General features: G+C 37.4%; 40 protein-coding genes, 3 tRNA genes and 3 pseudogenes. 6 read left to right on the top strand and 40 right to left on the bottom strand.

From position 1 onward, the window contains the following. The 3 genes and pseudogenes from ACFILY_RS02405 to ACFILY_RS02395 all read right to left on the bottom strand — a co-directional run. Positions 1 to 76: pseudogene (locus ACFILY_RS02405) on the bottom strand (elongation factor Tu); the annotation flags it as partial. 180 nt (positions 77 to 256) lie between these two features. Further along, positions 257 to 330, bottom strand: a tRNA-Gly gene (locus tag ACFILY_RS02400). Between the two features lie 31 nt (positions 331 to 361). Continuing rightward, a tRNA-Tyr gene (locus tag ACFILY_RS02395) sits at positions 362 to 445 on the bottom strand. Between the two features lie 206 nt (positions 446 to 651). Between ACFILY_RS02395 and ACFILY_RS02390 the strand changes: the two genes are divergently transcribed. Then, complete coding sequence (locus tag ACFILY_RS02390) at positions 652 to 1,482, top strand: TrmH family RNA methyltransferase (protein WP_375637362.1); 831 nt, start codon at positions 652 to 654, stop codon at positions 1,480 to 1,482. Here the strand turns inward: ACFILY_RS02390 and ACFILY_RS02385 are convergent. The 6 genes from ACFILY_RS02385 to ACFILY_RS02360 all read right to left on the bottom strand — a co-directional run bounded on the left by ACFILY_RS02385 (position 1,479) and on the right by ACFILY_RS02360 (position 7,469). Continuing rightward, positions 1,479 to 2,210, bottom strand: a complete 732-nt coding sequence (locus ACFILY_RS02385) for a rhomboid family intramembrane serine protease (protein WP_375637364.1) — start codon at positions 2,208 to 2,210, stop codon at positions 1,479 to 1,481. The genes ACFILY_RS02390 and ACFILY_RS02385 overlap by 4 nt on opposite strands. 887 nt (positions 2,211 to 3,097) lie before the next feature. Next, entirely contained in the window at positions 3,098 to 3,523 is a 426-nt protein-coding gene (locus ACFILY_RS02380) for a DUF2155 domain-containing protein (protein ID WP_375637434.1), read from the bottom strand. Positions 3,524 to 3,613: 90 nt separating this feature from the next. Beyond that, positions 3,614 to 4,012, bottom strand: a complete 399-nt coding sequence (locus tag ACFILY_RS02375) for an NADH:ubiquinone oxidoreductase subunit NDUFA12 (RefSeq protein WP_375637366.1) — start codon at positions 4,010 to 4,012, stop codon at positions 3,614 to 3,616. 182 nt (positions 4,013 to 4,194) lie between these two features. Further along, entirely contained in the window at positions 4,195 to 5,694 is a 1,500-nt protein-coding gene (gene gatB / locus ACFILY_RS02370) for an Asp-tRNA(Asn)/Glu-tRNA(Gln) amidotransferase subunit GatB (RefSeq protein WP_375637368.1), read from the bottom strand. Between the two features lie 129 nt (positions 5,695 to 5,823). After that, the gene (gene tig / locus ACFILY_RS02365; protein ID WP_375637370.1) at positions 5,824 to 7,251 is read right to left on the bottom strand and encodes a trigger factor; all 1,428 of its coding nucleotides are present in this window, start codon (positions 7,249 to 7,251) and stop codon (positions 5,824 to 5,826) included. A gap of 135 nt (positions 7,252 to 7,386) precedes the next feature. Then, a tRNA-Leu gene (locus ACFILY_RS02360) sits at positions 7,387 to 7,469 on the bottom strand. 134 nt (positions 7,470 to 7,603) lie between these two features. Here ACFILY_RS02360 and trmFO point away from each other — a divergent pair. Next, positions 7,604 to 9,016 carry a methylenetetrahydrofolate--tRNA-(uracil(54)-C(5))-methyltransferase (FADH(2)-oxidizing) TrmFO gene (trmFO, locus tag ACFILY_RS02355; protein ID WP_375637371.1) on the top strand — a complete coding sequence of 471 codons (1,413 nt, stop codon included), beginning with the start codon at positions 7,604 to 7,606 and terminating at the stop codon, positions 9,014 to 9,016. A 1,099-nt stretch (positions 9,017 to 10,115) separates the two neighbouring features. Here trmFO and ACFILY_RS02350 read toward each other — a convergent pair. The 8 genes and pseudogenes from ACFILY_RS02350 to ACFILY_RS02315 form a co-directional block, all read right to left on the bottom strand. Next, entirely contained in the window at positions 10,116 to 10,394 is a 279-nt protein-coding gene (locus ACFILY_RS02350) for an HU family DNA-binding protein (RefSeq protein ID WP_273791158.1), read from the bottom strand. 229 nt (positions 10,395 to 10,623) lie between these two features. Continuing rightward, positions 10,624 to 13,050: an endopeptidase La gene (gene lon, locus ACFILY_RS02345; protein ID WP_375637372.1), complete on the bottom strand. Its 2,427-nt coding sequence runs from the start codon at positions 13,048 to 13,050 to the stop codon at positions 10,624 to 10,626. Between the two features lie 183 nt (positions 13,051 to 13,233). Beyond that, a complete protein-coding gene (gene clpX / locus ACFILY_RS02340; RefSeq protein ID WP_273723371.1) occupies positions 13,234 to 14,508 on the bottom strand; it encodes an ATP-dependent Clp protease ATP-binding subunit ClpX in 1,275 nt (424 codons plus the stop codon). A 183-nt stretch (positions 14,509 to 14,691) separates the two neighbouring features. Beyond that, positions 14,692 to 15,324 carry an ATP-dependent Clp endopeptidase proteolytic subunit ClpP gene (clpP, locus tag ACFILY_RS02335; RefSeq protein ID WP_273791156.1) on the bottom strand — a complete coding sequence of 211 codons (633 nt, stop codon included), beginning with the start codon at positions 15,322 to 15,324 and terminating at the stop codon, positions 14,692 to 14,694. 146 nt (positions 15,325 to 15,470) lie between these two features. Beyond that, positions 15,471 to 16,279 (bottom strand): annotated as a pseudogene (locus ACFILY_RS02330) (hypothetical protein). Positions 16,280 to 16,289: 10 nt separating this feature from the next. After that, the gene (gene trkA / locus ACFILY_RS02325; RefSeq protein ID WP_273791154.1) at positions 16,290 to 17,666 is read right to left on the bottom strand and encodes a Trk system potassium transporter TrkA; all 1,377 of its coding nucleotides are present in this window, start codon (positions 17,664 to 17,666) and stop codon (positions 16,290 to 16,292) included. Between the two features lie 3 nt (positions 17,667 to 17,669). Continuing rightward, positions 17,670 to 19,028: a sigma-54 dependent transcriptional regulator gene (locus ACFILY_RS02320; protein WP_273791153.1), complete on the bottom strand. Its 1,359-nt coding sequence runs from the start codon at positions 19,026 to 19,028 to the stop codon at positions 17,670 to 17,672. A gap of 1 nt (position 19,029) precedes the next feature. Beyond that, positions 19,030 to 21,297, bottom strand: a complete 2,268-nt coding sequence (locus ACFILY_RS02315; RefSeq protein ID WP_273791152.1) for a PAS domain-containing sensor histidine kinase — start codon at positions 21,295 to 21,297, stop codon at positions 19,030 to 19,032. 173 nt (positions 21,298 to 21,470) lie between these two features. Between ACFILY_RS02315 and rirA the strand changes: the two genes are divergently transcribed. The 3 genes from rirA to ACFILY_RS02300 are packed head-to-tail and all read left to right on the top strand — an operon-like array spanning position 21,471 to position 23,614. Beyond that, positions 21,471 to 21,914: an iron-responsive transcriptional regulator RirA gene (gene rirA / locus ACFILY_RS02310; RefSeq protein WP_273791151.1), complete on the top strand. Its 444-nt coding sequence runs from the start codon at positions 21,471 to 21,473 to the stop codon at positions 21,912 to 21,914. Between the two features lie 24 nt (positions 21,915 to 21,938). Further along, positions 21,939 to 23,129, top strand: a complete 1,191-nt coding sequence (locus tag ACFILY_RS02305) for a bifunctional 2-C-methyl-D-erythritol 4-phosphate cytidylyltransferase/2-C-methyl-D-erythritol 2,4-cyclodiphosphate synthase (RefSeq protein WP_273791165.1) — start codon at positions 21,939 to 21,941, stop codon at positions 23,127 to 23,129. Next, positions 23,126 to 23,614 (top strand): CinA family protein, encoded by a 489-nt coding sequence (locus tag ACFILY_RS02300; protein ID WP_375631353.1) that lies wholly within the window; start codon positions 23,126 to 23,128, stop codon positions 23,612 to 23,614. Before ACFILY_RS02305 ends, ACFILY_RS02300 begins: the two co-directional genes overlap by 4 nt. A gap of 577 nt (positions 23,615 to 24,191) precedes the next feature. Here the strand turns inward: ACFILY_RS02300 and ACFILY_RS02295 are convergent. From ACFILY_RS02295 to tpiA, 14 genes and pseudogenes are all read right to left on the bottom strand, one after another. Then, a complete protein-coding gene (locus ACFILY_RS02295; protein WP_273791149.1) occupies positions 24,192 to 24,653 on the bottom strand; it encodes a type II toxin-antitoxin system RatA family toxin in 462 nt (153 codons plus the stop codon). A 2-nt stretch (positions 24,654 to 24,655) separates the two neighbouring features. Further along, positions 24,656 to 25,618 carry a lipoyl synthase gene (gene lipA / locus ACFILY_RS02290; RefSeq protein WP_273791148.1) on the bottom strand — a complete coding sequence of 321 codons (963 nt, stop codon included), beginning with the start codon at positions 25,616 to 25,618 and terminating at the stop codon, positions 24,656 to 24,658. 67 nt (positions 25,619 to 25,685) lie between these two features. After that, complete coding sequence (gene lpdA, locus ACFILY_RS02285; RefSeq protein ID WP_375637373.1) at positions 25,686 to 27,146, bottom strand: dihydrolipoyl dehydrogenase; 1,461 nt, start codon at positions 27,144 to 27,146, stop codon at positions 25,686 to 25,688. Positions 27,147 to 27,359: 213 nt separating this feature from the next. Continuing rightward, positions 27,360 to 28,703, bottom strand: a complete 1,344-nt coding sequence (locus ACFILY_RS02280; protein ID WP_375637374.1) for a pyruvate dehydrogenase complex dihydrolipoamide acetyltransferase — start codon at positions 28,701 to 28,703, stop codon at positions 27,360 to 27,362. A gap of 14 nt (positions 28,704 to 28,717) precedes the next feature. Then, the gene (locus tag ACFILY_RS02275) at positions 28,718 to 30,085 is read right to left on the bottom strand and encodes a pyruvate dehydrogenase complex E1 component subunit beta (RefSeq protein WP_375631357.1); all 1,368 of its coding nucleotides are present in this window, start codon (positions 30,083 to 30,085) and stop codon (positions 28,718 to 28,720) included. A 16-nt stretch (positions 30,086 to 30,101) separates the two neighbouring features. Beyond that, complete coding sequence (gene pdhA, locus ACFILY_RS02270) at positions 30,102 to 31,142, bottom strand: pyruvate dehydrogenase (acetyl-transferring) E1 component subunit alpha (RefSeq protein ID WP_375631358.1); 1,041 nt, start codon at positions 31,140 to 31,142, stop codon at positions 30,102 to 30,104. 136 nt (positions 31,143 to 31,278) lie between these two features. Beyond that, positions 31,279 to 31,590 carry a septum formation initiator family protein gene (locus ACFILY_RS02265; RefSeq protein ID WP_012754998.1) on the bottom strand — a complete coding sequence of 104 codons (312 nt, stop codon included), beginning with the start codon at positions 31,588 to 31,590 and terminating at the stop codon, positions 31,279 to 31,281. A 183-nt stretch (positions 31,591 to 31,773) separates the two neighbouring features. After that, positions 31,774 to 32,219, bottom strand: a pseudogene (locus ACFILY_RS02260) (TM2 domain-containing protein). A 382-nt stretch (positions 32,220 to 32,601) separates the two neighbouring features. Then, on the bottom strand, positions 32,602 to 33,009 hold the full coding sequence (locus ACFILY_RS02255; RefSeq protein WP_375631359.1) for a TM2 domain-containing protein: 408 nt from the start codon (positions 33,007 to 33,009) through the stop codon (positions 32,602 to 32,604). A gap of 92 nt (positions 33,010 to 33,101) precedes the next feature. Next, the gene (gene eno / locus ACFILY_RS02250) at positions 33,102 to 34,388 is read right to left on the bottom strand and encodes a phosphopyruvate hydratase (protein WP_375631360.1); all 1,287 of its coding nucleotides are present in this window, start codon (positions 34,386 to 34,388) and stop codon (positions 33,102 to 33,104) included. A gap of 71 nt (positions 34,389 to 34,459) precedes the next feature. Further along, positions 34,460 to 35,296 carry a 3-deoxy-8-phosphooctulonate synthase gene (gene kdsA / locus ACFILY_RS02245; RefSeq protein ID WP_273791141.1) on the bottom strand — a complete coding sequence of 279 codons (837 nt, stop codon included), beginning with the start codon at positions 35,294 to 35,296 and terminating at the stop codon, positions 34,460 to 34,462. Positions 35,297 to 35,332: 36 nt separating this feature from the next. Continuing rightward, the gene (locus ACFILY_RS02240; protein WP_273791140.1) at positions 35,333 to 36,961 is read right to left on the bottom strand and encodes a CTP synthase; all 1,629 of its coding nucleotides are present in this window, start codon (positions 36,959 to 36,961) and stop codon (positions 35,333 to 35,335) included. A gap of 127 nt (positions 36,962 to 37,088) precedes the next feature. Further along, positions 37,089 to 37,541, bottom strand: coding sequence for a preprotein translocase subunit SecG (gene secG / locus ACFILY_RS02235; RefSeq protein WP_375631361.1), 453 nt, complete (start codon positions 37,539 to 37,541; stop codon positions 37,089 to 37,091). Between the two features lie 82 nt (positions 37,542 to 37,623). Next, complete coding sequence (gene tpiA / locus ACFILY_RS02230; RefSeq protein ID WP_375631362.1) at positions 37,624 to 38,388, bottom strand: triose-phosphate isomerase; 765 nt, start codon at positions 38,386 to 38,388, stop codon at positions 37,624 to 37,626. A 154-nt stretch (positions 38,389 to 38,542) separates the two neighbouring features. Between tpiA and ACFILY_RS02225 the strand changes: the two genes are divergently transcribed. Continuing rightward, positions 38,543 to 40,432 (top strand): peptidyl-prolyl cis-trans isomerase, encoded by a 1,890-nt coding sequence (locus tag ACFILY_RS02225; RefSeq protein ID WP_375637375.1) that lies wholly within the window; start codon positions 38,543 to 38,545, stop codon positions 40,430 to 40,432. A gap of 913 nt (positions 40,433 to 41,345) precedes the next feature. Here the strand turns inward: ACFILY_RS02225 and ACFILY_RS02220 are convergent. The 9 genes from ACFILY_RS02220 to tatA form a co-directional block, all read right to left on the bottom strand. Beyond that, the gene (locus ACFILY_RS02220) at positions 41,346 to 42,206 is read right to left on the bottom strand and encodes a phytoene/squalene synthase family protein (RefSeq protein ID WP_375637376.1); all 861 of its coding nucleotides are present in this window, start codon (positions 42,204 to 42,206) and stop codon (positions 41,346 to 41,348) included. 898 nt (positions 42,207 to 43,104) lie between these two features. After that, on the bottom strand, positions 43,105 to 43,491 hold the full coding sequence (locus ACFILY_RS02215) for an Mth938-like domain-containing protein (RefSeq protein ID WP_273791135.1): 387 nt from the start codon (positions 43,489 to 43,491) through the stop codon (positions 43,105 to 43,107). Positions 43,492 to 43,953: 462 nt separating this feature from the next. After that, positions 43,954 to 44,406, bottom strand: coding sequence for a preprotein translocase subunit YajC (gene yajC / locus ACFILY_RS02210; protein WP_375637377.1), 453 nt, complete (start codon positions 44,404 to 44,406; stop codon positions 43,954 to 43,956). 683 nt (positions 44,407 to 45,089) lie between these two features. Continuing rightward, on the bottom strand, positions 45,090 to 46,271 hold the full coding sequence (locus ACFILY_RS02205) for a peptidoglycan DD-metalloendopeptidase family protein (protein WP_375637378.1): 1,182 nt from the start codon (positions 46,269 to 46,271) through the stop codon (positions 45,090 to 45,092). A 155-nt stretch (positions 46,272 to 46,426) separates the two neighbouring features. Beyond that, positions 46,427 to 47,086, bottom strand: a complete 660-nt coding sequence (locus ACFILY_RS02200; protein WP_273791164.1) for a protein-L-isoaspartate(D-aspartate) O-methyltransferase — start codon at positions 47,084 to 47,086, stop codon at positions 46,427 to 46,429. Between the two features lie 133 nt (positions 47,087 to 47,219). Next, the gene (gene serS / locus ACFILY_RS02195) at positions 47,220 to 48,497 is read right to left on the bottom strand and encodes a serine--tRNA ligase (RefSeq protein ID WP_375637379.1); all 1,278 of its coding nucleotides are present in this window, start codon (positions 48,495 to 48,497) and stop codon (positions 47,220 to 47,222) included. Between the two features lie 61 nt (positions 48,498 to 48,558). After that, on the bottom strand, positions 48,559 to 49,341 hold the full coding sequence (gene tatC / locus ACFILY_RS02190) for a twin-arginine translocase subunit TatC (protein WP_375637380.1): 783 nt from the start codon (positions 49,339 to 49,341) through the stop codon (positions 48,559 to 48,561). Next, positions 49,338 to 49,742, bottom strand: a complete 405-nt coding sequence (gene tatB, locus ACFILY_RS02185) for a Sec-independent protein translocase protein TatB (RefSeq protein ID WP_375631369.1) — start codon at positions 49,740 to 49,742, stop codon at positions 49,338 to 49,340. The genes tatC and tatB overlap by 4 nt, the downstream gene beginning before the upstream one ends. Before the next feature lie 55 nt (positions 49,743 to 49,797). Beyond that, a complete protein-coding gene (tatA, locus tag ACFILY_RS02180) occupies positions 49,798 to 50,100 on the bottom strand; it encodes a twin-arginine translocase TatA/TatE family subunit (RefSeq protein WP_375637381.1) in 303 nt (100 codons plus the stop codon). Positions 50,101 to 50,337: the final 237 nt, after the last annotated feature.

Genomic DNA, 50,337 nt, shown 5'->3' with positions numbered 1-50,337 from the left:
TCTTCCCATGATCAACGTGACCAATCGTACCAATATTAACATGCGGTTTTGTTCGTTCAAACTTGCTCTTCGCCATTGCTATTAATCTCTTGTTTTATTCTCTATTTTTGTTAGCACCTAGGGTCAGTCCTGCAAAAATGAGTCTGACCAGACTGTAAACAGCCCAATAACCACAACTCTTAGAGGCAAAACCCCACCCCATCTATAAATGGAATATCCTCCATCATACCTATTTGCCCAATCATCAACAACCATTTGGAGCGGGTAGCGGGAATCGAACCCGCATATTCAGCTTGGAAGGCTGCTGCTCTACCATTGAGCTATACCCGCATGACCCACGTACTAACTCTCCTTCGATGAATGGTGGAGGGGGTTGGATTCGAACCAACGTAGCATACGCAACGGATTTACAGTCCGCCCCCTTTAACCACTCGGGCACCCCTCCATTACACCGATAAAGTCACGCAATGAGACATCACGACAACCATCTTGAATACCCATTCAATTCAATCTGATTGCGAAGTGGTTATGACGATTACTATTGTATCTGTCAACAGAATAAATACAGTTCTGTACAAATTTCCTGCTCATAATTTTAAATCATAGATTTTTTTCTCTCTATTTTTCTTATTAACACGCTATAAAGAAGCTATGAAAGAAAAAACATCACAAAATTCTCATTATGCTCGTTTGCGTCGCCGATATCGCGATACAAAAGGCTCTCCTTCTCGATCTTTTACACACCCAAAGAAGAAAGCTGCTTCTTTACAGCAAGGGATCATCTATCTTTATGGTATTCATTCTGTTCAGGCTGCTTTAGAAAACCCAAAAAGAATTTTAAAATGTCTTTACGTTACACAAAATGCCTTAAAACGATTAAATATATCCGAATCAGATTATCCTTGCTCTGTTACATTATGCACCCCCAAATATCTTGATTCGCTTGTTGGAAGTGAGGCTGTTCATCAAGGTATTGTTCTGGAAACTCTCCCCCTCAAACCATGCAAACTGTCGGAACTAACCAATACTGATCTGGTCATTGTCATGGATCAAATTACCGATCCACATAATGTTGGCGCTATTATGCGCTCTGCAGTTGCATTGAAAGCTAAAGCACTTATTACAACTTGCCGTCACTCTCCCCACGAAAGCGGTGTTCTTGCGAAAGCGGCATCTGGAGCTCTGGAAATGATTCATTATATTACCGTACGAAACCTCGCTGAAGCTCTTCAAGAACTTCATCAAACAGGTTTTACAAGCTTTGGTCTCGATTCAGAAGGTGACCAACCTCTAGAAACAGCATTAACAGGGAATAAAATTGCTCTTGTTTTAGGAGCAGAAGGTAAAGGTTTACGTAAAAAAACACGCGAAACCGTTTGCGCTTTAACACGCCTTGACATGCCTGGAAATATTAAATCATTAAATGTTTCAAATGCAGCAACAATAGCTCTTTATGTGGCACATCAATATCTTAGATTCTAGTTTTTAATTTTTTGTGAAACATCAAAAAAACCAACCAACAAAAAACCCGCAAAAAACCCGCCAATATGAGCTTCCCATGCTATTGAGATGCCATTTTCTTCAAACAAAATAGAAGAAATACCTATGATCAAATCAGTCGTCAGCCATACACTCATATAAACAAGACCCCCCTTAGAACACAGAGCTTTTTTGACAGATAATAAAGGTCCTAAAAGTTTTTCGTTCTGCGCATTGACAGCTAGATTACCACTAGGAAAACCGTAACGTGCAATAGCACCCATCATTCCAGATACGGCACCTGACGCCCCAATAAGTGATATGGTACTTTCTTGATGAAATGTAAAATAAGTCAAAACAGAAATAACTGCCGTTAACACCCAAAAAATTAAAAAACGTAAAACACCAAAATGCCTTGCTAAAGGAGAGCCGAAAACCAAAAGCCAAACCATATTAAGAGCAACATGTTTAAAACTACTATGCATAAATGAATAACTCACCATGGTATAACAAAATGCTACAGGATCCCTCTTAAACAATGCTGGTATAAATGAAAAAAACTCAAGGCTTTCAACATAAACCTGATGAGAAAAAAAATACTGAGAAATGCAATAAAGACAAAAACAAAATGCTATCAAAACAACTATAATAAATGGAACATTCAATAAGGGTTCTTTAGGTTGTTTTGGCAATCGGGAAACATCATTATGGTGGTGACTAGAAACTTTCATTGTATAAAATCTCGTATTTTTTAGAAAATGGGTTATTCTTTTATACAAAATAAATATACCATTCCCAGTGATTCAGAATCTTCTCAACGCCTCTTCGAAGCCCCTTTTTAAATTTTCAATAGCTCTACATAAAAACACGTGTATTTTATACAAAAGATTTTAAAAAGCATGGATGTCAAGAATATGATTTACAAACTTAGTGGTATCCTACTTACTTAAATGTGAAGTTACCATGCAATATACAAGAACTTACGAATAGACAAACTCACTTATGAGGTGGTGTATAATAAAAATATATAAACATTATTTTCTTACTAGAAATATATTGATTATTGCATTTTTTAACCAAGCTATACTTCGATTGATAAACTTTAAATAATCTTAAATCTCAATTTTTCCATTAAGATAGCTTGCATTGCTTCTACTCTTTGAATAAAAAGCGACATCTCTATGAGAAAAGAACTACCAACACAGGCGTTCTCTAGATATACTGATTGGTGTTTCATGATGAATTACTTACTTGATAGTCTGTTTCCCTCATAAATGCAAAAGCGTCAGTTCATCTCTTTAACAAATATAAACAAGCCTTTCATTTCAACCTTTTACAGATATAATTCAAGAACTGTCTCTTATGAAACACTGAAAAAATATGTTTATTCTAATGATGCATCTTTGAATTTAAACAGTTCATGACGGAGTTTTTTATTCCTTTCTTAGACAGTCTTATTTACACATCCGTCACTTTTAACGCGCAAGAGAATAGTTTGGATCAATTCAATATAAAAAATTTTAAATGAGGTAATCATAGGAATTTGAACCTCCTATTAAGTTGTAAAATGATAAATAACTATTATAAATCAATGTATTATAAATAGATAATACACTAATCATTGAAGAGGAAGATCTTGAGAATTCTGCTTGCAATCCTTTAACCATACATCATAAATAGGATGCTCAACAGCGTTCAAACCAGGACTATCTGCAAACATCCATCCTGTAAAAATACGCCGTATTTTTTTATCTAATGTCACTTCATTGACTTCAACAAAACCTGTTGTACGCGTGGGTTCATCTTTAGAGCTCGTATAACACGCACGTGGAGTTACCTGTAATGCACCGTACTGATAAATTTTACCAAGAGTAACTTCAAAACGTGTAGTCCGCCCCGTGATTTTGTCAAGACCCGCAAAAACAGCAATTCCATTGCTAATACGCTCAGCCCGCACTCCACTATTTAAGGATAAAAACACTAAAATTCCCATTAAAAAAATATAAAAAAAATGCCTCATCCCTAACAATAAAAAAAATCTCATCATATCAAAATCAATCGCACCTTAAAAAAATAATTCTTTTCATAACATAGAGTCAAATAAGACAAAAATACACAGGCACATTAAAACATGTTATTTTTTAGGTGACCACGCATCATAATCTGCATGCACACAAGAACACTCTCCATTGGAAGTGATAGCCCCCTTTGGTCGATAGTCCTCACTTGTTCCTGTCATATTTGCAACATGAGGCTTTTCCCATTCATAAGGATGATAATCCTCCTGTGTTGGTGGACACTCACAGCGATGATGAATCCAGCCGTGCCAACCTGGTGGAATAGTAGAGGCCTCAGAATAGTCTTTATAGATAACCCAACGGTGCGGATAACCATCCTTATGAAGTCCTCCTTCATAATATATATTTCCAAATTGATCTTCCCCTATCCGCTTACCTTTGCGCCATGTGAAAAAACGCGTACCAATGGTATTGCCATTCCACCATGTGAAGATTTGCTTAAAAAAACGAGCCATCTGCTATTCCATTCATTTAGTGCGCTCATGAAATTAATCGTTGGAATAAAATTATTAACGATTGAAATTATCGAAAAAATTACTCGTAAATTCAACTACAATTCCAATTGATAGGTTAACGTGCTATCCTTTAATTTCAAGAAGATATCATATGTATGGCTTCTTCTCCACCCCATAAAAATTTAATCTATGCCAAGTTTCATCTTAACCAATTCATTAACAGCTTGGGGATTTGCCTTACCACCTGTTGCTTTCATTACCTGTCCAACAAACCAACCAGCTAAAGCAGGTTTGCGCTTTGCTTGCGCAACTTTATCAGAATTATTAGCAACGATCTCATCAACAGCTCTTTCAATAGCCTTTGTATCCGTTACCTGCTTCATATTTCGCTCTTCTACAATTTGGCGTGCATCACCCCCCTCATTCCAAATAATCTCAAAAAGATCTTTGGCAATTTTTCCAGAAATAACTCCTTCTTTTATGAGATCAATAATACTTCCCAATTGATTTGGCGATACTGGGGACTCTTCAATCTCACGATTATCTTTATTTAAAGCCCCTAAAAGGTCGTTAATCACCCAATTGGCAACTATTTTTCCATCACGCCCACGCGCTACCTCTTCAAAATAATCAGCAATAGCCTTTTCTGTCACAAGAATGGAAGCATCATACACTGTCAATCCCATTTCCTTAATAAAACGTGCTTTTATAGCGTCAGGCAATTCTGGTAAGTCTGCTGCCAAAGCATCCACAAATGCTTGATCAAATTCTAATGGTAAAAGATCAGGGTCAGGAAAATAACGATAGTCATGCGCTTCTTCCTTTGAGCGCATAGAACGCGTTTCACCTTTAGCGGCATCAAAAAGCCGAGTCTCTTGATCTATGACGCCTCCATCTTCTAAAATTGCGATCTGACGACGCGCTTCATACTCAATTGCTTGACCAATAAAGCGAATAGAATTAACATTTTTAATTTCACAGCGCGTTCCAAAATCTTCACCAGGACGACGAACAGATACATTGACATCTGCACGCATAGAACCTTCATCCATATTGCCATCGCAAGTGCCCAAATAACGAACAATCGTACGCAATTTTGTCATATAGGCTTTGGCTTCATCTGATGAGCGCATATCAGGTTTGGAAACAATTTCCATAAGAGCAACACCAGAACGATTAAGATCTACAAAAGACATCGTTGGATGTTGATCGTGCATCGATTTTCCAGCATCCTGTTCAAGATGCAACCTCTCAATTCCCACTTCAATATCCTCAAATTGGCCATTCGAATCTGGACCAACAGATATGATAATCTTTCCCTCTCCCACAATGGGATAGCGAAATTGAGAAATCTGATACCCCTGCGGTAAATCTGGATAAAAATAATTTTTGCGATCAAAAACAGACTTTAAATTAATATGCGCCTTTAATCCTAACCCCGTTCGAACCGCTTGACGAACACATTCTTGATTAAGAACAGGCAACATACCTGGCATGGCTGCATCAATAAGTGATACATGATTGTTCGGCTCTGCACCAAATTTTGTTGATGCTCCTGAAAAAAGTTTTGAATTTGATATGATTTGCGCATGAACTTCCATGCCAATGATGACTTCCCAATCACCTGTAACTCCAGAAATAAAACGCTTAGAATCAGGAGTACGCGTATCAATGATGCTCATTGCCAATCCACTACCAATATTTAAAATATACTCATGGCTTATCTAAAACCATTCTCTCAGTGTAACCCCAGAACATAAATCTTACAACACAAGCCCGTTTCTATCGGGCTTGTTCTGTTTGCATAAATATTAAGCTTTTTTAGGAGCCTTTTTCTTAGCTGGTTTTTTCTCTGTAGACGTTTCTTTCACTGCAGACTTTTTCTTTGCCGGCTTTTCTTCAGGAACATCTGATTCGTCATATTCTTTCATCAACTCTTCAACCGTCACTTCTTTATCTGTGACTTTTATCTGTGCTAATAAATGATCAATGACCTTTTCTTCAAAAATCGGAGCACGTAGATTTTCAACAGCTTCCGGAGTCCTACGGAAAAAATCCATAATCTCTTTCTCTTGTCCAGGATACTGGCGAACCTGATCAAAAACGGCTGCTTTTAGCTCATCCTCACTAACTTTAACACCAACCTTCATTCCAATTTCAGAAAGCACCAAACCAAGACGAACACGACGCTGCGCAAGGACACGATATTCCTCCCGCGCCTTTTCTTCTGTAATACCTTCATCTTCAAAACTGCGCCCAGCCTTTTTCAAATCATCATTAACCTGAGCCCATATATTGTTAAACTCAACCTCTAAAAGTTCTTCAGGAATCTCAAAATTATAATCAGCATCTAAAGCATCAAGAATTTGACGCTTAACTTTTTGACGTGTCACTGAACCATATTGGCTTTCAATCTGCCCACGAACGACCTCACGTAAGCGATCTAGAGACTCTAAACCAACTTTTTGCGCTGCTTCATCATCAATTTTTAATTCATCTGGTTTAAAGACAGCTTTGACAGTAATGGCAAATTCTGCTTCCCGTCCCGCCAAATGTGCCGCACTGTAATTATCAGGAAATTTAACAAAAATCGTTTTTACATCCCCAGCTTTCACACCAACCAATTGCTCTTCAAAACCAGGAATAAATTGTTTTGACCCAAGAATCAGTTGTGCATCACTATCTGTCCCACCTTCAAATGGAACGCCTTCAAGCTTACCTTGATAATCTATGGTAATGCGATCACCTTCTTCAGAATTCCCCTCTTTTAGGGAATAATTACGCGTAGAAGAAAGGACGCGATTGACTTGATCATCAATATCCTGTTCAGGAATAGTTGCAATTTCACGGATAACCTTAATATGTTCAAAATCTTTAATGTCAATTTTTGGTAAAACTTCATACTTTAAACTAAAAGTAAAATCAGCTTTGCCATCTAGAATTTTTTCATCTTCATCTATATCAATTTTTGGCTGCATCGCTGCACGTTCATTGCGGTCTGCTAAAATAGAACGGGGTGCATCACTGAGTATCTCATTGAGAATCTCCGCCATAAAGGATTTACCATACATTTTTCGCAAATGCCCACTAGGCACTTTACTGGGACGAAAACCATTAAGCTTGATTTTTCCCTTGGTATCATCCAATCGTTCATTCAACTTTTCTTCTAAATCTTTCGCTGGAACCACGATCTTAATTTCGCGCTTCAGTCCTTCATTAAGCGTCTCGGTAACCTGCATTAAACACCTTCATTTTTCTAAGGAGAGGGATCAACCCACTCTAATAATCATTACATTCTAACACTTCGAGTGTTACATTTACCATGAAGCGGAATTTCAGACACGTAGAAATCCGTAGCACCTAAGGGATTGCTTTGGTGCGGATGGAGGGACTCGAACCCCCACGGTCTCCCGCCAGAACCTAAATCTGGTGCGTCTACCAATTTCGCCACATCCGCTCAAACTTACAAGCTAATAACCTTATACAAGCGGCGTTTCTATACCATTAATTACAGAAAAAAAGCAAACAAATATATTAAAAAAAACAAAATCTATGCTTTTCATACATAACTGCTTACGCTAAAAGTCAATTATGTTAAAGACATTTGATATCCCAATTCATATCATCGGTGGCGGTCTTGCGGGGTGTGAAGCGAGCTGGCAAATCGCTCAATCAGGAATTCCTGTTGTTTTGCATGAAATGCGACCCGAAAAAAAATCAGATGCCCATAAAACCGATAAATTGGCAGAACTGGTTTGTTCAAATTCGTTTCGTTGCGATGATTCATTAACAAATGCCGTAGGGCTTTTACATGCTGAAATGCGATTAGCAAAATCGTTAATTATGAAAGCTGCTGATGCCAACAAAGTTCCCGCAGGGAGTGCTCTTGCTGTTGACCGTGATGGATTTTCAAAAACCGTTACGACAGCACTCGAAAACCACCCCCTTATAACAATCAAACGTGAAGAAGTTCAAGAAATTCCTAAAGCTTGGAAACATGTTGTCATTGCAACGGGCCCCCTTACATCGCCTGCACTTGCTCAAAAATTACAAGCAATAACCGGTATAAAAGCTCTTTCTTTTTTTGATGCGATTGCACCTATTATCCATACCGACAGTATTGATATCAACATTTGTTGGTATCAATCTCGCTATGATAAAATTGGTCCTGAGGGAACAGGAAAAGATTATCTTAATTGTCCTCTCAACAAAGAACAATATGAAACATTCGTTGAAGCGTTAAAAAATGCTGAAAAAACAGAGTTTCGTGACTTTGAAAAAACGCCCTATTTTGATGGATGCCTCCCCATTGAAATTATGGCTGAGCGCGGACTTGAAACGTTAAGACATGGTCCTATGAAACCTATGGGCTTAACTAATGCCCATAACCCTACAGTTAAACCCTATGCTGTCATTCAATTACGCCAAGATAATAAACTTGGAACGCTTTATAATATGGTCGGCTTTCAAACAAAACTGAAATATGGTGAACAAATTCGTATTTTTAGAATGATTCCCGGTCTTGAAAAAGCAGAGTTTGCGCGTCTTGGTGGTCTTCACCGCAATACCTACCTCAACTCGCCAATTATTCTTGATCAAACCCTTCGTTTAAAACAAAAAAGACAACTACGCTTTGCAGGGCAAATTACCGGATGTGAAGGTTATGTAGAATCAGCGGCAATAGGGCTTCTTGCTGGACGTTTTGCTGCTGCCGAATATCATCATATTTCCCCTTGCCTCCCCCCACAAACTACAGCATTCGGAGCCCTTTTGAATCATATTACGGGGGGACACATCATAGATGAAAAAGCAGAAACACAGTCTTTTCAGCCAATGAATATCAATTTCGGACTTTTTCCCCCTATTGCTTCTATTAAACATTCAGGGAAACGCTTACCAAGTAAAGAAAAAAAATTAGTAAAAAAACAAGCCATAACAGCGAGAGCTCTCAATGATTGTACTCAGTGGTTAGCAGATAAAGAATCAAAGAGCTCCTGTTTATAAAAAACATACGATTCGCCTCTCACCTACTGAATAGATCTTTATGACTCTCGTGAAAAAATCATTCTAAAGCCTTTTAAAGACTGTCTCCTCCAATCAATAAATACTACCTACATTTCATCATTTATTCAATTATGTAGGTGCTGTGAAATAACTTTTGGCTATAAAAAACCTTTACCGCTATCAAAAATTTAATATGATTTAATGACTAAAAAAATAATCATATAAATATATTATGAATAATCAAAAAAATAGATGAAAAATACGCACGTAATACTGTACTATCTTTATTAATAGTTTTTATATTACGTAATGTATATTATTTTATAAGAGTAATTTTTCTGTTTTGTAACTTCCTCCCTCAAAATTTGTGATGTTCTCTCATTTTTACTCTTGTATGATGAAGGAAAAATACTCGCTTGCATATCACAAGTGAAATAAAGATATGGAAAAAATATTTGTAGGATAGAGCTGGAGCTATCTCTCCCCTCTCAAATGCCAAGAAAAATTACAATATTGAAAACCAAATCTGAATATCAAAAGATTCTTTCATTTCAGGCTCTCTAATAAATCAATAAAATTATCCTCTTGGTGTGTCACAAGAAAGGTTGGCGTATAAGAGTAAAAGAATAAAACTATCCCTTATGCACTCGTCTCAGATATCTGGGGCTAGTCGCAACATTATAGGAACTGAGAAAATAGATAGCACGGTGGCACCAACATGCACTTTTATTAAGCGTCAATGGTGATATATAATAACTTTTATGGACTTTACAGAGTTTTCCGCCTCATATTATTTACGGATCTTGTTTTGAAATAAATACCGTAACACTTCAGCGTAATAAAAGTTAATATTACATTTTATAAGCCATACCCGTGCTCAATTAATACGGTGCAATATTTTTTGAAAATACTAAAAAAAATATATTTTAAGCTGACAGTATTTTATACAAAACTTAAAATCATTTTCAAAAATACCAGCAATACATGAAAATAAAAAATATCGCAAAGATCTCAAAGTTTTATATGAAAAATGCGCATAACACATGTGTTAAAAAAACCCGCTTATAAATAAATCGGGTTTTTTTAATGTAGCTCTAAATTATTTTTTATTAACTGCTTCTTTAAGGCTTTTTCCTGCAGAAAATTTGGGTACAGAACGTGCTGGAATATCGATTTCAGCACCAGTTGAAGGATTACGCCCCTTTGTTGCAGCACGATGAGAAACTTCAAAAGTGCCAAAACCTGGAAGACGAACATCTCCCCCTGAAGCTAAAGCTTCTGTTACAGAAGCCATAAAAGCATCAACAACAGCACCAGCTTGCGCTTTCGAAACACCTGCCTTTTCAGCAACGGAGCTAACCAATTCACTTTTATTCATAAAATATTTCCTTTCCCTATATTACCTGAACATGACTTAATCATGTTATTGGTCAGTTTATTGAAAAGTACAGCAAACAGAAGTCTTATTTTTATCCAAAACATTGTTTTTTTAGCAATAATCACAGTTATTCACGGAATTTTTCACTTTTTCCAACAAAAAACAAAATAATAACCTCAACAACGCCTTCTGCCACCTAAAAAATGCCGTTATAAATGAGATAAGTGAATCAGTGCGCAATCTGTATTCCTTCACTATCACTGCTCTCTGACCGGATTGGGACAGCCACTGTAGAGGGTTCTTTCCATTCAATAGTATCTGGAAAATGAACCAAAGCGTGTTTCAAAACTTCACTCACATGATTTACCGGAATAATTTCCATATTATTTTTGACATCATCAGGAATATCAACCAAATCTTTTGCATTTTCTTCAGGAATAAGTACTTTTTTTATCCCTCCTCGAAGAGCTGCTAAGAGTTTTTCTTTTAATCCACCAATGGGTAAAACGCGTCCACGTAAAGTAATTTCACCAGTCATTGCAATATCTTTATGCACAGCTACTCCTGTAAGGACCGACACAATTGCTGTCACCATTGCAATCCCAGCAGAGGGACCATCTTTTGGTGTCGCCCCCTCTGGAACATGAACATGGATATCGCGTTTTTCAAAAAGTGGAGGCTCAATACCAAAATCAACAGCACGAGAACGCACATAAGATGCGGCCGCTGAAATGGACTCTTTCATAATATCACGTAAATTTCCAGTTACAGTCATCTTACCTTTGCCGGGCATCATAACTCCTTCAATGGTCAATAACTCTCCGCCGACTTCTGTCCACGCAAGGCCTGTCACAACACCAATTTGATTTTCGCCTTCAATCTGATTGTAATGATAACGTTTAACACCCAAGAAATCATGAATATTACTTTCTGTAACTTTTACAGATTTTTGATGCGTTTTGAGAATTTTTGTAACGGATTTGCGGGAAATTTTCATGAGTTCACGCTCAAGGTTACGAACGCCTGCCTCACGTGTGTAAAACTGAATAATTGACCTTAGTGCTCCATCAGAAATACTGAGTTCTTTTTTAGACAAACAGTGATCTTTTAGTGCCTTTGGAAAAAGATGCTGTTTAACAATTTCCATTTTCTCACATTCAGTATAACCAGCAATACGAATAATTTCCATACGATCCATTAACGGACCTGGAATATTAAGCGTATTGGCAGTTGTGATAAACATGACATCAGAAAGATCATATTCAACTTCCAAATAGTGATCAATGAACGTACCATTTTGTTCAGGATCAAGAACTTCTAATAAAGCAGATGAAGGATCGCCACGAAAATCTTGTCCCATTTTATCAATTTCATCAAGCAAGAAAAGCGGATTAGATTTTTTTGCTTTTTTCATAGACTGGATAATTTTTCCAGGCATCGAGCCAATATATGTTCGGCGATGTCCACGAATTTCTGCTTCATCCCGGACACCTCCCAATGAGATACGAACATACTCACGTCCCGTTGCCTTTGCAATAGAGCGCGCTAATGATGTTTTCCCTACACCTGGAGGACCTAACAAACAAATAATGGGACCTTTTATCTTTGACGCGCGACTTTGTACGGCCAAATATTCAATAATTCGCTCCTTAACTTTTTCAAGACCAAAATGTTCATTATTCATGACCTTTTCAGCAAAATCTAAATTGTTTTTAATCTTAGATTTTTTACCCCAAGGCATTGCTAATAACCAATCAAGATAGTTACGTACAACTGTCGCTTCTGCAGACATAGGAGACATATTCCGTAATTTTCTCAATTCTGCTCCAGCTTTTTCCTGCGCTTCCTTGGATAGTTTTGTATTCTTGATACGTTCTTCTAATTCAGAGAGTTCATCTCGGCTATCATCACCTGCTCCTAACTCTTTTTGAATAGCCTTCATCTGCTCATTGAGATAATATTCTCGTTGGTTTTTTTCCATTTGCCGTTTAACATGCGAACGAATACGTTTTTCAACCTGCAAAACAGAAATTTCTCCTTCCATGAAGGACAAAACACGTTCAAGACGGGCCCGCACAGGTAAGAGCTCTAATATTTCCTGCTTTTCTGCAAGTTTAATCATCAAATGAGAAGCAATTGTATCGGCAAGCTTAGAAGGATTATCAAGCTGGCCAATCGCATTCACAACTTCAGGAGAGATTTTTTTATTAAGCTTTACATAGTTTTCAAAATAAGCAATCACTGACCTTGAAAGAGCTTCAATCTCAACATCACTCTCTCTAGGTTCTTCTGTAACAGTTGCAAAAGCCTGATGATAACCTTCACTTAAAGCAAATTGACTAATTTTTGCACGTGCAGTTCCTTCAACCAAAACCTTTACAGTACCATCAGGAAGCTTTAAAAGTTGAAGAATATTAGCAAATGTACCAATATGATAAATATCCTCTGATTTTGGATCGTCATCAGAAGCATTTTTTTGTGTCACCAATAGTATTTGCTTATCAACCGCCATCGTTTCTTCAAGAGCACGAATTGATTTTTCGCGGCCCACAAAAAGTGGAACAATCATATGGGGGAAGACAACAATATCACGAAGAGGTAAAACAGCATAAACCCCATCTCTTACTTCATCTGTCTTTTCATCAATATATTGCATAACTCTCCTTTCTGGAGCCTATGAGCTATCTACAACAACCAGCCCACTTTTAGAAAACCTCAGCTCTTCACTGTACATGAAGTGGTAATTACTCATACATAAATCAAGCATTATAATGATATTATTAGAAACACCCATAAAATACCATTCATTACCACCTTTTATATTGTGCATCGCACAATGTCATGCTGATACATTTTCTTTATCTTCTGCACGTTCTGAGTAAATATAAAGAGGACGCGCTTTCCCATCAACGACATCACTCGAAATAACCACTTTTTGAACGCCTTCAAGAGCCGGTAGCTCAAACATCGTCTCAAGAAGGATCTTCTCCATAATTGAACGTAAACCACGAGCACCAGTTTTACGTTCAATTGCTTTCTTTGCAATAACACGTAAAGCATCTTCATGAAATGCTAACTCGACATTCTCCATTTCAAAAAGACGCTGATATTGCTTTACTAATGCATTTTTAGGTTGTGATAAAATTTGCATGAGGGCGTTAACATCTAAATCCTCTAAGGTAGCGACTATAGGAAGGCGTCCAATAAATTCTGGTATTAAACCAAATTTTATAAGATCTTCAGGCTCTAAATCACGAAAAATTTCACCGACACAACGCTCATCAGGAGCCTTAACGGTCGCAGAAAAACCAATAGAAGTTTTTTCACCACGCCCTGAAATAATCCGTTCTAAACCTGCAAAAGCTCCCCCACAAATGAATAAGATGTTTGTGGTGTCAACCTGAAGAAACTCTTGTTGCGGATGCTTACGTCCACCTTGAGGAGGAACAGAAGCAATCGTTCCTTCCATAATTTTTAATAACGCTTGCTGAACTCCTTCCCCCGAAACATCTCTTGTAATAGAAGGATTATCTGCTTTACGAGAAATCTTATCAACCTCATCGATATAAACAATACCACGCTGTGCACGTTCAACATTATAATCTGCTGCTTGAAGAAGCTTAAGAATAATATTTTCAACATCTTCCCCCACATAACCTGCTTCAGTCAAAGTGGTCGCATCCGCCATCGTAAAAGGTACATCAATAATACGTGCTAATGTTTGTGCGAGATAAGTTTTACCGCAGCCCGTTGGACCAACAAGAAGAATATTTGATTTTGCCAACTCAATATCATTGCTTTTAGACTGATGCGCCAACCGTTTATAATGATTATGCACAGCAACAGAAAGAACACGCTTCGCATGCTGCTGACCAATAACATAATCATCAAGAACTGTTATAATTTCCTGTGGCGTAGGAACACCATCACGCACCTTAACCCCAGAAGACTTATTTTCTTCCCGAATAATATCCATGCAAAGCTCTACACATTCATCACAGATAAATACAGTAGGCCCCGCAATGAGCTTACGCACCTCATGCTGACTCTTGCCGCAGAACGAGCAATAGAGAGTATTTTTTGATTCGTTCCCGCTATTGCTAATTTTGCTCATTTTTCTTTCCTTTCACCACGATATATGAACACTTTGCCTTTTCAAAGGAAGCTTTTCATCATGAAAACTAAAAGACATATAGAAAACCATGCATGTCTCAATATTTTTAGGTGTTTCTCTTATTTTGCGATATTTTTTATAAAACTCTTTGATTTAAAGTAGCTGTTTTTTCTATAAAAATTCTTAATCTTTTTCTTCTTTTTCAGTTTCTGCACGATATTGTATAACATCATCAACTAAGCCAAACGCTTTGGCTTCTTCTGCTGTCATAAAATGATCGCGATCGAGAGTTTTCTCTATAACCTCATAATCTTGACCCGTATGTTGGACATAAATTTCATTTAAACGCCGTTTCATCTTTATAATATCTTGCGCATGTCGCTCAATATCTGAAGCTTGACCTTGAAAACCTCCAGATGGTTGATGCACCATAATACGTGCGTTTGGCAATGTAAAACGATGACCTTTTGCTCCAGCTGTTAACAATAAAGACCCCATAGATGCCGCTTGCCCCATGCAAAGCGTAGAAACAGGAGGGCGAATAAACTGCATAGTATCATAAATAGCCATACCAGATGTTACGACACCACCTGGAGAATTAATATAAAGACTAATTTCTTTTTTAGGATTTTCCGCTTCTAAGAAAAGCAATTGTGCACAAACAAGCATTGCCATACCATCTTCAACAGGACCATTAATAAAAATAATCCGCTCCTTTAAAAGACGGGAAAAAATATCATAGGCCCGCTCACCACGATTGGTTTGTTCAATAACCATAGGAACAAGGCTTAATGCTGTTTTCATTGGATCACTCATATTTTTACTTTCCGTTCATATAACAACCGCTCTTTACACATTCAATGTTTTTATCCATATGCTAACATTACTCTCTTGTGCAAGCTACAATCAAGAGATGTATAAGATAGATTAAAATCTCAATAGTTAAAATAGCAATAATAACTCTACCTAAACAAATGATGAACATCAGGAATGCGAGATACCGCCCAATGGTAAAAACTTCCTTCCTGAGGTCTTTTCGTGGTCTTTGTCTTTCTGTGAATATGAAAGCCTATCAAGCGTGAATCTGTAAGCGGCTTTACGCCAAAAGCTGGTTCAAAAATACGTTCAGTTTTTCGCCCATTCCAATAATAAAAAGTTTCCTTTTCCCTTGCTTCATGAAAAAAACCATATCGTTTTGCTAATCGTGAAATACCATCATTGCCAAATATTGTAACGCCAAGATTTCCCAGTAAAATCGGCATTTTTTTCCTCTTTAACCAGAACGGTCTCCAAACACGACGCTTAAACCCAAGCCAATGAGGAATAATTTCTGTGCCTGCCAATAATCTTCAAATATTTTTATAATAGGGTTATTGGGCGGAAAATAAAGTGCAGAAACGCCTACTCTTGTATTATTTTCTCTTGCCAACCAAACCTTATCGGCATCTGGATGAAATTGTTTAACAAGGTAAACATCTGTATCTAACCAAACACCTTGTTGATATTCCATCAGCATAACACGAAAAAAATCCGAGAACTGAACAATTGTACACCCTAGTTTATCATCAGAAAAATCGGGATCAAGGCGATAAATTGCTGAGCGTGGTAAAATTGATTCGGCTTCATGCAGCTCAACACCAGCAGGGAGATTATCTATTTTTTTATCATAACTAAAAAGCTTAACGCGCTGTCCAGTTTTAACCATTGAAGACAAACAAAGCCTATCCACCAATCTTAATTGTCCACTATACCAAAAAGTACAAATATCCATAGATAATACATCAAAAATATTCTAAACTTACGCGAAAGAGTTGTTCAACATCACGAACTCTATCAGCAAGAGCAAAAATCACTATTCTATCACCAGACAAAATACGCGTATCTGCCGAAAGCTGTATTATTGTCTTATTGCGATAAATTGCACCAATTCTCAAACCATCTGATAAATTGAGCTCTGATAATGACTTACCAACTAATGAAGATGTTTGCATCACTTCAGCTTCAATAATTTCTGCTCGACCATTAAAAACTGAATGAACAGAACGAATACGCCCACGGCGCATTTGTTGCAAAATTCTCGATATTGTAACGCTATGGGGATTAAGATATGCATCCACACCAACAGCACGACTAAATTCTTGATAGGCAACATTATTAATCAATACCATATTGGCTTTGCAGCCCAATCTTTTAGCAATAATAGCGCTTAAGAGATTAACCTGATCTTGATTGGTCAATGTAATCATTAAATCGGACTGATCAATTCCCGCATCTTGAAGAATCACTGGATCTAACACGTTACCGTATAAGACTGTCGTTTTTTCAAGCTGATCAGCAATTGTAAGAGCTCTTTCTCTATGCGATTCTATAATCTTCAATTTTAATTTATGGAAACGCTTTTCAATCGCCTGTGCAACATAAAGGCCAATGTGACCACCCCCTGCAATAATCATGCGGTGTGCATCTTGTTCTTTATGACCAAAAAGCCCAACAGCACGACGCATCTGTTCACGAGAAACAACAAGATAGGTTATATCACCAACGCGTAATTGCGTTTCTGAATGTGCAACCAATAATTCCGCGCCACGTTTAATAGCGGTAACCGTCGTATGAAGATCTGGAAAAAGCTCTGTTAATTGACGCAAAGGTGTATTAATAACTGGACAATCTTCCATACATTCCAAGGCTAGCGCAACAATATCATCATTACAAAAATAAAGAACATCTATTGCACCAGGTAAAGCAATACGGCGCAAAACCATTTCCCCAACTTCAACTTCTGGCGAAATAACCACATCAATGGGAATATTCTCTCTGGAAAAAAGCGTCTTATAACGTGGCTCTAAATAAGATTGTGAGCGAATACGAGCAATTTTTGTGGGCACATTAAATAATGAATGTGCTACTTGGCAAGCTACCATATTGACTTCATCAAACAAAGTAACAGCAATCAACATATCAGCTTTGTCTGCATCTGCTGCCAAAAGAACTTCAGGCCGTGAACCGTGACCAACAAAACCTCTCACATCCAATGTATCGCGAATCTTTTCAATTAATCTCGTTTCGATATCAATAACAGTAACATCATGATTTTCAGCAGCAAGACGCTCTGCTATCCCATAACCAACCTGTCCTGCTCCACAAATAATAACACGCATCGCTTAAGAAACTCCAAGCGCTTTAAGTTTACGGTGCAAAGCTGAACGCTCCATGCCTATAAATTCAGCAGTACGTGATATATTTCCACCCAAACGCCCAATCTGCGCCACTAAATATCTCTTTTCAAACAATTCTCGAGCTTCACGTAACGGCAAATCCATTATACTTTCATCTGAATCCATTTGAAGGCGTGGCAAAGAATCACTTACTTCACTGGGAAGAAAGTCCGCTGTTATAGGACCATCACCATCCCGCACAAGAATAAGAAGACGCTCAATATTATTACGTAATTGCCGCACATTACCCGGCCAAGCGTGCGTTTGCAAAATAGCAATCACATCATCACTGATTGCACGCGGTTTAATCCCAACCTGCTGTGATATTGTTTTTACAAAATGATGTACAAGTTCTGGAATATCTTCACGACGCGCTGAAAGGGGCGGAACAACAATAGGAACAACGGAAAGACGGTGAAAAAGATCCTCCCTAAAGCGCCCATCAGAAATGAGGTTTTCAAGATTTTGCGCTGTCGAAGAAATGATACGGACATCCACCTTAACACGTTTTGTGCCGCCAATTCTCTCAAATGTTTGCCCCGTTAAAACCCGAAGAATCTTCCCTTGAGTCTCACGTGGCATGTCAGCAATTTCATCAAGATATAATATACCGCCATGAGCTTCCTCTAAGGCACCGATTTTACGCTCTCTTCCCTCCATTTCGCTGCCAAACAGCTCTATTTCCATTCTTTCCGGAGTAATCGTTGCAGCATTTATTGTAACAAATGGCCCATTCGAACGCGTTGAGAGCGCATGAATAGTTCGTGCAACAGTCTCTTTTCCTGCCCCTGAAGGACCTGTTATCATGATGCGACTATTGGTTGGTGCTACTTTTTCTATGATTTGACGCAAATTTTTTATAACTGTCGATTTTCCGAGCAACTCTAATGTCTCGTTCGAACGCTTTCGTAATTCTAAAAGCTCACGTTTTAAATTTGAATTTTCAAGTGTTCTCTCTGCAACCAATACAAGTCTATCAGCTTTAAAAGGTTTTTCAATGAAATCATATGCCCCTCGCTTTATAGCGGAAACAGCCGTCTCAATATTACCATGACCAGAGATCATAACGACCGGAAGAGCCGGATATTGTGTTTTAATTTCATCAAGCAGTGCTAAACCATCGAGACGACTACCCTGTAGCCAAATATCCAAAAAAATGAGCTTTGGAATACGCTCACTAATTTGAGCCAATGCTTCATCAGAGTTACAAGCAACGCGCGTTTCATAACCTTCATCCTCTAAAATACCAGCAACAAGCTCACGAATATCTGCTTCATCATCAACAATCAAGATATCTGATACCATACTATTCCCCTATCTTATGATTTATGGCTTGTATAATATTACCCTGCTTACCCCCATCCGCAGGAAATATCAAACGGATCATCGCACCACGACCTTCATAAAAACTCTCCGGTGCATCATGAAGCTCCATGAAACCACCGTGATCTTCAATAACTTTGCGCACAATGGCTAACCCCAGTCCTGTTCCTTTTTCCCGCGTTGTTATATAGGGTTCTAATAACTTTTGTCTTTGCTCTTTAGGAAGTCCTTTCCCGTTATCAACAACATCCACAACCACCCATTCTTTCTGTCGATAAGAACGGACAAGAATATGACCGTGAATATTTTCCTCTCGCATAACTGAATCTATGGATTCGCTCGCGTTTTTGATAACATTGCAGAAAGCCTGTACAATGAGACGGTTATCAAATGCACCCATAAGTGGTAGAGTTCCTAAATCTTGCTCAAAATGAATATCATGTCGCGTCACCTCTATCAAGAAACATGCTTCGCGCAACAATTCTCGTATATCTAAAATATGCATTTTGGGTTTTGGCATACGTGCAAAAGAGGAAAACTCATCAACCATACGCCCAATATCTCCAACCTGCCGAATAATCGTGTCAATACACCGCTCAAAAACCTCTCTATCTTGTGTAATAGCTTTGTTATAACGTTTACGAATGCGTTCAGCGGATAACTGAATAGGTGTAAGAGGATTTTTAATTTCGTGCGCAATACGCCGCGCAATATCCGCCCACGCTGCTGTACGTTGCGCTGCAACAAGGTCAGTAATATCATCAATTGTTAGAACCCAAGATTGCCCCTGTCCATCATCCTCCTCCATCGTAACTTGAACATTACAGACACGCTCTTTTCCTGCAACGTTTAAAGTGACCTGTTCACGATGGTTTTTACGATCTAATGAACGCACAAACTGAAAAACCTGCCAAATTTCAGCGCTTAAAGATAAAAGACTTTGTCCAACAACGTGCTCAGAGCGAATATCAAACATCGCTTCAATAGACCGATTGATAATGGTGATATCACCATTATCATCTATACCTGCTACTCCCGCTGTTACACCCGATAACACAGCTTCAGAAAAACGCCGTCTTTCATCAATTTGATCACGCACTGCAATCAACTCATTACGCCGACTTTTCAATTCACTGACCATGTAATTAAAAGTTTTGGATAATTGCCCAATATCTCCATCTTTTGCTCGTACTGGCACGAAAATTTCCATATTTCCAGAAGCAACATCATCGGCAGCACTAATGAGAAGACGAATAGGACGCACTAAACGATCAGCAACAGCAATAGCAGCCCAAATAGCTGATAAGAATAAACTAAAAAAAAGACACAAATAAAGCATACCAAATGCAATCTGTGTCAGCAGGCGATTTTCATTTAAATCACGATAGCGATCTGTATTAACTTCTGTCAAACGCAAAGCAGATAAAACACCTTTATCAACGTCACGCACCAAATATAAAAATGTGTTTGGAATGTTGGTAAATTTTAAAATAATACCAAAATAATCATGAACGCCTGGTTGAAAAGAAAAAGGTCTCGCACTGGTTGCACGTTCAATAAGATGAGAAGGAGGAATTGGCAGTTTATCTTCATCACCAAGAGCACTCGATACAAAAATAGCTCCGCTAGAACTTAACAAAAATGCACCACGCAAATTGCGTCCTATAGCATGACGCGTCAATTGCATCCTATATTCAGCTGGATTACGTTCTAAGAGTTTTTTGTTATCAAGTGCAAATGCCATCGCGTAGGATAAATTTTTTAAATTTTGAAGCATTTCATCTGCATAAGCATTTGCTAAATCAATAGAAGAGCCCACAATTTGCCGCGTTGTTGTATCAAACCATCGATCAAGTCCCAAATTTAGTGCTGGACCCGATACAAGAGCTACAGCAACAGCTGGCATTGTCGCAACAAGTGCAAACAATGAAATAAGACGCACATGAAGACGCGATCCTGCACGCCTTGAACGCCAAGCACGAATGATCGGAATCATCTCATAAAAAACGATGACAATAAGCCCTAAAACCCAAAAACTATTAATCCCTATAAGAATAAGGGTTACTGTTCTACTGGGAACAACAGGAGTTAATCCAATAAGAATAATAAACGAAACAGAGGCCGTAAGTAAAGCCAATACAATAATTGTAATCCCTAAAAAAATATATACCTTACTTAAACGATACAACTCATCGTTATAAGTATTTTTATCTATGTCTTGAAGATTCGTCACAGATGTTATATTCGTCATGAGCTTACATACCCTTATCCCATTATTCTCATATAACCTTTTGTAGCAAAAATTGACAATACTAATACTACATTTAAAATAGGGCAAATATAGTCAATGAGGAAAAGCTTCTATATTTTGCAAAATATCTTTAAAATAGACTGTGTTCGACGATACTTTACGAAGGAAATGAGATGCGATTAACAAAACAAACAAATTATGCTCTTCGAATGCTCATGTATTGTGCAGATAATCAGGGAACTCTCAGTCGTGTTCCAGAAATTGCTAAAGCATATGCCGTTTCAGAACTTTTTTTATTTAAAATCCTTCAGCTGCTTGTTCAAGCAGGTTTTATACAAACAGTGCGTGGACGCAATGGTGGAGTTAGATTGGCTAAACCCGCAGCAGAGATTTCAGTCGCTGATGTTGTGAAAGTAACAGAAGACAACTTTTCCCTAGCAGAATGTTTCGATACTGCAGAACCAACTTGCCCCTTGTTTGATTTTTGTGGTTTAAATACCGCACTTCAAAAAGCATTAAATGCTTTTTTTGAGGTGTTGTCCATGATATCCCTTGCTGATCTACAACAACCATCCTTTCAAAATCATTTTAAAATTAATGACAAAAAAGAAAACTAAGATTATAATACAAGGAGATTAAGTATTTCTATTGCAGCAATAATATTAGCCGCTGGACGGGGTGAAAGAGCAGGATCTCCCTATAAAATTCCAAAACAATATCGGCTTCTAGGACAAAAGCCGATTATTTATCATACCGTGCATTGTTTTTTGCAGCATCCAGCTATCACAACAATTATCCTTGTTATTCATCCAGAAGATCGTCAAATCTGTGAACAAGCTATTGGCGATTTTAAAGAGCGCCTTATTATCGTTGAAGGAGGCAATACACGTCAAATCTCTACCTTACATGGACTTCAGGCACTTAAAAAATTTTCCCCCCAATATGTGCATATTCATGATGGTGCACGCCCTTTTATTGAAAACAAGCTTTTTAATAACATTCACAACACTATCACGCCTCAAGAAGGTGTTCTTCCTGTTCTGCCCATCTCTGATACCCTTAAACGTATAAATAATCAGCATGTTTTAGAAACAATTCCCCGTACCCATCTTTATAGTGCACAAACTCCACAGTGTTTTCCCTTTGAACATATCTTAGCGGCCCATAAACAAGCAAAACAAGCTTGCAAACAAGAATTCACTGACGATTCTGCAATTGCCGAATGGTTTGGAATTCCTATGCGTACCGTTCCTGGGGATCCTAACAACATAAAAATTACATGGCATGAAGATTTTAATACTGCACATTTATATCTCCAAAAGAAAATGCAAATGTTTCCTGATATCCGTACTGGCAATGGTTATGATGTTCACTCTTTTGAAGATGGTGATTTTCTTATATTATGTGGTATAAAAATCCCTTTTCATAAAAAATTAAATGGACACTCCGATGCGGATGTTGCTCTTCATGCATTAACAGATGCCCTTCTTGCAACTCAAGGTGCTGGAGATATCGGTACACATTTTCCTCCCTCTGATCCTCAATGGAAAAATGTATCATCAGAAATTTTTCTCCGTCATGCTCTCGATATTATAAAACAAGCAGATGGTCGTATCGCCAATGTTGATATCACAATTATCGCTGAAAATCCTAAAATTGGTCCCTATCGTCATGCTATGACAGAAAATCTTATGACAATACTTGCAATGACACCTGATCGAATCTCTATCAAAGCAACAACAAATGAAAAGCTTGGATTTATTGGTCGTGGTGAGGGAATTGCTGCTCTTGCAACAGCGAGCGTTCTTTATTCAGGAGAAATTCCCCAATGACATATCTTTGTGAAAAACAAGCACATGAAGTCCTTAATACCTTTCGCCAAAAAGGTTTACTGTTAACAACTGTAGAGTCTTGTACAGGGGGGCTCATTGCTGCAAGCCTCACAAATATTGCAGGATCGTCAGATGTTCTCGATTGTGGATTTGTTGTTTATTCAAATGAATCCAAAACACGCCTTGTTGGCGTTTGTGCTGAACTTATAAGAACCTATGGTGCCGTTTCAAAAGAAGTTGCTCTTGCAATGGCTGAGGGTGGATTAAAACATTCACAAGCTGACATTGCAGTTTCTGTAACAGGGATTGCTGGTCCAGGAGGTGCAAGTCTTGATAAACCTGTAGGACTTGTGCATTGCGCAGTTGCTTACAAAAATCACCCCCCCCTGCACAAAGAAATGCACTTTGCTCATCTTAATCGCAATGCTATCCGCCATGCAACTGTTGAAAATGTTTTTAAAATGATTCTGGAATTACTTCACTGAATTCCCCATACTAATTTCAAAATTCTCTATTCCACATTGAGTCTATAGTCGCCCACACCTTGAAAATGAAAGACCTGAATAGCGTAAAGTTATCTCACTTCAGCCCTGTGTAGGTTGAATTAATCAAATTTATTCACTTGCACGCCACAAGAGAAAAAAACTGTAGTAAATAAAATGATTAAAGAAAGGGACACTTGTACCTCTCTCTCAAGTGCTAAGAGCTGGCGCACCATCTTGAGAGATGGCAAATAAATGGTGCAGGCTGACTTGTTCATAAACGTACAGATGTGGAGTTTATATGCTTTTACGAAGGATCTATACTATTTATTATGAGCACTATTATGAAATGGGTATGACGCAAGCATGTTCTATTTGGGCGTTCTGTTTAACGGATGTGTATCCATTAAAAAAGAGAGAAACAAAAGAGTGAAGCTGTACATCATTTTCATCATTTAAAATGATGTTCCTTCAATATGTTTTTGAAAGCTGAATTAAAAACAAATAGTAAAGATGGAAACCGGTTTTCACCTTCACGCTGTTATAAGCAATACGTATTGTTAAAAAATAACAGAATAGACTATGTTACCGTAGAGCCATAAATCTGATGCGCACGCTTCTCAAAAGCCTCGGTAAATTTACGAAACGCAATATCAAACATTGAGCCCATCACTAATCCAAGCGTTTTACTTTTAAATTCATAATCAATAAAAAACTCTACATTACATGCATTGGTATTTTCAATATCATGAAAGGCCCAACGATTTTCAAGATATTTGAATGGACCATCAATATATTTAACTTCTATAAGACTTTTTTCCGGCTGAAGAAATACTTGAGTCGTAAAAGTTTCACGAATAATCTTATAGCCAACGGTCATATCCGCAAGAAGCAATATTTTTTTTCCATATTCTTTTCGAGAACGTATTATTAAAGACTCACACATTGGTAAAAATTCAGGATAACGCTCAATATCTGAAACCAGATCAAACATTTCACTGGCACTATGGGTGATCTGCCGATGTATTGTAAAAATCGGCATAATTATCTCTGTAAGGAAAATTTTTCATCACGCGCTTTTTGCAAAATGGCAAAATCATCTCCAGCGTGATGAGATGAACGCGTCAGAGGATTGGAAGCCATATGTAAAAATCCTTTTACTTTTCCAATCTTGGCAAAAGACTCAAATTCTTCAGGAGGCACAAAACGAACAACTGGATGATGTTTTCGTGTAGGCTGCAAATATTGTCCAATTGTCATAAAGTCAACATCAGCAGCGCGCAAATCATCCATCAATTGCAAAATCTCATTTCGCTCCTCCCCAAGGCCAACCATAATTCCCGATTTTGTAAAAATTGTTGGATCAAGTTCTTTAACGCGTTGTAATAAACGAATTGAATGAAAATAACGCGCCCCTGGACGGACCTTCAAATATTTAGAAGGAACTGTTTCTAAGTTATGATTAAAAACATCAGGCTTAGCAGCAACAACAACTTCTAAAGCGCCATCCTTATGACGAAAATCAGGTGTAAGAACTTCAATTGTTGTTTTAGGAGTTTTTTGACGAATCGCATAAATAACTTTTGCAAAATGCTCAGCACCACCATCAGCAAGATCATCACGATCAACAGATGTAATGACAACATGTTTTAATTCCATCCGTGCAACAGCATCGGCGACACGTTCTGGCTCATTATCATCAACGGCAAGTGGAATACCTGTTGCAACGTTACAAAAAGCACAAGCACGCGTACATATTTCACCTAAAATCATAAAGCTAGCATGCCTCTGGCTCCAACATTCGCCAATATTAGGGCAACCAGCTTCTTCGCATACAGTCACTAACTTATGCGTACGTACAATACCATGTGTTTCCTTATAAATTGGTGATGTTGGCGCTTTTACACGAATCCAATCTGGCTTTTTTTGAACGCTTGTATCAGGACGATGTGCCTTTTCAGGATGACGCAAACGTCTATTTGTAACTCTATCAACAACCGTAACCATTTAAGCCTTTGCCTTATAAATACGAAGTAACAATCAAAAATATAAAATTTTTCATACAATCCAATCATCAAGCGTTTAAAACTTGACCATAAGCATCCAATACACTTTCTTTCATCATTTCCGATAAGGTCGGATGTGGAAAGACAGTATGCATTAATTCTTCTTCTGTTGTTTCAAGATTCATAGCAATAACAAAACCCTGTATCAATTCTGTTACCTCAGCCCCTACCATATGGGCCCCGAGAAGCTGTCCTGTTTTTTTATCAAAAATCGTTTTTACTAACCCCTGATCTTCACCCAAAGCAATCGCCTTACCATTCGCAGCAAAAGAATAACGACCAATACGTATATCATAACCTGCTTCTTTTGCAGCCGCTTCTGAAAGCCCTACAGAAGCAACCTGTGGTGTACAATATGTACACCCTGGAATTTTTCTTTTATCAAGCGGATGAGCACTCTTCAAACCTGCAAGATGCTCAATACATATCACTCCTTCTTCTTCTGCTTTATGGGCCAACATAGGAGGACCTGCTACATCACCAATAGCATAAATGCCTTCCACCCCCGTCCAACTCCATTCATCAGTCACAATGCACCCGCGATCGGTTTTTATTCCCAAAGATTCTAAACCAAGATTCTCAATATTACCTTGCACCCCTACAGCGGAAATTAACCGGTCAACAGTTATTGTCTCTATTTTACCTTGAACATCAATATGTACAGTCACAGAATCGGAAGACTTTTCAACCTTTGTTACTTTTGCTTGACGAAGAATGCGTAAACCTCTTTTCTCTAACTGTTTACGAGCAAACATTGAAATTTCAATATCTTCAGCAGGCATGATATGGGGCATCATTTCAACAACAGTTACTGTCGCCCCCATATCACGATAAAAAGAGGCAAATTCAATGCCAATAGCCCCAGACCCTATAACCAAAAGCGATTTTGGCATTGATGACGGTATCATAGCTTCAAAATAAGTCCAAATGAGTTTTCCATCTGGTTCAATACCAGGAAGAACACGAGGACGTGCGCCCGTTGCAATAATGATATGCTTTGCTTGATAAGTTCCCTCCCCTAACGTTCCTTTAGGGACTGGATTTTGCGGTTGCATAATCGGTTTTGAGGATGAAGAAACCATAATTTCCGCAGGATGGCTTCCCTTTGCTTCTTTAGTAAGCTTTGCTTCACCCCAAATAATATCAATTTTGTTTTTTTTCATTAGAAAATCAACACCAGCATTTAAACGTGCTGAAACACCGCGTGAACGTGCCACAACATCTTTGATGTTTGCCTCAATGGAACCATTAATTTTTAGTCCATAATTTTTCGCATGTTCAGCAAAATGTTTCATTTCCGCTGAACGTAGAAGGGCCTTTGTTGGAATACATCCCCAATTTAAACAGATCCCTCCCAAATGTTCACGTTCAACAATCGCAGTCTTAAAGCCACATTGTGCTGCACGAATTGCGGTTACATATCCGCCTGGACCTGATCCAATCACAATTACATCATAAAGATTTGCCACAGTAATTCCTCCATGGATATATATAAAACGGATATGCACTTTTTGAACTTAAGTCTGCAAAATAACATGACAGAATTATCTTATGTCTTTTGCTTACGTAAATGCTTTACCCAAACCAGAAATAGCAATAACATTGCTCTTCAAACTCGTTAAATTTGCTTTTATTTTCTTAATACACTCTCTCACAATTTACGTGAAGAACTGTTAAACAGTTCAAACCAACATTGCTAATGGATTTTCAATCATCTTCTTAAAAGTCCGCGCGATCTCTGCTGCTAAAGCACCATCGACAGCACGATGATCAGCAGAAATCGTAACTGACATAACTGTCGCAACGACTAATGCATCATTTTTAACAACGGCGCGCTGCTCCCCTGCTCCAATCGCAAAAATCGTCGCATGCGGTGGATTAAGAATAGCAGAAAAACTTTTTATACCATACATCCCCATATTTGATACAGCTGTTGTTCCACCCTGATATTCTTCCATTTTTAACTTGCCCTCGCGCGCACGCTTTGCAAAATCCTTCATCTCTTTGGAAATAAGTGATAACGGCTTTTCCTCTGCATGGCGAATAATCGGTGTAACTAATCCATTGGGAATGGAAACAGCAACCCCAACATCACAATGTTTATGATGAATCATCCCACCTTCAAGCCAAGAGACATTCGCATCAGGAACCGCTTTCAAAGAAAGTGCGACAGCTTTGATCACCATATCATTAACAGAAAGCTTATAAGTAGGCTGAGTTTCTTCTTGCCTTTTAACCATTGGTGCAGCAGCATTCAGTTGTGTACGCAGTGCTAATAGCGCATCAAGTTCACAATCTACCGTTACATAGAAATGTGGGACTTTCTGTTTTGATTCCACCAAACGTGTCGCGATTGTTTTACGCATATTATTATGGGGAACGAAGCTATATTCATCCTCTTTGAAGAGTTTCAATATCTGTTTGTCTGAAGCACCTGTAGCTGTTAGCTCCCCTATCTGTGATGAATAAGACACTTTAGAAATATCGCTGCTCACAGCTTTTTCCACATCGCGCTTAATAATACGCCCATGCGGACCACTTCCAGAAATAAGGGATAAATCAAGACCTGCCTGAGATGCTAATCGCCGCGCTAAGGGAGAGGCAAAAAGACGAGCTTCTTTTTTATCTTGCTGTATTAATTGCCCAGTTGATGATTCATGAGACATTTTTATTCCCTTTGAGTCCGTCTGTTTCAGAGAATCTGTCTGTTTGATGCCCTCTGATTCTTGTCTTGTAGAAGAAGAGATTTCTTCTGTAACTTTTGCAGCTTCAGCTAAATCTTCACCTTCTTCTGCTAAAACAACAATTAAAGCATTTACTTTAACGCCTTGTGTTCCAGCAGGAACAACAATTTTAGCAACCCTACCTTCATCAACGGCTTCGACTTCCATTGTCGCTTTATCCGTCTCAATTTCAGCAATAACATCACCAGAGGAAACCTTATCTCCCTCCTTAATATTCCATTTTGTTAAATTTCCCTCTTCCATCGTAGGGGAAAGCGCTGGCATTGTAATTTTAATGGGCATTATGCTTTCCTCCGTTATGCTCTGTATGTCACAGCCTGAACTGCCTCAATAATTTCAGCAGTATTAGGCAAAGCCAACTTCTCAAGATTAGCGGCATAAGGCATCGGAACATCTTTGCCAGAAATCGTAGCAATTGGCGCATCAAGATAGTCAAAAGCCTGCTGCATAACACGCGTTGCTATTTCAGTTCCCACGGATGACTGAGGAAATCCCTCTTCAATTGTTACCAAACGACCTGTTTTTTTAACTGACGAAAGAATTGTAGGAAGATCCATAGGGCGAATGGTTCGTAAATCAATCAATTCAACATCAATACCAAGTTTTTCAATTTCTGGTAACGCTTGAACAGCATAATGCATCCCAATTCCACATGCAACAATCGTCACATCTTGTCCAGACTTATGAATACGCGCCTTACCAATAGGCAAAAGAAAATCATCCAGTTGAGGAACATCAAATTGATGCCCATACAAAATCTCATTTTCAAGGAAAATAACAGGATTATCATCACGAATAGCAGCTTTCAGCAAACCTTTTGCATCTGCAGCACTATAAGGCATGACAACTTTCAGACCTGGTACATGACTATACCATGCAGCATAGCATTGAGAATGTTGAGCACCAACACGGGCAGCCGCACCATTGGGACCTCGGAAAACCATAGGAGCGGTCATTTGTCCACCAGACATATAACGTGTTTTGGCTGCTGAGTTAATAATTTGGTCCATCGCCTGCATCGCAAAATTAAAGGTCATAAACTCGACAATAGGACGTAACCCACCAAAAGCAGCCCCAACAGCCAGCCCAGCAAAGCCGTGCTCTGTAATTGGGGTATCAATAACTCGGCGTTCCCCGAACTCTTCCAACAAACCCTGACTAACCTTATAGGCACCTTGATATTGCGCGACTTCTTCCCCCATAAGAAAAACTGTTTCATCACGCCGCATTTCTTCAGCCAAAGCCTGATTAAGCGCTTCACGAACTGTCATTGTAACCATTTGTGTTCCCGCTGGAATATCAAAATTAAGAGATGTATCAAAAGTAGGAGCAGCCTGCGGAACTGACAATGGCAGAGAAAGAGCAGATTCCTTAGGTTTTTGTGCTATATCAGTAGGTTGCGAAATATCCTCAGCACGCTCACCTTCTTCTAACAAAATTGCAATAACAGTGTTAACCCTTACGCCTTCTGAACCTTCAGGCACAAAAATTTTACCAAGAGTACCTTCATCAACGGCCTCTACTTCCATTGTAGCCTTATCCGTTTCAATTTCAGCAATAACATCGCCAGAGCTAACCTTATCACCTTCTTTCTTGAGCCATTTAGACAGTTTACCTTCTTCCATAGTTGGTGAAAGCGCCGGCATCAAAATATCAATAGACATACTTGCTTCCCTCGCATCAAACTAAAATATCAGTATAGAGCTCAGAAGCATCTGGCTCTTGATCACTTTGTGCAAAATCTACCGCATCAGCAACAATTGCACGGACCTCTTTCTCAATAGATTTTAAATCGTCTTCGCTCGCCCAATTTTTTTTAAGAATCCGACTTTTTACTTGATCAATCGGATCGTGCTCCTCTTTTATTTTTTGGACTTCGTCCTTTGAACGATATTTTGCTGGGTCAGACATGGAATGACCACGATAGCGATAGGTCTGCATATCAAGAATGATCGGTCCTTTACCTGAGCGTGCCCAAGAAATTGCTTCATCAGCAGCTCCTTTTACTGATCGAACATCCATACCGTCAACAACAATACCTGGAATTTCAAAAGAAAGACCACGTCGGGAAAAATCAGTTTCTGCAGATGCACGTGAAACTGACGTTCCCATAGCATACTGATTGTTTTCAATAATATAAACAACGGGAAGCTTCCAAAGTGAAGCCATATTAAAACTCTCGTAAACCTGCCCCTGATTTGCAGCACCATCACCAAAATAAACCAATGTCACATTATCTTTACCAAGGTACTGATTCGAAAATGCCAAACCTGAACCAATTGGAACCTGCGCACCAACAATACCATGTCCTCCATAAAAGTTCTTTTCTTTAGAGAACATATGCATCGAGCCACCTTTCCCTTTGGAAAAGCCACCTTGGCGCCCCGTTAATTCTGCCATGACACCACGCGGACTCATCCCTACCGCTAACATATGACCATGATCACGGTAAGACGTAATAACCTGATCACCTTCTTTTGCCGCTTTCAATGTTCCTATAACAACGGCTTCCTGACCAATATAAAGGTGACAAAATCCCCCAATAAGCCCCATACCATAAAGTTGTCCTGCTTTTTCTTCAAAACGGCGAATTAAAAGCATTTCACGATAAGCATCAATTTCTTCTTCTTTTGTAAAATCTGCCATTGGTGCTTTCTTTGTGGTGCTTGATAATGCAGTGCGCGCCGCCGACGCAGAATTTTTTTTAAGTCGTTCTGCCATATTAAACTCCCTTTTATGATTATTTAGGAATAACCTTTACGAACAAAAGTTACAAGCCTTATCAATCGGCTTAAACAATATCATTGCTGATTGTTGTTTAAATTAAGCGATTTTTCATTTACCTTTAGTATCAATTTCAAGGTATTAAGATTGTCAGTTCATTTGGCTTAGAAAAGTTCAAATTCTTTCGGACATACTCATCCAACATATCTTTTTCTATATGCCCATTGCGTAAAAGAGAAATACGCTTTTCCATGAATATCCGCTCAGCTTCTATTTTATGAAGCTCCTTTTCTAATTCGCTAATATGCTGATTAACTTCACTGCGTGAATACAATCCATACTCACCATGATAAATGTGATAACTGAAATAGCTTAAGACTCCCACCGTCATAAGAGGTAGTACAAAGCGTACTTTGATTGATCGACGTTTCTGCTTTGTCCACATAAAATAGCACAGTCTTTACAGCACAAATTTTTTAATATTTTGCTCAACTATGCATGATTTTGATTAATACCTCATTACCAAATCTACACCAAAATAATTTGTTATTTCAATTTATCCCCCCCTTAATACAATCAAAGTAAGCTGAATGCCCCACTTTTTGTATTACAAATATTGGATATCCCACTAACTTGTGATTTTACACCCATCTTTGTCTTTAAAATTTCCTGTTAAAATGACTATAAAATCAATCAATACCCAAGGTGTAATTATAAAAATAATCCCTATAATCCCTAACCCAAAAGTAAATGGTAGACTGATTATACTTAGTATATTTATAAGAAGCATTACAATGCCAGTTCCAACTTTACCAACAATAAAACGATGAATCCCTAGTCCACCTAGAAAAAACAAACGACCGCTAACGTCACTTTTGATTGCTGTGACTGACCTTCAGTCAAGATAGGGAAAATAGATTTAATGGTATCACCTTCACACACAAAATCAACGACGTCACCAACCTTCGGCAGCGTTTTTCCTGACCAATCCCAATTCGCAAATTGATAGCGCTTACCATCAGCCCCTGAAATGAAATAATCTCCTTGATCATGACCAATAATCTTACCTTTCATTCTTGCCCACCTATAAAGCTGCTCCTTATGTGTTATTCATAAAGAGATTAATTTCAATTCGATAATATGCGGATTAACCTCACGGTGTAAATACAATTCGTACTCACCATGATAAACATGAAATTAAAATAGTTCGTAACTCCCCAATAATCTAATATTTCCCCCTGCTATAAGCAGTAACAAAAAACATGCTTTAGTTGATTTATATCTTTGCTTTACCCATATAAAATAGCATTGTCTTTTTCAATACGTTTACTTAGCTGTACATGTTTTTTAATATCTCATATTAAATAAATGTAGTACAATAATTTCGCATGATGCAACTTAATATATTTATAAAAATAAAAAGCGAGCTAAATCACCTTTTTTTATTATAAGATTTTCACAAATCTGTAATCTGATTTCCATCTTTATCCGTAAATCTTCCACCAAGAATGACTATAAAATCAACAATTGCCCAAATGCCGGTAATTATCAATCCAAACAATGATAAAGATAGAACTAGCATTAAAGCACCAGTCCTAACTTTACCAACCATAAAGCGATGGACACCAAAGATACCTGCAACCCAACAAAGCAGTGCGAACATTATCTTTGTGTTCTCTGTACCTGATCTCAACAATGGAAAAACAGAACTGACAACCCCCCCTTCACAGACAAAATCAACAGCATTACCAATCCTTGGTGGATTCTTTCCCAACCAATCCCAAGTCGCAAACTGATAACGTTTACCATCATCACCAGCAACGAGATAAGTTCCTTGATCTTGACTAATAATTATACCTCTCATCTTAATCCCTATAAATTTAAACACTTAAAAATTATTGCGTATATGCCTTTGATAAGAAATCTCAATTTCATAATCTAAATGATCTTATACTTTCATATTTTGTGCTCAGAACTATACACTAAATCACCAGCATAACGCGCTTGGGCTCCTAGCATTTCTTCAATACGAATAAGTTGATTGTATTTGGCTAATCTATCCGAACGTGCAAGAGAACCTGTTTTAATTTGTCCACAATTCGTTGCAACCGCAAGATCTGCAATGAAAGAATCCTCTGTTTCGCCTGAACGATGAGATATAATAGCACGATAACCTGCTTTATGTGCTACTTCTACAGCATCAAGTGTTTCACTCAATGTACCAATTTGATTAACTTTTATGAGAATAGAATTGCCTACCCCCATTTTGATACCATCACGCAAACGTGCTGAATTCGTTACAAACAAATCATCGCCAACAAGCTGACATTTTTCTCCAATTGTGTCAGTAAGTAGCTTCCAACCTTCCCAATCATCCTCTGCCATTCCATCTTCAATTGTAATAATAGGATAATTTTTCACAAGATGTGCTAAATAATCTACCTGCTCTTGGATGTCACGGCATTTCCCCTCACCTTTATAAAAATATGAACCATTTTTATAAAATTCGGTTGAAGCACAGTCTAAACCAATGGCAATTTGTTCACCTGGTTTATAGCCACATATCATGATAGATTCCATAATAAAATCAATTGCTTGATCAGCACTTTTAAATTGAGGTGCAAAACCACCTTCATCACCAACATTGGTATTATAACCCGCATCTTTTAAACGCTTTTTCAATGCATGGAAAATCTCAGCGCCATAACGGATAGCTTCTCTTACAGTAGGAGCTCCTATAGGGATAATCATAAACTCTTGAAAATCAATCAAATTATCAGCATGAACGCCACCATTAATAATATTCATCATGGGGGTTGGAAGAATATGCGCTTGTGTACCACCAATATAACGATACAAAGGTAAATTTAATGAATCCGCAGCTGCTTTTGCAACAGCTAATGAAACACCAAGAAGTGCATTGGCACCAAGACGGGCTTTGTTTGGCGTTCCATCCAAAGCAATCATTGCTTGATCAATAGCAATTTGATTTGTTGCATCCCGCCCACCAAGTTCTTCAAGAATTTCGCCATTAACTGCAGCAACCGCTTTTTCAACACCTTTCCCTTGATAGCGCAAACCACCATCACGAAGCTCTATAGCCTCGTGTGCTCCTGTTGAAGCTCCCGAAGGAACCAGAGCGCGACCAAAAGCTCCATTCTCCAAATGAACATCAACTTCTACCGTTGGATTACCACGGCTATCAAGAACTTCACGCCCAATGATATCGACAATTATAGTCATATGTGTTTCCTTATCCAATAAAAGTCTCGATTCATTTATAATGCCCTATTAATGAAATATTTTTTCTCTTCTCAACTCAACTTTTTTGACAGATAATCAAATTCCATTAAAGTCTCAAGCAATCTTTGTAAATCATCAACTTTAACCATATTGGGTCCATCAGAAGGTGCATTATCTGGATCTTGATGTGTTTCTAAAAAAATACCAGCTACCCCAACAGAGACAGCTGCACGCGCTAAAATTTCAACAAATTGACGCTGCCCACCAGATGAAGCCCCCTGCCCCCCAGGTTCTTGAACAGAATGCGTTGCATCAAAAATAACAGGAGCACCAAATGAACGTAAAATAGGCAACGAACGCATATCAGAAATAAGTCGGTTGTAACCAAATGACGTGCCTCGCTCACAAAGCATAACATTCGGATTACCACTGTAAACAACCTTTTTTAAAACATTCTCCATGTCCCACGGCGCTAAAAACTGACCTTTTTTAATGTTAATAACACATTCTGTTTTGGCTGCTGCTACCAAAAGATCTGTTTGACGACATAAAAAAGCCGGTATTTGTAAAATATCAACTGTAGAAGAAACAATTGTACATTGCTCTTCTGTATGCACATCAGTTAATATGGGACAATTAAACTCTTTTTTTAAATCAGAAAAAATGGACATTGCTTTTTCAAGACCAATACCACGTGCCGCCCCCAAAGAGGTTCTGTTGGCTTTATCGTAACTTGATTTATAAACAAACCCGATACCAAGCTGATCGGTAATTGTTTTAATACGACCAGCCATTTCAAAAGCATGATCACGACTTTCCATCTGACACGGCCCTGCAATTAATGAAAGAGGCATTTCATTTGAAAAAATCATATTTCCAACTTTCACACGGGCATTTGGTTTAGTCATTTTATCCCTCAAAAGCAAAGTAACCTAATTTATGCATTAAACTAATCGACTTTGTTCTACAGCAGCTTCAATAAAAGAAGAAAAAAGCGGATGTGGATCAAAAGGACGGGATTTTAATTCTGGATGATATTGAACACCAATAAACCATGGATGATCTACATATTCTATCGTTTCTGGTAAAATACCATCAGGAGACATCCCAGAAAAAATCAAACCACACTGTTCTAACTTATCCTTATAATCAATATTGACCTCATAACGATGACGATGTCGCTCGACAATCTTGGTCATCCCATAAATTTGAGCAATATGACTCTCTTCTTTTAATTCAGCAGCAAAAGCACCAAGGCGCATCGAACCGCCGAGATCACCATTTCTTGTACGTTTTTCAAGGACGTCTCCTTTAAGCCATTCTGTCATTAAACCTACAATTGGATTGTCTGTTTCGCAAAACTCACTCGATGAAGCATTCTCAATCTGTGCAATATTGCGCGCAGCTTCTATACAAGCTAATTGCATCCCAAAACAAATCCCTAAAAATGGAACTTTACGCTCTCGTGCAAATTGAATTGCTCGAATCTTCCCTTCTGCCCCACGTGCCCCAAAAGCACCTGGAACCAAAATTCCATGGGCTTTTTGTAAAGCTGAAACAGAATCTTCTTTTTCAAAAAGTTCCGAATCAATCCACTCAATATTAACTTTTACTCTATTCGCTAAACCACCATGCGCAATCGCTTCAATAAGAGATTTATAAGCATCCTTTAAGCCCGTATATTTTCCTACAATAGCAATCGTGACTTCTCCTTCAGGATTGTGAATACGATGCGTAATATCCTCCCAACGATCCATCTTGGGGGAAGGTGCCGAATCGATTCCAAAAGCGCAAAGAACTTCAGAGTCCAAACCTTCCTTATGGTATGCCATAGGAACATCATAAATCGTTGGCATATCTAATGCCTGAATGACTGCATTGGAGCGAACATTGCAAAAAAGTGATAATTTGCACCGTTCTGTTTCTGGAATAGATCGATCTGCACGTACAAGCAAAATATCAGGAGAAATACCAACTGCTTGCAATTCTTTGACAGAATGTTGTGTTGGTTTCGTTTTTAATTCACCTGCTGAAGGAATATAAGGCATTAATGTGAGATGGACATAAACGACATTTTGTCTCGGTAACTCATTGCGAAGCTGACGAATCGCTTCTAGAAAAGGCATTGCTTCAATATCACCAACCGTTCCACCTATCTCACATAAAACAAAATCAAATTCTTCATTTCCCATCGTAATGAATCTCTTAATTTCATCTGTAACATGAGGAATAACTTGGACTGTTGCCCCCAAATAATCACCACGCCGCTCTCGTTCAATGATATTGCGATAAATACGCCCTGTTGTAATACTATCTTGGCTATTTGCAGAACGCCCAGTAAAACGCTCATAATGACCAAGATCAAGATCCGTTTCTGCACCATCATCGGTCACAAATACTTCACCATGTTGATAAGGTGACATCGTACCTGGATCAACATTTAAATAAGGATCAAGTTTGCGAAGACGTACGCGATAACCACGAGCCTGTAATAACGCTGCTAACGCCGCCGCTGCGATGCCTTTTCCAAGGGAAGAAACCACACCACCAGTAATAAAAACATAACGTGCCATGGGCTTATGGTGATAAGCAATTTATAATGATTTTTCCAGCAAAAAATGCAAAAAGAAACAATTTTTCTTCTAAAATAAAAAAGGTGAAAAAATCACCTTTTTAAAAAGTCTATATTTTCTTAAAAAACTATTTTGTACTGTTATCCGGAACTGTGTTTTCAAGAACCTGTGGAACTGGACTTTCTGCTTCAGGATTTGTGGACTGTTTCTGTTCCTGCGGAGAATTCGAAGTGCCTCCTAGCTGTTCAAGAACAGAAGGGGAAGACTCATCATTTGATGATGGAACTGAGCCTGAGCCTTTATTGGTAGAATTCTGTTCTGAATTAACCGGTATACGCTTTAAGATATCAGAACTAGAATTTGATATATTACCCACCACGGTAAGTCCAATAGACACAACAAAAAAACAACAGGCTAAAATAGCAGTCAAACGTGTTAAAGGGTTTCGAGATCCACGAGTTTTCATTAACCCTGAGCTATTACTCACACCTAGCCCACCACCTTCTGAAGGTTGAATTAATATAACACCAACCAAAGTAATCACAATCAAAAAATGAATAACTATAAGTACTGTTTGCATAAACCCTGCTCTTCAAATAACTCTTTAATAGCTATTTACACATAAATAACGCACAATCCAAGGGGAAACTCAAATTTCTCTGCTATAGTTTACGACAAACATCGCAAATAGTTAAAAAATCAATCGCTTTTAAGCTTGCTCCACCTATCAAAGCACCATTAACATGAGCAATGCTTAAAAGCTCAAATGCATTGGATGGCTTTACGGATCCACCATAAAGCAAACGAATCTTATTGCCTTCATCACCAAAACGAGAGCGCACCTTATCACGAATGAAATGATGTACTTTTGCAATATCTTCTGGAGTCGCTGTATTGCCGGTGCCTATCGCCCAAACTGGTTCATAAGCGATAATGGTATTCTCTTCTGTTGCATCATCTGGTAAAGATTCTTCAAGCTGCTGCGTCAGAATATCCAGCACTTTATTATTCTTACGCTCCTCCAATGTTTCACCAATACACACAAGAGCCACAAGACCTGCTCGCCACGCAGCTTGCACTTTGGCACAGACAATCGCATCATTTTCTTGGTACACTGTACGACGTTCTGAATGCCCAATAATAACATGACTTGCTCCCGCTTCTTTAAGCATAAAAGCTGAAATATCTCCAGTATAAGGACCATGATCATCAAAGTGACAATTTTGTCCTCCTAAAAGGAGATTTTCACCATTCAGCGTATTAGAAGCACGCGATAAAAGCGTTGCTGGAACACAAATAAGCGCCTCAAAAAGATGACCTAGATCAGAGCTAACGCCTGTAGCAATAGCACGCAACTCTCCAAGCGATTCACTCGTTCCATTCATTTTCCAATTTCCAGCAAGAAAAGGCCGAATATTTTGAGACATATTTTCACCTCAAGAGCTCTTACAATACATTGTTTATCTGTAGTTACCAAATTATAAAATGAAAGCAAGTCTTTAAAGCTTGCATCTTTCATCTCTTTATTGCAAATTCCATTACAGCTTTGATAATAACTCACATTAAAAATGGACCTGAACAATGCTTGACATCATAAGAAATGCTACAAATTCTTGGATTTTTAGAATTTTCCTTGCTATTTTACTCTTATGCTTCATTCTTTTATGGGGGGTACCGCAGTTACACAAAAAAAGTGAAAGAGATCTTATTACATCTGGACAGTCCACAGTAACTGTCGATGATTATCGTCTTGCACTCGCCGATCAAAGCGCACGTTTAGCATATGCAGCTCATCTTGGACGAATGTTTACAGCAAATGAAATGCAGCAATACCAAATTCCTGCTTTTGTATTTAATCAATTACAACAAAATGTACTTCTTGATGAACAAGCACGTAAAATGAAAATAAGTCTTTCAAAAGATACAATAGCTCATACGATTGGTTCTGATAAGATGTTCCAGGTAAATGGCACTTTTGATAAAAACTTGTTTTATAACTATCTTCAGCATTTACGTATTAGTGAAAGTGCTTTTCTTAATTATTACACCAAACAAGAAAAGCGTAATCAGCTTATTGCCGCTTTACTTTCTGATATGAAGGCACCAAATCTCTTTTATAAAGCACTTGCTCTTTATCAAGAAGAAATGCGTATTGCTGATTATCTTGTTATTGATCTAAAAGAAAAGAAAACAATTGCTGATCCTGATTACGCAACATTACAAAAATGGTTTGAAACACATCAAAGTCAATTTCGTGCTCCAGAATACCGCACTGTCTCTTTGCTATCTATGGAACTTAATGATTTTGTAAAACCTCAAGATATCTCAACAGATGAGGCGAAAGCCTATTATACACAAAATGCTTCACGTTTTGTAACGCCTGAAAAGCGTACATTCGAAGAACTGCGATTCCCCTCACGCGAAGAAGCCGATAATGCAGCAAAAAAAATAGCTGATGGATTGAGTTTTGATGAACTGGTAAAAGCTGAAAAAAAGACTCTTAATGAAATAAAAAAAGGGCCTCTCGCAGAAAATGAACTTCCTAATCATCTGACATCTGAAATTTTTGAACTTCAACAAGGTCAAGTCAGTTCTGTGATAAATGACTTACAGGGACCTGTTATCATTCGCGTCACGCATATTGAACCCTCAAGCTCTCTTCCTTTTGAAAGTGTAGAAGAAAATATTCGCCAAACACTTGCCAAAAATCGTGCTACTGATGATATCCGTAACAATTATGCAGCCATTGAAAATGCTCGCTTTGAGGGTGCTTCTCTCAAAGAGTTAGCTGACCAATACAAGTTATCTTTGCGCACAATTACCATTGATAAAACAGGAAAAACGCTTGAAGGTGCAATACTCACGGATTTACCTCAAAAAGATATTTTACTGAATGCCATCTATCAATCAAACGAAGGAGTCGATCTTGATCCTCTCTCTTTTCAAAATGGTGGATATCTCTGGTACAAGGTCGATAAAATTATTCCTGCCCGTGATAAGACACTTGAAGAGGCTAAGCTAGATGTTCTTTCTCAATGGAAAAATGAGGAAATCCAACGTCTTCTTGATGAAAAAGCCCAAAATGCTCTCAAACAGCTCACGGAAGGAAAAAGTCTTGTTGCTCTTGCTCATACCCTTGGTGTTACAAAACAAACAACACCAACCCTCCGGCGTCAAGACTCATCTGAAACCCTTGGCGTTGAAGGCATTAAAGCATTATTTTCCGCTCCCAAAGGTCATTATGGCATCATAAAAGGTCCGGTTGCAACAAACCGTATCATTTATCAAATAAAGACTGTAACCATGCCTAAAGATATCACGTCTCATACTCTTTCAACTGAAGTCCGCACCAATATAGATATGATGATAAGAGAAGATCTCAAGCTAGAAATGCTACAAGTTGCCAATAAAGAACATCCTTTGGAAATTAATAGCACAAATTATAATCAGATCTTTAACGCTCTCCAATAAAAAGATTTTACATAATTTAAAGAACTTATTTGATAAAGTTTCCGTCAGCTCTTCGTCTATAGTTGAAGAGGTAAGATAGATCTCTTGTTTGCATATCTTAGGATCAAACATTTGTATAATGATTCATTCTCTCGCAAATCAGTGCATGTATGGATTTGCGAGAAAATAGTCAATGGAATGTAGAGTCGTTTTTGCAACGCATTAAAAAATATTATTCATCCAAAGGTTGTAAAGGTTGTCGCCCATTAAGCTATAAATATCATCCCTATCGTCACTCATTTATAGCTCATCATATTACTACTCTTAATATCATTCATAAGGAGCATATTGCTTCTTCCTTAAATGATTTCATTTACACACCAAACTTATAATATACAAAAAAACTATTTTTAAAATTCATTATAAAAATGGAGAAATCTTTTTCTATTCAAGACTCTCATTCAATATGAGAAAAAACAAATTATCATTATAAATTAATATATTCATAAATCATAACAGTCATCAATTATGATGTTATAATTTCTCAAAAATAAGAGTTTTTTATAGACTTATAGACTGCTAAGATAACTTCTCTCATAAAATAGAAATTTTATTTCATTTGCAAATGAGCTACAATCAATACATTCAGAGTACTTAAAAGTTCTTCATCAAACAAACCAATGTATTAAGATTTATCTCATGTTTTTCTTTCTCTGTATCTCACCCATCCAATACACTGTATAAAACATATTACTGATGAAGAAATACACTGTATTTTCAAGATCATAAAATTTCTTATTCTTTTGCGTTCATAACAACCAAAACATCAACATTTTTTATAACAAAAAAATGGTTTGAAATCACAATGGCTCCTTTTATCTTCATATGAGAAAATCAGTCTCCATGTTACGCATTCCAACGTAGTAATATTCTTTTACAGTATCTTTGGAAAATTGCCGCTTATTGCTGCCCTTGTTATCAACCAATAACGATATATCAATGGCAAAGTTGCACTCTCTTGAAAAATTGCTGCCCCCAGCTGTATAGCTTTTTGAAGAGAAGCCGGTACAATGACCAATGGAAGAAAAGCTGGCTTAAGAATTCTAGGTAAAGTACAAGAATACTCGTAAAATTGGGTATAATGATCGCGTGATAATGCTACCATAGCTTCAACAATACGACCCTTTTGTTGATCACTGAGACGATGAGATTCCAAATCTTCCCTATTCACTCCTACAGCCTTTAATATATCAGTAGGTAAATAATATTGATATCGTGATTGCATGAATGATAAAAGACGCAATACACCGCTTAATCCTTGAGAAATCCCTCCATGTTCATAGATATCTGTAAACTCTTGTGCAGTTTCAGGATCTAATATCTGACAAGAAAGCTGTAAAATTATGCCTGCTGTCTCACCACAATAATGCTCTAGATCATGAAGTGTTTCTATTGGATTGTGATAAAGATCTAAAATTTGCGCATCACAATAACGTAAAAAAGCTGTCTTAGGTAAATTAAAAAGAGTCATTGCTTTTAATAAATCATTCAAAATCGGATTGTTTCCACTCGTTTGCATTTCACCATGAGCAATAGCATCATACCACCAACGTAACCGTATTTCTCCTATGAGTGGATCATGTACACTTTCGCGGATACGAGAAACTTCAGCATTAAATACATAAAGAGCAGCCAATGCTTGGCGCTTTTTTTTAGGTGCAAATAAAACTGATATATAGCGATCACGATCTATGGTACGTAAAATATCAAGACAATAAGGAAGAGAGCCTATCATTCTATGAACCTATTAACGTCCCTTTTTTAGCAATTAAATTAATATCCTCTTTTTATTCATATTAAAAAATGAAGGATAAGCAAATACAGTTCAGAAAATAAGATTTTTAAATGTGTCTCTTAACTGTATTGTGAATTAAAGTTTCTTTTCTAGTCACTTTTCGTTTTAGAAAGAAAAAAATTAAATAAATAATTTTTCTGATAAAACTTATCTTATAGGACTTCAAGTTTTCATTTGCAGTAAAAAAGCTAAAAAACAATCGTAACATGCATAGTAAAACTTGAACAACAAACAACGAAAAACACTTTTTCAGTGGATAGATGACAATGTTATTTTATAAAAAATGCACTGATCACAAAAACTTCATCAAATCATTGACCTCCTCCCCATCCTAAAAGACAAAAGTTCTTACCAACACCAATTTGTAAAAAATCCAATTGCTCTCGGTGAGTTTCTGTTACTATCAATACATTGATTTATAATCATAATTTGTTGTTTTGTATGTTAAATTAGAATCCCAAATATCGTAGATATGCTTTCATTTCAAACCAATTCCATGTTAAATTAATAAAAACCATTCCCTTGCACGTCCCAAGCGTAACTGGCTTGTAGGTAACAACTGTATAAGAAAGAATTAAAAATGCCTCTTATGAACTGTCTCAAGTGCCAAGAGTTGATCACTCATGTGATTCATTAGGAACGACGAGCAAGCTTTGTCCTAAATACTTGCCGCTGTATTTAAAAACACTTTTGTATTTAAAAACACTTTAATATGTTAAGTTATGTATATTCTATACCCTTATATCACCGCCTTAAACGACGGTACTTTACGGCGCAGAAAAATAATCGCACAAGTCTTTCATACTAGACGAGAGCATTTGTTTTATTAAACAATACTCTATTCTACCGCAAATAATAACGCCGCAACAGCGCGATCTTCAGCCAATAAAACATTAAATGTACGCACCGCCGCTCCCGTACTCATTGTATCTGATGAAATACGTTTTTCCCCTAAAAGCACCCGTAACTCTTCAGGTAATCGTAATAATTCAATTCCAGTACCTATTAATAAAACTTCGATTTCAGAAGCTTCTTCTAAAACACGAGATATATCCCCTTGAGTGGGAATAGGCCCTGCCATGTCAATGCCATAAATACCTGATGGTACACAAATAATAGAACCTCTATGAGACATATCAGCAAAACGAAACCCACCATTTCCATAAGCATCAATAGGTGCGCGACTTGGAAAATGTGCTTCACGAATTTGAATTGCATCGAACATGAATAAGCACCTTTTATTTTTGAATAATCCAATTGTCTTTGCTACTTCTCACCATAAAAATTAAAGTAAGGCTGATATAAACATTGATATGTTAACCATAACCTAGTACTGAAGTGAAAATTTTTATATAATACCCTAATCTTCTCATACAACAAATATAGGAAAATTTGGTAATAAATCGCGATAAATTGCTATACCTGCTTCAATAAATCTATCTTTTAAAAAGTTTCCTCAGCTTATTTACTCACAAATTTCTTTTTATAAAAACAATGATCTTATTTAAAAAACAGAAAAAAATTGCGTAATATTCTATAAATAAAGCAACTATTTTAATAATCTAAAGAAAACAAAAACTCCATTTTCTGTATCCACTATAAAAGCCCCTTTTCCAATGAAATTGTCTTGATCTTGCCAAGCTTTTTACAAAAATGCTTAAAAAATGTAATAAACTGCCATTACACCTTAAGATGCATTTTCCTTTGATATAGCTTTTTTCTCTTCAGAGATACTCATATCTTCTTTCGTTGTCGTTTTAGATTTAGACTTTTGTGGTGTTTTTGCTTTAGCATTAAGTTTTGATTTTTTTTCTGCAATCGGCTCACCTTTAACGCGCACATCAGCTAATGTTGAGCGAATAACACGAATATTTATACTCTCACCAATTTCAACCTCTAATTCACCACTCTCGTCGTGAACCTTCGTAACCTTGCCGATAATACCACCACCCGTTATAACTGTATCACCACGACGTACTGCATTAAGCATTTCTTGGCGTTTTTTCATTTGGGCACGCTGTGGACGAATCATAAAAAAATACATAATTGCAAAAATTAAAATGAATGGGACAGCGTTAGCAAATGAAATTCCACCGGAAACATCGCCTGCAACTTGAGCATAAGCGTTCGTCATAAACATTTTTATCTCCTATAGTTAAACCTCAGGTATTTCCCACTCTATTAAAATGAAATTCCGATACAGAAAAAATTCCTAAAGAATTTATCATAAAAAGCAATAACTACATAATCTAATCACAGCTTTACAAAAATACAATAAATCCTTAAGAGGCAGAATACCAAAATACAATGAGAAAAATCTTAAAAAATAGATTCACTTTCCCCTATTGTATATCCTACAATATAAATCTTTTCACTAACTCAATAAATTATACAAGATAATTTTTCTAATGAACAAACTTAATTTATATAGATAATTTATCGTTTTTGATATCGAACGACAGATCTAAATACAATAAAACGCTCTTATTTCAAACCTTCTGAATTAATCAAAACGATTTTCTTGCACGTCACACATATGAAATGAGCCTGTAGATAAAAACTTTTTAAGAAAGGCGTGAAATTTTTTTTCATGCTTCTCTCAAATGCAAGAGCAATTGGAACACTCAAAGCTGACAAATAGTATGATACTATTGTCTTACACTTTCATAAATACAAAGATGGTAATATCTAACGCCCCCCACGAACTACTCTCCTGAAACCAATGATTTTTTGCTGCAATGTTATTGATTTAAGAAAATCAATTGTTTTTCATGAATTTTCTATAAACTGTAAGACTATTCAAATGTAAAAGTCATCAATAAATTAGTTTTCTAAATATTTAAGGGGATCAACAGGTAATGAATTCTTACGCATCTCAAAATAGACACGTGGCGTTTTAACATTTCCTGAAACACCAGATTTAGCAATCTCATCACCGCGCCTTATCCTTTGTCCTTTGTTAACAACAAGCTTACTATTACATCCATAAATAGTGATAATATCATTTTCATGTCGAATCATCACAACATTACCAAGCTCTTTTAATCCATCTCCCGCGTAAATAACCACACCATTTTCTGCCGCCTTTACCGAAGACCCTTCAGGCACTGCAATATCTATTCCTCGATTCATTACTGTTCCCTTTTTTTGACCGAACTGGCTTAATAAACGCCCTCGTACTGGCCAACGCATCTTAGAAATTCCTGTGGCTTGCGGAGTCGTCATATTATCTGTATTCGTAACAGTACTTGACAAACCAGTCTCATGTTTCAATTGCGTCATCTGTTTAGAAAAATTTTTCTCAGAACTTGATTTGTTCATCTTTGCAGAGGGTGGCGTTGTTACAGGAGCTTTATATATAGGAGAGGACTTCTTGTTTTTTATAGAGGACATCACTTGAAATTGGGATGCAGATTCTGTTGTTGACACTGCCCAATCGTTATTATTGTGTGCATTTGAAGCTGATAATGTACGCCTGCTTGGAATAACCAGTACCTGACCGATATAAATGGAATTGCTGTTTATACCATTTGCTAATTTTAATGCCTCAACACTAACCCCTACTTGTCGTGCAATACTGAGCAGTGTATCTCCACTTTGGACAATATAAGAATTCCGCCGAAAAATAGGAGATTTATCCATTTGTGAACGAGAAAGTGTTCCAAGATTACGTGGAGGGGAGCCCATAACGCGACCATCAGAAGAAGTTATCCTATCTTGATGTGGAAAATTATAGGGAGAATTGTCATCTCCCCACGAATCATCACCTGATTCCACAGGTGGCAATTCAGTGCTTTGTATCATACCACTACCGTATGATAGCATTCGCGGATCTGTATACATAGTGCTTGATATATTTGATTGAGATGATACCGTACGATGAGAGAACGTATTGGAAAAACGCTGTGTACCAGAACTACAACCAGCAACAATAGTTACCACCGCTAACAAAGTTATTCTCTGAAAATTATGCTGGAAAATATTATCCAAAGCTTTTAGATACATCGTTTTGCTCACTCATCAATAATCAACTCACTCCATTAAAGCTTTTTTAAATTACCGAAGAGTTAAAATGAGATGTTTTATTCATAAATATCTTTATATAAGATCAAAATGAATTTAACGTAGACAATTTGCAGAAACTTCTTAGCTTTTAAAAATTAAAGTATCTCCGCAATGCCTTTAATAAAAGGTTGGTAACGCACTTGGAACAGTTCTAAACACTCAAATCGACTACCAATTTTTGTATAGCGCGTCACCGTTTGTACCCCTTCGTCAGGTCCTATCGCCTGAATGAGAATTCCATTTTCAGCTAAAAGTTCTAAAAATTCCTTTGGTTCATCAAAACGTGATGGCCAAATAAGAATGCGATCAAATGATCCTAAGCCTGTCACACTATGACTTCCATCAATCTGCCTTATAACAATATTTTCAATTCCTAAAGTTTGAAATTTTTGGCGTGCTAAATCAACAAGCGTTTTATAACGATCAATCGTTGTCACGCGGTCACTCAGACATGCCATAAGAGCAGTACAAAAACCAGATCCTGTACCAATTTCTAAGACACGATGCCTTTTTTTCAACGATAATGCCGAAAGAATTAAGAGTTGTTCTTCCAAACGTTCCATATATTCACCACACTCAAGGGGAATAACTTTATTATCATAAGCACTATTGAACCAAGGAGCAGCAACAAACTGTTGACGCGGAATTTTCTCTAATGCCGAAAAAAATCGCACGTCATCAATGCCTTTGCTACGCATTTTCAGTACAAGAGCGGCTAACTCCTCACGAAATTGTAAAATACCCTTTTGCCCCATAGTATCATTCAATCTCCAATGGAGGTACACTTTTATCATACTGACAAACTGCTTCTTTTAAAATGGCAAAAACTTGCGTCTGTGTATCATCACCTCTTGGCAATAAACGCATATTGTCTCTCCTTTCGTAAAATTAAGCAGTAATACAGCGCATGCCTCCCATATAAGGTTGTAAAACATCTGGAATAATAATTGATCCATCAGCCTGTTGATAATTTTCAAGTACGGCAATAAGACAACGTCCAACAGCCGTACCAGAACCATTAAGGCTATGAACAAAATGCAATTTTTTATCGCCTTCTTTACGATAGCGCGCATTCATACGGCGACCTTGAAAATCTCCACAAACTGAACAGCTAGAAATTTCACGATAACATTCTTGACTAGGAAGCCAAACCTCGATGTCATAGGTTTTACGCGCTGCAAACCCCATATCACCCGTAGAAAGAACCACTGTGCGAAAAGGCAAACCAAGCCGCTTTAATATATCTTCTGCACATTCCGTCATACGTTCTAATTCAATTAAAGACTGCTCTTCACTGGTAATCGAGACCATTTCAACTTTCCAAAATTGATGCTGACGCAACATACCGCGCGTATCACGACCGGCTGCTCCCGCCTCTGAACGAAAACAGGGAGATAAAGAAGAAAATCGCAGTGGTAAATCTGATATTTCAAGAATTTCATCGTTGACCAAATTGGTTAATGGCACTTCTGCTGTGGAAATAAGCCATCGACCATCTGTTGTACGAAAAAGGTCTTCAGCAAATTTCGGTAATTGTGCTGCTCCGTAAACAATTTCATCACGAACAAGAAGAGGTATTGAGACTTCTGTGTAACCATTCTCATTGACATGCACATCGAGCATAAACTGGCCTAATGCTCGTTCTAGCCGTGCTAATGCCCCTGAAAGTACTGTAAAACGTGTTCCAGACAAACGACTAGCTCGTTCAAAATTCATCTGCTTGAGATCTTGACCAAGATCAAAATGTTCCTTTGGTGTAAAATTAAATGTTGGAGGTGTACCAAAATGTCGAATGACGACATTATCACTTTCATCTTTACCTTCTGGAACATCATCTAATGGAATATTTGGAAGTGCTGAAAGAATTTTCTCAAGACTCTCCGTCAGCTGTTTTTCTTCCACTGTTGCAGAGGAAAGAAAAGCTTTAATCTCTTCAACTTCAGCTCTAAGACGTTCAGCCATTTGCTGATCCGATACCGCTAAAGCCTGTCCTATTTCCTTTGAAACAGCATTGCGACGTTCCTGCGCCAATTGCACCTTAGCAATATGCGACCGACGTGCAAGATCAAGTTGTATTAACCTTTCAGCTTGTGGCTCAAGACCTCTACTTACGAGTGCTTTATCTAATTTCTCAGGATTGTCACGAATCCACTTAATATCAAGCATAAAAATTCCTCATTTATATTGTTTTTATTCATTCCTTATCGCATAAGATTATACACTTTTCTTAAGCGGATTTTCTTCTCTTTTCTATACTGTAAGCAATTAAAATTGAAATCTCGTAAAGTGCTATCGTTGGTAAAGCCACTGCAAACATCGTAAAAAAATCCGACGGCGTTATGATTGCCGCAATAATAAAAGAGAGCAAAATAGCCCATTTTCGTTTAGACGCCAAATCATAAGACGTTAAAAATCCAATTTTTGTTAAAAGACTGATGACAAGAGGTAATTGAAAAATCAAACCAAAAATTAGGATAAATGATGTCATAAAGCCCAAATAATCAGAAATACGCACTATAAACTCTATTTTTAAATGAACATCTGGAAGAAATTGTTGAGAAAGGCTAAACCATAGTATTATTGGCGCTAATAGACCATAAACAAACGCTCCCCCAATACAAAATAAAATAGGCCCCCCAATGAGAAATGGTAAAAAAGCCATCCGCTCATTTTTATAAAGCCCTGGTGCAATAAAACTATAAAACTGAAAAGCCGTATAGGGAAAAGATAAAATAATTCCCCCAAAAGCAGAAAGCTTCATCTTCGTTAAAAAAGTTTCCCATACTTGCGTTGATTGCAAACGAATACCCTCAGGATTACCCCCTGCTATTTTCATTGCCCACTGATATGGCCATAGTAAAAAAATTAAGATATAATCTTTAACAAGAAAACACATCATAAAAGCGATCATAAATGCAACCAAGGCAGCAATAATTCGCTGACGAAGTTCAATTAAATGTTCTAAAAGTGGTGCCATATGGGCATCAACTTCATCTTTCTTAACATTCATGACATATCTTCTTTATCTTTAGAAGCAATAGATACTGTCGTATCTTTATTGGTTACGTTTTGATCGCATTCCAAAATTTCTTTATCTTTTTTTGATTTATGGTGTGTTGCCTTAACATCCAAATTATCGTGGATATCTTCTAATGTATTTTGAATGGGATCAAAAGTCTCTGTCAACTTCTTACTTGAATCGCTAATATTCGAACATGTTTTTTGCAAAGCATCGAGCTCGATTTGTCTTATTGCATCATCAAACTGATGACGCAATTCATTTGCTGTTGAACACATACGAGCTCTTACCTTTGCTACTGTTTTTAATATTTTAGGTAAATCTTTCGGTCCAACGACAATGATGAGAACAAGTAAGATTACGATAAACTCTGGTCCATCAATCCCAAACATCTCTTAATTCGACTTTCTCATCAAAAAATAATGCACAATGATGATTGCGTTTTTGTTACTGTTTTTTAGCAACAGATGTTTTGCGTTTTTTAGAAGCAGAAGAAACCTTTCTGCGCGCTGTTGCATGTTTTACCGATAACGGCTGAGATTGTTGAGATTCTACATCAATTATTTGGGAAGTAGGAGCCATTTCAACTTTATCCTCAATGCTGTCATCTTCTTCCTTCATATTTTTTTTGAAGGCTTTAATTCCCTTAGCAACATCGCCCATTAATTCAGAAATTTTACCGCGACCGAAAAGCACAAAGATAATCAATAAAATTATAATTAAATGCGTTGGTGAAAAAATATTACCCATTACTCTCTCTAACTTATGCTTTTAAATTTGATTTCATTTATTCATGCTTCCTCTGAAGAATGTATCAAAATAATATCTTACTTGTATATTTTCTTCTTAACTTAAAAACAATTACACGCTTTTATTGCAAAAGAACTTTTTATCCTCTCATCCCTTTTTAGCGTACTATAACACAAACTATTCAACAATGATAAACCGCCTCATACAAAATTCAAAACACTTAAAAACTTTTCTAAA

Origin of the sequence: Bartonella sp. CL25QHWL (assembly GCF_042195335.1) — a bacterium.
GTDB lineage: Bacteria > Pseudomonadota > Alphaproteobacteria > Rhizobiales > Rhizobiaceae > Bartonella.
The sequence above is the reverse complement of the archived record's forward strand: the minus strand, read 5'-3'. Positions and strand labels throughout refer to the sequence as shown.

Coding starts and splice junctions, on each gene's coding strand:
- ACFILY_RS02265 (WP_012754998.1), bottom strand. CDS start 31,590: ATGTGGACAAAGCAGAAACGTCGATCAATCAAAGTACGCTTTGTACTA.
- ACFILY_RS02380 (WP_375637434.1), bottom strand. CDS start 3,523: ATGAGATTTTTTTTATTGTTAGGGATGAGGCATTTTTTTTATATTTTT.
- lon (WP_375637372.1), bottom strand. CDS start 13,050: ATGCAATATATTGATGAAAAGACAGATGAAGTAAGAGATGGGGTTTAT.
- ACFILY_RS02385 (WP_375637364.1), bottom strand. CDS start 2,210: ATGAAAGTTTCTAGTCACCACCATAATGATGTTTCCCGATTGCCAAAA.
- serS (WP_375637379.1), bottom strand. CDS start 48,497: ATGCTTGATATTAAGTGGATTCGTGACAATCCTGAGAAATTAGATAAA.
- ACFILY_RS02390 (WP_375637362.1), top strand. CDS start 652: ATGAAAGAAAAAACATCACAAAATTCTCATTATGCTCGTTTGCGTCGC.
- ACFILY_RS02300 (WP_375631353.1), top strand. CDS start 23,126: ATGACATATCTTTGTGAAAAACAAGCACATGAAGTCCTTAATACCTTT.
- ACFILY_RS02275 (WP_375631357.1), bottom strand. CDS start 30,085: ATGTCTATTGATATTTTGATGCCGGCGCTTTCACCAACTATGGAAGAA.
- clpP (WP_273791156.1), bottom strand. CDS start 15,324: ATGAGTGATCCAATGAAAACAGCATTAAGCCTTGTTCCTATGGTTATT.
- eno (WP_375631360.1), bottom strand. CDS start 34,388: ATGACTATAATTGTCGATATCATTGGGCGTGAAGTTCTTGATAGCCGT.
- ACFILY_RS02240 (WP_273791140.1), bottom strand. CDS start 36,961: ATGGCACGTTATGTTTTTATTACTGGTGGTGTGGTTTCTTCCCTTGGA.
- ACFILY_RS02350 (WP_273791158.1), bottom strand. CDS start 10,394: ATGAATAAAAGTGAATTGGTTAGCTCCGTTGCTGAAAAGGCAGGTGTT.
- ACFILY_RS02255 (WP_375631359.1), bottom strand. CDS start 33,009: ATGAGAGGTATAATTATTAGTCAAGATCAAGGAACTTATCTCGTTGCT.
- ACFILY_RS02280 (WP_375637374.1), bottom strand. CDS start 28,703: ATGCCCATTAAAATTACAATGCCAGCGCTTTCCCCTACGATGGAAGAG.
- pdhA (WP_375631358.1), bottom strand. CDS start 31,142: ATGGCAGAACGACTTAAAAAAAATTCTGCGTCGGCGGCGCGCACTGCA.
- ACFILY_RS02375 (WP_375637366.1), bottom strand. CDS start 4,012: ATGGCTCGTTTTTTTAAGCAAATCTTCACATGGTGGAATGGCAATACC.
- rirA (WP_273791151.1), top strand. CDS start 21,471: ATGCGATTAACAAAACAAACAAATTATGCTCTTCGAATGCTCATGTAT.
- lipA (WP_273791148.1), bottom strand. CDS start 25,618: ATGGTTACGGTTGTTGATAGAGTTACAAATAGACGTTTGCGTCATCCT.
- kdsA (WP_273791141.1), bottom strand. CDS start 35,296: ATGACTAAACCAAATGCCCGTGTGAAAGTTGGAAATATGATTTTTTCA.
- ACFILY_RS02215 (WP_273791135.1), bottom strand. CDS start 43,491: ATGTTCGATGCAATTCAAATTCGTGAAGCACATTTTCCAAGTCGCGCA.
- clpX (WP_273723371.1), bottom strand. CDS start 14,508: ATGAGCAAAATTAGCAATAGCGGGAACGAATCAAAAAATACTCTCTAT.
- tatC (WP_375637380.1), bottom strand. CDS start 49,341: ATGAATGTTAAGAAAGATGAAGTTGATGCCCATATGGCACCACTTTTA.
- ACFILY_RS02320 (WP_273791153.1), bottom strand. CDS start 19,028: ATGGTATCAGATATCTTGATTGTTGATGATGAAGCAGATATTCGTGAG.
- yajC (WP_375637377.1), bottom strand. CDS start 44,406: ATGTTTATGACGAACGCTTATGCTCAAGTTGCAGGCGATGTTTCCGGT.
- tig (WP_375637370.1), bottom strand. CDS start 7,251: ATGCAGGTTACCGAGACGCTTAATGAAGGACTGAAGCGCGAAATTAAG.
- secG (WP_375631361.1), bottom strand. CDS start 37,541: ATGCAAACAGTACTTATAGTTATTCATTTTTTGATTGTGATTACTTTG.
- ACFILY_RS02220 (WP_375637376.1), bottom strand. CDS start 42,206: ATGATAGGCTCTCTTCCTTATTGTCTTGATATTTTACGTACCATAGAT.
- trmFO (WP_375637371.1), top strand. CDS start 7,604: ATGTTAAAGACATTTGATATCCCAATTCATATCATCGGTGGCGGTCTT.
- ACFILY_RS02225 (WP_375637375.1), top strand. CDS start 38,543: ATGCTTGACATCATAAGAAATGCTACAAATTCTTGGATTTTTAGAATT.
- tpiA (WP_375631362.1), bottom strand. CDS start 38,388: ATGTCTCAAAATATTCGGCCTTTTCTTGCTGGAAATTGGAAAATGAAT.
- ACFILY_RS02315 (WP_273791152.1), bottom strand. CDS start 21,297: ATGACGAATATAACATCTGTGACGAATCTTCAAGACATAGATAAAAAT.
- ACFILY_RS02205 (WP_375637378.1), bottom strand. CDS start 46,271: ATGTATCTAAAAGCTTTGGATAATATTTTCCAGCATAATTTTCAGAGA.
- ACFILY_RS02295 (WP_273791149.1), bottom strand. CDS start 24,653: ATGCCGATTTTTACAATACATCGGCAGATCACCCATAGTGCCAGTGAA.
- gatB (WP_375637368.1), bottom strand. CDS start 5,694: ATGAGCATCATTGATACGCGTACTCCTGATTCTAAGCGTTTTATTTCT.
- ACFILY_RS02200 (WP_273791164.1), bottom strand. CDS start 47,086: ATGGGGCAAAAGGGTATTTTACAATTTCGTGAGGAGTTAGCCGCTCTT.
- tatA (WP_375637381.1), bottom strand. CDS start 50,100: ATGGGTAATATTTTTTCACCAACGCATTTAATTATAATTTTATTGATT.
- tatB (WP_375631369.1), bottom strand. CDS start 49,742: ATGTTTGGGATTGATGGACCAGAGTTTATCGTAATCTTACTTGTTCTC.
- trkA (WP_273791154.1), bottom strand. CDS start 17,666: ATGCGTGTTATTATTTGTGGAGCAGGACAGGTTGGTTATGGGATAGCA.